The organism is Enterobacter kobei (assembly GCF_001729765.1).
Lineage (GTDB): Bacteria > Pseudomonadota > Gammaproteobacteria > Enterobacterales > Enterobacteriaceae > Enterobacter > Enterobacter kobei.
Map to the genome: position 1 here is coordinate 1,833,105 of NZ_CP017181.1, position 55,634 is coordinate 1,888,738.

Sequence of the window (55,634 nt, forward strand, 5' to 3'; positions counted from 1 at the left end):
TCGGAAAAGCTCAGTGCTTCTTCACCCTCCGCCAGACTGTTGAAATACTCTTCGTATGCTTTTTCCATCTCGAACCCCTGTTTGCTGCTTTGCTTGGCTAATCACCCTTATCGCCGGGTAGGCGGAACGTTTACTGATTACTGCTGTTAAGTTTTGATAACGAATATTGTTATTTAAACCTAACAAAACGTCAAGGGTGAATTTCGCAAAACCTAACAACAGGATCGTGAAAAACACAAAAAGGCCGCTATTGAAGCGGCCTGGCGTGAAGAAAAATTATTTGATATCGAGGTTTTTGAGGATCTGCAGGATTTCTTCTTTGCTTTTGGTTTTTATCAGGTCGTTGAACGTTTCATCGTAGTCTTTGACCTTGTCCCGCAAATTGATGATGTGTTGTTCTTTCTCAGCGTTGGGGAGTTTTTCAAACAGTTCCAGAAGCTGAATCTGTTGCGGTGAAAGCATCCGATGCGATTCTGCTGGGGCTGGTTCGTATCCGTCATCGCCTTTAATGATCCAGCCAGGTTCAACGCCAAGAGCCGCAGCTAACTTGAAGAGATTATCGCCCCTTGGAGAGGTTTCATCACGTTCCCACTGAGAGATTGTGACATGAGCAACCCCAGCCTGTTTGCCTAGGCTGCGCTGGGTATATTTCAAAGCAGAGCGCCGCTCTTTTATACGCTGACCGATCGTTTTCATAGTTCGGAAATCCTAACGCGCATTGACTCTTGTTTCCTTAACATATAAAGTTAGGAAAACTTACCAAGGAGGACAAAATGAAAACCGAAGATGTAATCAAACACTTTGGGAAAAAAGCCAACGTGGCGAGGGCTCTCAACATCGCTCGATCCTCTGTGAGTGAGTGGGGGGAGTTAGTACCTGAACGACGCGCCGCTCGACTGGAAAAATTAACGGGTGGTGCATTGAAGTACGACTCAGTTTTGTATGAGCACAAGATTAACCTCAATGCCCCTAAGGAGTCTGACTGATGGAAATCAAAAAGCTGGCATGCGAGCTGGAGTCCTGGGCGCAGGAAAAGGGCTGGAAGACGGTCACGCAGCTGATAACCCCGCATCACTTTGGCGATCTGCTTCAGTCACTTGATGACGTATCGGATCCGGACGAGTACGCGCGCCGTTTGCACAACAACAAGCAGATTATTCAACGTGCTTTCCGCAACGATACGCCTAACTACCTGAAACAGGCAGAAGCGCTGAGCTATGCCATCCGTACCGCCATTGATAACGAACTGGCGCAGAAGGACTGCATGCACTACCGGGCGGCCAGGGTTAACAAAGAGTGTATCGAAGCCACCAATGCGGTCTTCACCGGCAAGCCGCAACCGATAATCCGGCGAGAGACCTTGGAAGCCATCGACGCGCTGGCGCAGCTGGTCGGCGTCAAAGTGAAGCTTGTTTCGACTTGTTCGAACGCAGTCTAGTTCAGTTGTATCGAGGTGTTCTATGAGCATGGAACTGATGGTTCAGGCGATGAAGGTCAAAGTAGGAAACCCGCTGCGCAAGCTGGTTCTCCTCAAGTTGGCTGATAACGCCAGCGACCAGGGCGAGTGCTGGCCGAGTTATCAGCATATAGCTGATCAGTGCGAGATCAGCCGTCGTTCAGTCATGAATCATGTTGCCGCACTTTGCGAGTCTGGACTGATGCGAAAAGAGACAAGATCGGGACCGAAAGGCAATGGCAGCAATTTCTACCGGCTAACCCTGAGCGGTGCAAACCCCAGTGCGAAGTTAGTGAATGAGATTCACCAGGGTAGTGAAGCAAATTCACCAGGGGGTAGTGCAGGAGATTCACCAGATGGTGCACCACATTCACCAGGGGGTAGTGAAGGAGATTCACCCAGAATCAGTCACTCTTTTGAACCAGTCAAAGAACCTTTAAATCCTTCTTGCCCGGACGCTTCGCTATCGGACGGAAAAATGACAAATGCTGAATTTTTGAAACGTCATCCGGAGGCTGTGGTTTGTAGCTCAGCGAAACGCCAGTGGGGCAGCCAGGAAGATTTAACCTGTGCGGAATGGATCTGGAAGCGCGTGCTGAAACTTTACGAGGAAGCCGCGACCTATGACGGCGAAGTGGTTCGTCCAAAAGAGCCGAACTGGACGGCCTGGGCAAATGATGTCCGACTGATGCGAACGCTTGATGGTCGAACTCACAAACAGATTTGCGAAATGTTTAAGCGAGTTCAAAGCAATACCTTCTGGGTGCGCCAGGTTAAATCTCCGGCCAAACTCCGCGAAAAATGGGATGACCTGGTTATCCGCTTAGCTTCACCGGGGGCAGGGCAGTATCAGGCTGGTGGACGGGACATCAACCAGATTTCCCGTCCGGACAACTCCGTTCCGCCAGGATTCAGGGGGTAAGCATGCAAAACGCAGGTTCGGTTCTCGAGCGCCTTCGCCGTGTGATTCCGGCAGGTGTTGAACCAAAATTCAAAAGCGCCGCAGAGCTGATGGCCTGGCAACGGGAGGAAGGGCAAAAGCGCGCCGCTGAAGTGGACAAAATTAACAAACAGGCGCGGGCAGAGAAAATTTTCGGGCGGTCCGGGATCCAAAATCTGCACCGCAGTTGCAGCTTTGCGAATTACAAGGTGAACAGCGACGAACAGCGTCACGCGTTGAGTATGGCAAAAAGCTATGCACAGAATTTTGGGATCGGCTTTGCCAGTTTCGTTTTTGCTGGGAAGCCCGGCACCGGTAAAAACCACCTTTCGGCGGCCATCGGCAATTACCTGCTGAAGCAGGGGAGAACGGTTCTTATCGTGACTGTGCCCGATCTTACTCTGCGGGCCCGTGCCTGCTATGACGAAGGACAGTCTGAGGCCGCGCTGCTGGATGACCTCTGCAAAGTGGATTTGCTGGTGCTTGATGAAGTCGGCATTCAGCGGGACAGTCGCGGCGAGAAAGTTTTATTGAACCAGATTATCGATCGCCGGCTTGCGGCCATGCGACCAGTGGGGGTTCTGACCAACCTTAACTACGACGCGCTGGTTGAGACTCTGGGGGCAAGGGTGATTGATCGCTTGCGCATGGATAACGGCATTTGGGTGAATTTTGACTGGGAGAGCTATCGCGGAAACGTTAGCGACCTGAGATCTGTTAAGTGAATTTTGAGGATAAAATTATGGAAACTATTTTAGACGCACTGAAAGCAATGGGCAAAGCTACTTACCGTGAGGTTGCAGCGCGCCTGGATATCGAGCCTGTGGAAGCGCTGAACATGCTGCGCGAACAGAAAGAGCAGGGTTTATGTGATTTCTTCGATGGAGCCTGGTCAGTCGGTACCGCAAAAGAACAGGCAAAGCAGCGAGCTGTCGCGCCAGTGAATAATGCACCACGCCTGAAAGGTGAGGAACCGGCTCCTGTTGCTGCTGATATGATCCGCCGACTGCTCCGAGATAATAGCGCAATGACCACAGCGGCGTTGGCTGGCGCAGTTCAGCGTAACGCTCGCGGAATGGTCTCAGTGATGCTGGCATTTGAGCGTCAGGGGGTTGTCGTCAAGAACGGGCAGGGGAAGGGTGTAACATGGTCTCTTCCTGAAACCGAACCTGTTGCAACTGATACGGCTAGGTATGCAAAGCCAGGAAAAACGACCGAAGAAATCATCCAAACCATACCTGCATTTACTGCAAGACCAAATGATCTAATTGTCCCGTCGCCCCGATTTATCTCAGCAGAAATCCGTCGTACAAAGGCAAAGCTGACAAATCTAAAACGACTTCAGGATGCCGTTCGCCAGTTGCGCCGCCATAAAAATCTACTGGAGTTACTGACCGATTAATAAAAAAGATAATAAAGATTTTTAGTAAGAAAGAGCATTTGAATCACAAACTTAACCTTATAATAAATGTTGGTGTTCATCAAAATATGTTAAATGATAATTTTATTATATAACTTATAATAGTAGAAAATAATACCAATGAAATAACTTACCTAATTCTCGCCAGATTGTGCCTACGAATCAATTATCCTTACATTAATGGAGATGAAATAAGCCCTCTATTGGAGAGGGCTTAACACTTAAGGTAAATAGTTTTATATTAATTTTTTTATTATAGGGACATAACCTCTTTCACTTTACCTTGATTTTCGAAAAAGCGAGGCATGTGGCTTGTTGCATAATTATCATCTATATGAGATTTTATTTTCTTGAAGGTCTCGAAGATAAATGGTTTCAGGTCTGGGATGCTATCATTATGAATAACTGAGTTTTTCTCAATTAATTTTCGATATTTATTCATAACTAAAGAAATGAAAATGTACTTACCATGAATAACAATCTTTTCGTCGCGCTTTGTTTTTCTGTTTTTTTCCATGGAGCTAAGTACTTCATTCGCGGAGCGATAAATGTTTACCGTATTGATTAACATTACACAATGAACACTAGGATTAAACACCGCCTTATATAGTGGGCTAGTTATAGATTCAAAAAAACGTCCTCTATTTGATTTCAATAACGCCATATATCGAGGTGAGTTTAAATTGCAAACCAATGCAGAAAGTGCATCTTCTATTGTTATGATATTAACACTAGGGGATTTAATTGAATCTTGCTCACTTCTCTTGATTTCATAAACATATGGCTCTTCAAAAGAGAAAGACCTCTTCAACTCTATCTGGAACGGGTCCTTTGAGATGAAATCTCTAGCTGTAACTTTATTCTGGCTGTTGTTAGCTATGGTTATTGAAAGAGCGATATCTAATCCTCTACCATCTTCATTGCCATAGTCTTCAACTTTGATAAAACGGCAAGGCAATTTTACTTCAGCCAACTGATCTAAGGTGACTTCATTAGCCAAATAGGCTTTGCCAATAGTGCTAATAGTTTGAGCACCGTTAATTACATTCACATTAACTAAGTCAAATCCACCGCTCTCTCGCCTTGCTTTACCATTTCTCATTTTTGGAGTAATAGAATTAACTAATATAGTTACTCCATTATTAAAATAGTAGAACATTTCGGGACTGTCTATCAGTGTTTTCTTTATACCTTGGTTTACATCGGATAATTCACCTAATCCTCCTCGAATATTGTCTTCTAAAAGTAGATCGCCATAGGTTGCCCACCAACTAGCGACCTGATCACCAGTAATCAACCCATGAACAGCTTTCAAAGGTTCTTCTGTTACTCCATATTGAAAAATCTCAACATCAGATATATCAATATTTCCAAGAGATCTTCTACTCAAATAGTCTTTTATTTTACTTAAAGGTAGGGTCTGAATATCAATATAATCACCATCAAGATCAAAGTTAAACTCTTCCTTTCGTTGTATAATTTGTCTTTGAACATCCTCTGATAATTCATCTCTTCCACTATAAGCAAAAACAAAAAAGTATTTGTAGGAATTGTCATAGGCAATTTCTAGTGATTCTGAGAATCTTTTAAATCTTTCGTTGAAGAGATTATATTCCTCCATCAGTACATCTCTGCATGATGTTAAATAATCCGCCATATCTTGTCTGGATATTGAGCCGTTTCCAGATTGGTCAAATTTCGACTGGACTATAGTTACTTGTTTTTTATCGTGATTGACATAAACAGCATCTATACATCTATCATCGCTGCCATCGCATACTGAATCAGAACAAACATCCTCACTTAGTTCTGGATTTAATACATTTATAGCTAATGCGGCTATTGCTCTTGAGACTTTGACTACCTCTTTTGATTCTTCACTTCCACCTACATTATCCATATTTATGAATTCACCATATCTGGATAGTAATCTTTTCTTTATACCTGAAATGGTTATTTCTCTTACTCCAGCCATGGCTCAAATCCTCTTACATTGAAGGTATGTGTAAAAAATTATCATATAATCAAGTGATAGATAATTATACGGCAGAATGTGACCGTTGTGTCTATCCTAGAATTGGTAGATTTAAACCCATACTTTAACATGTTAGTTATTATGTAATCTACATAAGTAGATGTTTTTTAACTTGATATGCTTGGCCTTAAGGATCTTCATCCATGTTACCGTAGAAGAGCTTTCCAATCTTGATAAGTGGTCTGCCTTGAGATTTACGATGCTGGTTGGTGTCACGAAGAGAGTACACACAGCCACAATATTCTTGCTGGTAGAACTGCTCCCGTTTACTGATCTCAATCATGCGCGCGGAGCCACCTTGTTTGCGCCAGTTGTAGTCCCAGTAAACCATTCCCGGATAGTGCGCAGCAGCTCTTTGCCCACAATCATTGATTTGCTGCATGTTCTTCCATCTTGAGATCCCCAGCGAACTACTGATAACACTAAACCCATTTTCAGCGGCGTAGAGGGCGGTCCGTTCGAAACGCATATCGAAGCACATTGTGCAGCGGATACCGCGCTCTGGCTCCCATTCCATCCCCTTAGCTCGTTCAAACCAGTTATCAGTGTCGTAGTCAGCGTCAACAAAGGGTACGCCGTGTTTCTCAGCAAAACGAATGTTCTCCTCCTTACGAATGAGATATTCCTTCTGCGGATGAATATTCGGATTGTAGAAGAATACGGTGTATTCGATACCTGATGCCTGAATAGCTTCCATAACCTCACCTGAGCAGGGAGCACAACATGAGTGCAGCAATAACTTGTTGGCACCGCCCGGGAGTTCAAGTTGGGGTCTTTCAGTTTTAGTGGTCATCATTAGCACTTATTTTTGAAGATAAAATACCTGCTGCAATAGTAGCATTGAAAGGGCGGTAGAAAAAAATGCATGTCACTCAGTATGTGAAGAAACCTATCTAGTTATTGCTGTTGGATATGGAGTGCAGAAAAGGCACTTCTTGCGCATCTTCGATGGTTAGAGCCCTGCTAAGCGTCTTACTGACCCAGGTCTATGTATCGCGTTAAGATGATGATATTTCTGATGATACATAAATCCTCCTGTCTGATTTCTTTTTAAACAGTTAGTTTTCCCTATTGGCATTTCGTGCGGTTATGACGTTGATCAAACTTATGCATCGGTGTACTGTATAAATATACAGTTATCGTGCGAGGGGGAGAAATCATGGATTTTCCATCACCAGCAGCAGATTACACAGAGCAGTCACTCAGTATTACCATCATCTGTGGCTATGACGCCAATTGCCGCACACTAGAAACGTCGGCTGGTTATGCGATCGTTAACGTTGCCAAATAACCTTCCGTGGGTGACTCGGTACTGATTTCCTTCTGCGGAAAAATGGACATTGTGACAGTTCAGGGAAAAGCACTCATCACACAGGAGGGAGAGGCCATTGAAGGTGATTCACTGGACGATGCGAAGGTAATCGGGGTTGTCACATTCCTTCTGAACCGTGTTTCAGTGACTGATAACTTACCGGTTATTTAGGAAGCCTGGTCTGTTCCCTGGTGTTTGAATGCCGATCGGTTAGACAGAACAATTAAACGAAATTGCTCTTTCTAACCTATTAGACGTCTGGTTAGCGGAACCATTAATGAAATCAGCATGCAGGGAGAAAAGGACCGCCCCCGCAAGGGGAAATCCATTTTAGGGATGTGCCCATGAAATTGAATGAATTTGCCGCCGGTCTCACCAAAGACGGACTGCTTGTTTTATGTCTTAACGATGGTGAAATCACCGATTACCTGGTGACCAGTAATGCCTTGCGCACACTGATTCGCCGGGAAGGTGATAGGCTTTCATCCCAGGTTCTGGGTGATGAAGACCGGGTTGTAAACCTAAACTCCTTGCGAGAGGACCTTAAGGTTCTCAAGCCGTAAGTGTTGATTTATAATAATCAAACGGGCTGAACACCCTCTGATTACTGCGCCAGCCTGAGGAATCAAAATGGCGCAGAGCATTACCCCAAACATCTTTCACCGCTCATTTAAGTGCGGTGTTTCTGCTTTTGCTGGTGGTCCAGCATGAAGAAAGCAGATAGCCTCCATCTTTCGCGTGTGGCCGCACTGGGCTGCATCGTGTGCAGAAATCAGAGCCTGGGCGAAACGCCTGCGGAAATCCACCATATCCGAACCGGGCAGGGCACAAGCCAGCGCGCTGACCATCGAAAATCAATCCCTCTCTGCCATATGCATCATCGCAACGGCGGTTAACTATGATCCGATAACCCGAACCTATTCTGGCTCATGGTCCGGTGGGTTTAAAATGGTCTGGTCCAATAACCCCGCCTGGATATTTTATGATCTGGTTCTGGATGAAATTTACGGCATGGGCACGCGCGTGGATGCATCCATGGTGGATAAGTGGGCGCTGTACTCAATAGCCCAGTATTGCGACGAAATGGTTTCCGACGGTGCCGGTGGCACCGAACCGCGTTTCACCTGCAACGTTTTCATTCAGAGCCAGCAGGACGCCTGGCAGGTACTTAACGATCTCGCCGCGGTATTTCGTGGCATAACGTTCTGGGGCAACGATCAGATTTATGTCCAGGCAGACGTCCCGCAGGACGATGTTGACTGGGTTTATAACGCCTCAAACGTTATCGATGGGCTGTTTACTTATGCGGGCGGCTCATACAAGAATCGCTACAGCTCCTGCCTGGTGTCCTGGTCCGATCCGCAAAACCATTACAGCGATACCGTTGAGGGGGTCTACGATTCGGCGCTTGTAGAGCGTTATGACGTCCGGCAGACGTCCCTGACCGCAATCGGCTGCACCTCGCAAAGTGAAGCGCACCGGCGCGGGCGCTGGGTACTACTCTCCAATGCCAAAGACGGTACCGTATCATTTGGCGTGGGGCTGGATGGCTACATCCCGCTGCCTGCTGAAATTATCGGTGTCGCCGATCCTTTCCGTTCCGGCAAGGAGAACGGGGGACGCATCAGGGCGGTCAATGGCCGCCAGATTACGTTGGATCGAGAAATAGACTACGCGGCGAAAGACCGGCTGGTGGTTAACCTGCCTGACGGAAAAGCCCAGACGCGCACAATCAGCGCGGTGAGCGCAGATAAAAAAACGGTGACGGTGGCCACCGCATTTAGTCAGGCAACTGTGGCGGGTGCTGTCTGGGCGATAGACAGTGATAACCTCGCAATACAGTATTTCCGGGTCACTTCAATTGCGGCTAACGACGACAGCACAGGCGGTTTCACTATTACGGCCGTTCAGCACGATCCAAACAAATACCGTTACATCGATGACGGCGTTCGGGTCGAGTCGCCCCCGATCACCGTCACGCCGATAAGCATCCTGTCAGCGCCGAAGAATATCGTGGTGACTGAGAGCGATCATGTTTCACAGGGCCTGACGGTAGCAAGCCTGGACGTGTCATGGAATAAGGTAGAGGGCGCAATCCGGTACGTTGCCCAGTGGCGTAAGGACAACGGGGACTGGATAAACGTTCCGGTTACCAGCGCGCAGGGTTTCTCGGTTCAGGGCATTTATTCGGGCAGCTATGACGTTCGCGTCCGGGCGCTGAATGCGCAGGATACGTCGTCACCATGGGGATACGGTGAAACAACTTATCTCTCCGGTAAAACGGGAAAACCGGGTACTCCGCTCAACTTCCTGGCGACCGAAGATGTGGTCTGGCATATCGACCTGACATGGAAATTTCCGGATGGATCTGGCGACACGGCCTATACAGAGATTCAGCGCGCCACAACTGCCGACTACGCCAATCCTGAACTGCTGGTCCTGGTGCCGTACCCGGCTGCAGATTATCAGCATGGCCCCATGCCTGCCGGCGTTCGCCAGTGGTACCGCGCACGCCTGATTGACCGTATCGGTAACGCCGGGGACTGGACCAACTGGGTCATGGGCACGTCCTCGATAGATGTCAGCGAAATAACCAATGACATTCTGGAGGATATGAAAGAGTCGGAAACGTTCAAAGACCTGCTTGAGAACGCAGTGGACAGCAATGAAAAAATTGCTGGCATGGCTGACGATATCAAACAGGCCAACGACGAACTGGAGCAGCAGGCGAAGGACATCGCCAAAAATGCCCAGGACGTCGGGAAGGTTCAGACCAGTGTTAATGAGCTTTCCAGTACGGTCGGGAATGTTTCGTCTTCACTCAGTCAGCTTGAGCAGACCGTTGCGACGGCTGATACCGCGCTGGGCCAGCGAATCGACAGCATCAGTGTGTCTATGGACGGCATGACGGGCGGGGTCAAGAACTCAGCCATTGCCATTATCCAGAACGGGCTGGCGCAGGTCGCCACACGCAAAAGGCTATCCGCAACGGTCGCCGGTAACAGCGCGCAGCTGGACCGTATTGATGACGTCATCGTTAACGAGAAGGAGGCAACGGCGCGCTCGCTGCTGAGCCTGCAGACGGACGTCAACGGCAACAAGGCATCCATCAATAGCCTGAATCAGACGTTCTCTGATTACCAGCAGGCAACGGCCACGCAGATAAACAGCATCACAGCGACAGTCAATGGACACACTGCAGCGATCACAACCAACGCGCAGGCCATTGCCAACGTGAATGGTGACCTGGAAGCGATGTACAGTATCAAAGTCGGGTTATCGAGCAATGGTCAGTATTACGCGGCAGGGATGGGGATTGGGGTTGAGAATACACCCGGTGGCATGCAGTCGCAGGTTATCTTCCTGGCTGATCGCTTCGCCGTCACCACGGCAGCCGGTAACAGCGTGGCTTTGCCATTCGTGATCCAGAACGGGCAGACATTCATCCGCGCCAGCTTCATCCAGGACGGCACCATTGGGAATGCCAAAATCGGCAACTATATCCAGTCGAATAACTATGTGGCTGGCTCAGCAGGGTGGAAGCTTGATAAGGGAGGAACGTTCGAAATTAACGGCGTTGCCGGGGGCGGGAGGATGCTGATAACCAGCACTCTCATTCGTATCTATGACAGCAATAACGTGCTGCGTGTCAGAATGGGGTTATGGTAATGCCACAGGGCTTGCAGTGCTGGGATAGTGCAGGGCGGGTTGCGGTTGATTTAAGCGATTATGCGATCCGGTATATCGGAAGCACCTCTGTAACATTTGCCGCGGGAGATACGTCGAAAAACGTTTCTTTCGGCGGAATAACACAGGACGGCTCATTTATTTCGATTGTGTCTACTGGCGTTACGGTCAATGAATACCACTGCCGGGCTTATAACGGCGGTTTTACTGCTTACTATTTGCCGACAACCGGAAGCCCTGCGATAACACTCAATGTGGAGGTTTATAACTTTCAATGAGCGGATTCGAAGTTTATAACAGCGATGGAAAACTGCTGGTGGACTCACAAAACAGGTCCACCCTTTTTTATGACCAGCGGGCACTCGGAGCTGTTGAGAGTAAAGGTTATTACCAGGTAGATAGCCCGTTTGGTAATGGCAGCACACTGGGTTTTACACCGCAGCAATTCTGGAATGACGGCAGATTGCGATGGCTGCAGTTGGGTACAAACAGGTACGGTATGCCAGGTGCAGACCTGCTTGAAGATAATGCGGGGAGTATGATCCGGACTGCACGTAATATTGGAATGCAGAGCGGTTATCTTGACGTTTTTGACAGCGGAGGGAATCTCATATGGAGCGCAGCTTCCGCATCGAAAATGCCCCGTGTAGTCGGGTTCTTTGATGTGCCAGCGAACTATGACCTGCAGAACAATACGCTTTCGGTGAGCCTGAGCTTTAACCCCTGGATTCTGGTAAATAATTGCCCGGGCAATCTTAGCGATGATGGAACCGTTACGGGCTATTCAGGGATAGTGCTCAAATGGACGGGCTCACAGCTGCAGGGGCGGTACATTTCAAAGAATCAGCGCAGCTGGAGCCAGACATTTCAGGGTAGGGGATTACGAATCCCCATTGCTCAGTTTGTCGGTATTTGACTCAGGGGGAACGCGAGGATACTGCGTGGCAATCATGTTTTGTCTCACGCCTTTCGCTGCGTTGAAGCGATAAACAACATCCAGTTTATCGGTTTTTTTATAGCAAATATTACTGAGCCGCTTATTTACATGGCGGCTAAATATTCCATTGCTGCTGTCAGAAATAACCGTCATTTCTCGCGTAGCGCAGTCAATATTCACGTGAATATCACCGCCCAATGATAAACGGGCAGCGTCAACCGGATAATCCATTCTGAATGCGTTGTCTGTGTGTTTACTGGAACAGCCAGCCAGCAGCAAAAATACTGCAGCAAATAATCGTTTCATTTCTACATTCCTGTAAATGCGGGAATATCCATTTTATTAGAGTTTAAAAAATAGTCAGATTGATATGAGCGATCAATTTTACATGATTGATCGTTTCAAACGATCGTTATTATCGTGAGGTAGTTCATGCTTTATAACACTGGCACTATCGCTATTAACGGAAATACCGCAACCGGCACTGGCACAAACTGGACGGCACCGGCCAGCCAGGTACGCGCTGGCCAGACGATTATCGTCATGTCTAACCCGGTCCAGATGTTCCAGATTTCATCCGTAAACAGCGCCACATCGATGACGGTTACGCCAGCTGCTTCCCCGGCGCTGAGCGGCCAGAAATACGGCATTCTGGTATCAGACAATATCTCTGTCGATGGCCTGGCGCAGGCGATGTCTCAGCTCATTAACGAGTATGACGAGAATATCGGTGCGTGGGAGACCTTCGCTACCACATCAGCAAATCAGAGCATCACCGTAACCATCAACGGCACGCCAGTAACCATACCCGGCATCGGTAAACTGGCGCAGAAAGGGAGTAACGGTGCGCTGGCTGTTGCTGACGGCGGTACCGGTGCAACGAAGGAAGAAGACGCTCGCACAAACCTCGGTTTGGGAAGTAGCGCCACGCTGGATGCAGGTACAGCTGCCGGGAATGTCATGCATGTAGGAGCATTCGGGTTGCCAACTGGTGATGCTAGGGCCTTTAAAACAGATATGGCAGTTGCTCCTGATGGGACAAATTTCAATGCCCTGACTGAACCCGGTACATATCGTTTGCTGTTAGATATGGCGAAATCAACCTCAGGGCCTATCACCAGCTGGTACGGGTATGTTCAAAATTATGTTCGTATTTCAGATGCAGCCTTAACGCAGTTCTGCTTGCCGTATGCCAGCAAAACTGATGCAGGAAGGTTTTTTTTCAGAGGTTACAATACTGATGCATGGAGCCCATGGAAGGAGATAATGACGTCTGCAGTTTCTGACAGATTTATGAAAAATATTGGTGACGATCTCGATCCAGAAAAGGCGCTGGGCAACATTTCACGGATGGAGTTCAAACACTTCACCTTCAAAGATGATAAAACGCAAACCCCACGTCGCGGAGTGATATCACAGCAAATTGAGACAATCGATCCTGAATATGTCAAAGAAATTGGGGGCATATTACACCTTGACCAGACACCTCTGTTGCTCGATGCGCTGGCCGCGATAAAAGCCCTGGCAATCCGCGTCAGGGCTTTAGAGGGAGACGCTAAAGCTGCGGCTCCTGCCTCATCTGCTGGTTAAATAGGGAATCTTCAGGCATATCCAGGCGAACATCGATCCAGCTGTTCGCCGGTACGTCCATCGGTTCACCTTTGGTTTTGATGATCTCACCTTCATCGCTCAACATGTATTTTCGCTTAAACAAGCGGATTTTCAGACAACTGCTGTCGGTTTGATCTGCCTCAACAACACCAAGCTCCCCCATGCCGCCTGGGTCCATTGGCGGCAGTAGCTGCCATCCCTCAGAAGCCAGACCTGCTGAACCGATGAGCATATAAATACCCACATCGAGGCGAGAGAGAGTTATCCCCTCCGCTTCTGCGTTCGCCGTGCCGCAGCCGCACCAGACAAAACCATCCTCCGCTATATCGTCCCGCTGGCACGCTTCCTGGCTCGCTACGATACGGGCAACCGGAGACGCAGCTTTCAGGGTGCCATCACTGGACTTTGTGGTATTACCCGTGGTGTAAGCCTCCTGATATGACCAGGACGAGCCACCGTAATACGAAAACCACGTCCGCCGTAGAATATAGGCCTGATGAATACGGGTTGGTCGGCTGCCCCGATTGACGACTATAGACGTAATGCCGGTATTTGCAGTCAACCCCAGTTGGGTCTGTCCGTCATTTTGATGGGAGGAGAAACAGGTCGGTGTAAATGCGTCCATAGCGTCCAACAGTGGGCCGTCTCCGTTGATAGTTCCAAGCCCAAATGCTCCCACTTGCATGATGTTCCCGGCAGTCGTTCCGACGTCCTTCGTCGCGCTACTTCCCAAACCGACGTTTTATAGATTGCCCTGGGGCTGCCTGGCCGATAACTTCACCTGATTTTTTGCAGAAATAACTGGGTGAAAAATATGCAAATTGGCTATGTCAGGGTGTCAACAAATGACCAAAATACAGATCTTCAGCGACAGGCGCTCGAACGCGCAGGATGTGAGCAGATTTTCGAAGAAAAAATGAGCGGAACAGCGGCAAACCGACCAGCACTCAAAAAACTTCTCAAGGCACTGAATGAGGGGGACACGCTGGTGGTCTGGAAGCTGGATCGCCTCGGGCGAAGCATGCGTAATCTGGTGCTACTGGTTGACGAACTCCGTCAGCGGGGCATTCACTTCAAGAGTCTAACTGACAGCATTGACACTTCAAGTCCGATGGGGCGTTTCATATTTCATATTATGTCAGCTCTAGCAGAAATGGAGAGGGAGTTGATAGTGGAACGCACTCGGGCGGGTTTGGCGGTTGCGAGGGAAAAGGGGCGGATCGGCGGCAGGCGTCCGAAGTTAACTGCTGAACAATGGGCGCAGGCCGGGCGGCTCATTTCAAATGGTGTTGAAAGAAAGCAGGTAGCAATAATTTATGACGTGGCAGTTTGCACGCTATATAAAAAATTTCCTGTATCTAAGCTGATTTAAGTCTATCTACGTGCCTCAGTCTTGTGACTTTCAACAATTATGATGAGAGAGTATTACAGCAGACCAAATCGGAGAAAGCATATGAGAATATAACCACAACATGACTTCTGATTATATGCCCCATTTACTGCTAGTTTTTGCTACTCTATGAGAGGCAATGCCTGTCATCTTAAGTGGATCTAAGTTAATGGAATGAATAATTATGAGTGAAAATGATACAATCCCAAAGCAGTCCAAAAGCCAGATTAACAAAGCGGTATTCTTTACATCTGCTTTGTTAATTTTCCTTCTTGTCGCCTTTGCCGCTGTATTCCCGGATATTGCCGACAAAAATTTTAAACTTCTACAGCAGCAAATCTTCACGAATGCCAGCTGGTTCTACATCCTTGCGGTGGCCCTCATTTTACTGAGCGTCACTTTCCTGGGACTCTCACGCTACGGTGATATTAAGCTGGGTCCGGACCATGCGCAGCCTGATTTCAGCTATCACTCCTGGTTTGCGATGCTTTTCTCGGCAGGGATGGGGATCGGCCTGATGTTCTTTGGCGTTGCTGAACCGGTGATGCATTATCTTTCACCTCCCGTTGGCACCCCAGAGACAGTTGCGGCAGCGAAGGAAGCAATGCGCCTGACGTTCTTTCACTGGGGCCTGCATGCATGGGCAATCTATGCCATCGTGGCGTTGATCCTGGCCTTTTTCAGTTACCGTCACGGCCTGCCTTTAACGCTGCGTTCCGCACTCTATCCCATTATTGGCGATCGCATATATGGGCCTATAGGCCATGCGGTAGATATTTTCGCCGTTATCGGCACGGTCTTTGGCGTTGCGACTTCGCTGGGGTACGGTGTTTTGCAGGTGAATGCTGGTTTGAATCATCTTTTCGGAGTGCCCATCAATGAAACTGTGCAGGTCATTCTGATCGTTGTCATCACGGGGTTAGCGACGATTTCGGTGGTGTCCGGCCTGGACAAGGGAATACGCATTCTTTCTGAGCTCAACCTGGGCCTGGCGGTGCTGCTGTTGGCGCTGGTCCTGTGTCTGGGACCAACCGTGCTTTTGCTGAAGTCATTTGTGGAAAATACGGGCGGTTATCTTTCGGAGCTGGTGAGTAAAACCTTCAACCTTTACGCATATGAACCTAAGTCGAGCAACTGGCTGGGGGGCTGGACATTATTGTACTGGGGATGGTGGCTTTCATGGTCGCCGTTTGTGGGGATGTTCATCGCAAGGGTCTCTCGCGGTCGAACCATTCGCGAGTTTGTTACCGGTGTGCTGTTTGTTCCCGCCGGCTTTACACTCATGTGGATGACGGTGTTTGGTAACAGCGCAATCTATCTCATTATGAACCAGGGGGCGACTGACCTCGCCAATACCGTTCAGCAGGATGTTGCGCTGGCCCTGTTTAATTTCCTGGAGCATTTCCCGTTCTCCTCCGTGCTGTCATTCATTGCAATGGCTATGGTCATCGTCTTCTTTGTCACGTCTGCTGACTCCGGGGCAATGGTTGTGGATACTCTGGCATCAGGTGGGGTGGCAAACACACCCGTCTGGCAACGCATCTTCTGGGCGTCGCTCATGGGGATTGTTGCAATTGCACTTCTGATTGCGGGTGGGCTAAGCGCACTGCAAACGGTGACAATCGCGAGTGCATTGCCCTTCTCAGTGATCTTACTGGTATCCATATACGGACTGTTAAAAGCCCTGAGACGGGATTTGACAAAGCGTGAAAGCCTGAGCATGGCAACTATTGCGCCGACGGCTGCACGTAACCCGATTCCCTGGCAGAGAAGGTTGCGTAATATCGCTTATCTGCCTAAGCGTTCTCTTGTGAAACGCTTTATGGACGACGTTATCCAGCCCGCCATGACGCTGGTTCAGGAAGAGCTCAACAAGCAGGGAACGATTAGCCACATTAATGACGCTGCCGACGATCGTATTCGCCTTGAAGTCGATCTGGGTAACGAACTGAACTATATTTATGAAGTGAGGCTTCGCGGGTATAACTCGCCAACCTTCGCCCTGGCTGCTATGGATAGTGATGAGCAGCAGGCTGAGCAACATCGATATTATCGCGCAGAGGTTTATCTCAAAGAAGGCGGTCAAAATTATGATGTGATGGGCTGGAACCAGGAACAGTTGATTAATGACATACTGGACCAGTACGAAAAACATCTGCACTTCCTGCACCTGGTTCGTTAATACAATCAAATGCCGCCCTGGAGGGCGGCATTAATTTATCTTGGCCATAATACGAGGGAATGCAAATGATCTCACGCTGGCAATGGATTCTGAAGCAGGTATTTAAAAAGTTATGGTTCAGGGCTGCATTATTCGCAATTGTAGCGATAATGACGGCTCTTTTATCAATTCTGTTTAAATCAATGATCCCTGAGTCGGTATCGGTGAAGGTTGGCGCAGAAGCCGTGGATAACATACTAAATATACTGGCATCGAGTATGCTAGCAGTTACCACATTTTCGCTTAGTATCATGGTCACAGCGTACGGATCAGCTACCACTAATGTGACACCAAGAGCTACACGATTAGTTGTTGAAGACGTAACCACACAAAATGTACTGGCCACATTCATCGGTTCATTTCTCTTCAGCCTGGTAGGGATCATTGCTCTTAATATGGGAGCCTACGGAGAAAGGGGGAGAGTCATTTTATTCGTTGTCACACTGGTGGTAATTGGTTTAATTCTCATCACATTGCTTCGTTGGATACAGCATTTGACCTCTCTGGGAAGGGTAGGAGAGACGACTGCAAAGGTTGAGCAGGCGGCAATCGAAGCATTTGTTGAAAGAGCAAAAAGCCCATATCTGGGCGGATATCCATGGCTTGAGAACAATGAACAGCCAAACGGAACGGTTGCAGTTTATCCGGAGATGATTGGCTATGTTGAATATATTGATATGGTGAAACTCGGCAAGCTGTTATCTGAGGATCCTCGACATGTTTATCTTGTGGCGCAACCGGGCAGTTTCATTCATCCGTCGATGCCAGTATTGTATCTGAGTCAGGGGCAGGGGCCATCAATCAGAACCGATTTGCTCGAGACGATCATTGTCTCGGATGTACGCTCCTTTTCTCAGGATCCACGATTCTGTCTTAGCGTTATGGCTGAAATAGCCTGCAGAGCCCTTTCACCGGCAGTGAACGATCCTGGCACCGCAATTGATGTCATTGGCAGAGGTGTACGGATTCTATCGGCGTATGCGCATAATAAATCTGACGAAATTGATGTGACATATCCTTCAATACATGTTGCGCCACTTCAGAACAGCGATCTACTTGAAGACTTTTTTTTACCTATTGCCCGTGATGGTGCCAGTATGAGGGAGATTCAGATAAGAGTCCTCAAAGGACTCTCTATGCTGAGCACTGGTTGGCCTGGGATATTTGCTGAGGCCGCGCATACTTTAGCATTTGAAACATTAGAGCATGCAACTCGTGCTGATCATATAGACACTGACAGATATCTAATAAAATCAATTTATTATAATTTATTTTATGACGAGGGTTCCAATAAAAAACCATAGTTACGGGGCAAGCGATTCGGTCGTTGGCTAGGTAAGGGCAAAGCATTCGCGTGAGAATGGGTGTCTGCTTTGTGCCAGAAGCGGACATTCATTGTACAGGTTTGTTGAGCTCAACTAGGCAAACAATGCTGCCTGCTGCAGGTTATTTATTATTTAGCCAAATGTTTTCGCATCAGTGCATTTTCTAATGTAATTCCACGGCAAATAGGAAGAGCCCTCTCCACTACATGAAAGCCGTGTCGTAGAAAGAACGCTTCCGCAGCCTTACTTACATTTGAAGTAAGCTCACTAGTTCCATGTTGCCTCGCTTCCTCATGAATGCAATTCATTAGTAATGTCCCTACCCCCTGTCCTGAATAGGTTCCTGAGACATAAAAATGGTCAATGTACCCATTTGGTTGGAGATCTGCATATCCAGCTATTTCACCATCAAGTTCTACAACAAAAGGGCATAGTTCCCTCATGTGATTGGCCCATTGTTCCTGGTCGATTTCTGCCGGGGCCCAAGCATCAATTTGTTCATGTGTGTAGTAGTGTGATGCGATGGTATGTACAGAAGAATAAAACACGTTAAATAATGAGATTTCATCCCCATTACAGAACCTTCTTATTTTCATAAAACCTCATTATGAAAGCTGCTTGTAGAACAATACTACTTTTTGTGAACTAGGTTGTCATCTCCTCTCTCAAAGTGGGCCCCTGCCCAGTTAGCCAGTCCGTTCCGTGCCAGGAGCGGACATTTCTGACACGATAATCGCCATCAATAATCTCAATCGCCTATATGGTTACGTTCCATTGCTCTCAACACCTTCGCGACAGAATCAAATACATCCATTCTCTGCATATCATGCGGGTATTTGGTGTATTCATAAGCTTCTATGTCGAGATCCCATGTACTTTTCTTAAATTCACACTGATATAACTGTACTGTCTTGTTTAAAATCAATGTCTCTAATGCATTGTTGTTTCTAATGATTTCATCAACTCCTCTGTTGTTAATCCCGATATAGATACTGACTATAGAATTAAGATCATATATTTTGTCAATTAAAACAGCACCTTGTTGCTGTAATGAATCTGTCTTTTTTATTATTCTGATTTCTTCTTCATATTTCCAATGCAATGATTTAGTAAGCAATAGCTTACTAATCACATCAGTATCATAGATATTTTCCTGCGTGATTTTTAGTTTGCTTTTTATTCTATTTCCTAAATAATCAATATCACCTTTCTGAGCTGTAATCAGGCATTTTGCTTCATCATCGTATCCTGCTTTCTCAATGTCGATTGCTACAACAAATCCTTGATGTTTTTCAGCATAGTGTGACCACATCAAGACGTTGAGTGGATTTTTTGAAAGACATAAGCAGGCAAGGTTTTTATTGATCTCATGCCTCATCGTTAATGATTCAATTGACGCATCATCAAGTGCATATCCATAACTTTCGAAAGGATCATTAAACTCACTGTGCGGGGTAAATTTTATGGAGATGTATCCATCTTTGAAGAATTGATCTAATGAAGCATTGTCTATGTATTTGTATAAAATCATAAAATACTCAGAATCATCTATAAGTGTTATCAGTGTACAGCCTTTCGCCGAGGTGGGTGTAAGTATCCAGCTTAACGACCTGTTCTCATTTAGAGACTATCGCACGTGGATGAGTTTTCCCGAAAGTGAACTACCTCTCCTCGCTCAAAGCAGACTTTCAGATTTGTTTGTGTGTTGCCAGTGATAACCGTGAGATCAACTCAGGGCTACCACTTATAAACTGCAGCGTTGAATCTTTATCCGGTAGAGCAATGGCCCCAGGCATGTCGACTAATCGAGAACTGCCTTGACAGGATACAGGGAGAGATAATTTATGGCGTGGCAATAATACGGCGTATAAAAAATTTCCAGTGGTAGCAAAAAAATGGATGCGGAATGAGAAGGGGGCTGATGAAAATTTGGGGGCAAATTTGGGGGCAAATTTGCGCTGGGGGCGTGTTTTGGGGCACTAAATCGGCCTTTATTGTCCGATAATGTCCGTATAGGGATTTGGTTAAGTCTTTGAATTATAACTAAGTTATTGTTATTTAGACGGTTGTGATTTTGGCTGTGCAGTCTAACGCTGATTATGTTGCCGTGGGGATAAACATTCAGTAAACCGGGGAAAAGCAACCCCCTTTCCGGGCGGAAAGGGGGGAAGGGGTGTTACTTCAGCTCGTCGACCATGGTAATGGCGCGGCCAATGTAGTTCGCCGGCGTCATGGCTTTCAGGCGCGTTTTCTCTTCTTCTGGCAGTGCCAGACCGTCAATAAACTGTTTCATGCCTTCAGCATCTACACGCTTGCCGCGAGTCAGCTCTTTCAGTTTTTCATACGGCTTTTCGATGCCGTAGCGACGCATCACGGTCTGAATCGGCTCCGCCAGCACTTCCCAGTTGTGATCCAGTTCGTCCAGCAGACGATCGCGATTCACTTCCAGTTTGCTCACGCCTTTCAGGGTGGACTGATACGCGATCAGCGCGTAGCCAATGCCCACGCCCAGGTTACGCAGTACGGTGGAATCGGTCAGGTCACGCTGCCAGCGGGATACCGGCAGTTTGCTCGCCATATGCTGCAGCACGGCATTCGCCAGGCCCAGGTTGCCTTCGGAGTTTTCGAAGTCAATTGGGTTCACTTTATGCGGCATGGTGGAAGAACCAATTTCACCGGCGATGGTTTTCTGCTTGAAGTGGTTCAGCGCAATGTAGCCCCACACGTCACGATCGAAGTCGATCAGAATGGTGTTGAAGCGCGCGATGCAGTCAAACAGCTCAGCGATATAGTCGTGCGGTTCAATCTGCGTGGTATACGGGTTCCACTGAATACCCAGGGAGGTGACAAACTCTTCACTGAACTGGTGCCAGTCCACTTCCGGGTAAGCGGCGATGTGGGCATTGTAGTTACCGACTGCACCGTTGATTTTTCCAAGAATTTCAACCTGTTCCAGTTGGCGGTACTGGCGCTCCATGCGGTACGCCACGTTCGCCATCTCTTTACCCATGGTGGAAGGGGTGGCTGGCTGGCCGTGAGTACGGGAAAGCAGCGGAATGTCGCGGTATTCCACGGAGAGCGCTTTCACCGCGTCGATGATCTTACGCCAGTAAGGCAGCACAACCTCTTTACGCGCGGTAGAGAGCATCAGCGCGTGAGACAGGTTGTTGATATCTTCAGAGGTACAGGCGAAGTGAATGAACTCTGACACCGCGTGCAGGGCAGGGACGTTTTCCACTTTCTCTTTCAGGAAGTACTCAACCGCTTTCACGTCGTGGTTGGTGGTGCGTTCAATGGTCTTAATGCGCGCGGCATCTTCTTCGCTAAACTCAGCAACGATTTTGTCAAGGTAATCGTTTGCCTTTTCGTCAAAAGCAGGAACTTCCTTGATTGCTGCCTGGGCGGCCAGCTTCTGCAGCCAGCGTACTTCAACCTGAACACGGAACTTCAGCAAACCATATTCGCTGAAGATCCCGCGCAGCGCGCTGACTTTATCGCCGTAGCGTCCATCGACAGGGGATACGGCGGTCAGTGAGGATAATTCCATAATTCGCAACTCCGGGAGGTTAACAATGAGCAAGAATTTGTTTTGCCTGAGTGGTCAGGCGATTACGAGAAAACATTAACTGCAGACGGCCACCGCCAACCTGATGCCACAGCACGGCGGCGCGGATCCCTGCCAGCAGGGACGCACGTACTTTTGCCTGCACCTGTGGGCTTTGCAGCACGGCAGGGGATCCGGTGACCTGAATACGTGGGCCCAGCGGGCTGATGACATCAACGTAAATACCGGCCATCGCGCTCAGCAGCGTTTCGGATTGCAGATCAAAATGGTCGAGTTGACGCTGGAGCCCGCCGATACGATCGCCCAGGGTATTGAGCGCGCCTTTCGCCGCGCTCAACTTACGCTCAAGTACCATCAGGCTTAAGGTGTAGCGGGTCAGTTCTGCGTTTAACCCTTGACGACTACTGGCGTTAAGCACGCCAAGCAGGGTTTCAAGACCGAGACGAAGATTGGTTTCACTCCCACCAAATACACCCAGAGTTGAACCGGGGTTAAGGTCGATAACGCTGTTGAGTGAAACGTGCAGGGCATCGGCATCGCAATGACCCTGATGCGCCAGCTGTTGCACCAGACGGGCAGACTGGCAAATTCCTGCCAGCGCCAGGGTGATGTCGTAGTAGTTCTTCGCCACATGGTCTCCTTTATGTGTGCACTCTGTTAAACAGCGGGCAGCGGCAGGCGCTGTTCAATGATCCCGCCGCCCAGGCAGATTTCGCCGCTGTAGAAGACAGCAGACTGACCTGGGGTGACGGCGGCAACCGGCTCGTCAAAACGCACGTCAATGCGATCGTCATCGAGCGCGGTAACGGTGCAAGGAATATCGGTCTGACGGTAGCGCGTTTTCACCGTGCAGCGCAGCGTGCCTTTCAGCGGCTCGCGATCGACCCAGTGCAGCTGTTGCGCGATAAGGCCAACGGACATCAGACGCGGATGGTCGTGCCCCTGGGCGACAACCAGAATATTGTTTTCGACATCTTTGTCGACCACATACCACGGATCTTCGCTGCCATCTTTGGTTCCACCGATACCCAGACCTTTGCGCTGGCCTAAAGTATGGTACATCAGCCCCTGGTGCTGGCCGATCTCATCGCCATCAACGGTGACAATTTTACCCGGCTGTGCAGGCAGGTAGCGGCCAAGGAAATCACGGAATTTGCGCTCACCGATGAAACAGATGCCGGTAGAGTCCTTTTTCTTTGCGGTGATCAGGTCCAGCTCTTCCGCGATTTTACGTACCTGCGGCTTTTCCAGCTCGCCAACCGGGAACAGGCTCTGGGCGATCTGTTCGTGGCTCAGGGTATAAAGGAAGTAGCTCTGATCTTTGTTGCCGTCCAGACCGCGCAGCAGTTGGCTTTTGCCATTCACATCTGCACGACGCACGTAGTGGCCGGTCGCAATGTAGTCTGCGCCCAGATCTTCCGCAGCGAATTCCAGGAAGGCTTTAAATTTGATCTCTTTGTTGCACAGAATATCCGGGTTCGGGGTGCGCCCCGCTTTGTACTCTTCCAGGAACAGTTCAAAGACGTTATCCCAGTATTCTGCAGCAAAGTTAACGGTGTGCAGTTCAATGCCGAGCTTATCGCACACGGCCTGCGCATCGGCGAGATCCGCAGCGGCAGTGCAGTATTCCTCGCCATCATCTTCCTCCCAGTTCTTCATGAACAGGCCCTCCACCTTATAGCCCTGTTGCTGTAACAGGTAGGCGGAAACGGAGGAATCGACACCGCCGGACATGCCGACGATCACTTTTTTCTGGCTGTTATCTGACATGGAATACTCACGACATTGAACTTCAAGGCGGCGTATTCTATCACGCCCCCCCACCATTGGCACCCTCTGTAAACGGCCAGTTAAATGCGCCGATGACTTCCAGCGGTAAGCGGCCAGCAGACTGCCAGCAGCGAATGCTTTCCGCAACCAGCGGCGAGCGCAGGTTTGGCGCGTTAAGGATCTCCTCGGCAGTCACCCACAGGCAGCGGTCGATATCGTCATCCTGCGGCTCTGTGGCGCACATTTCGCTAAGCTCGACGGCAAACAAGAAGCGCAGGAACGGGGTGCTATCGGGCGCAATCCACTGATGCAGTCGGATAAAGTGCTGGGGTTCAGCGTGTATGCCGGTCTCTTCCCACAGCTCGCGTTTTGCTGCCTGCAGTAAGGTCTCATTGGCTTCAAGGTGCCCGGCTGGCTGGTTCCACAGCGCTTTACCGTTAATGCTCTCTTCGACCACAAGGAATTTACCCTGGGCGTGGACCACGCAGGCGACCGTAACATGAGGTTTAAACATAGTGACTCCTTAAGCGGTAACGTCTCGCCATTCACCGTTTGCCAGCGTTTCCAGGGTGTAGCTGCCCATGGCGTAGCGAATCAGACGCAGAGTAGGGAAGCCGACGTGAGCGGTCATGCGCCGAACCTGACGGTTGCGGCCTTCATAAATGGTGATTTTGAGCCAGCTTGTCGGAATGGATTTGCGTTCGCGGATGGGCGGATTGCGCGGCCATAGCCACTCCGGTTCATTCACGCGTTCAATACCTGCAGGCAGGGTTGGACCATCGTTCAGCGTTACGCCGCGGCGCAATTTCTCCAGCGTTTCTTCGTCCGGTTCGCCTTCGACCTGCACGAAGTAAATTTTGCCCGTGCGTTTTCCCGGCTGTGTGAGCTTTGCCTGCAGAGCGCCGTCGTTGGTTAAAACTAAAAGTCCTTCGCTGTCCCGGTCCAGACGCCCGGCGGCGTACACGCCCTGAACGGGAATGTAATCCTTCAGCGTGCTGCGTCCGGCCTCATCGGTGAACTGCGGCAAAACATCGTAGGGTTTATTGAACAAAATAACCCGCTTCGGCTGGGTTTCTTGCGGTCTTCTGGCGGCTTGTCGCGAGCTGAATCGCTCAACCCAGTGTTTTGTAAAAGAAGTTTTCTTCATGGTATTTTCAGGCGTTATCAATTGCAGCATTATAGCCTAATAACGAAGACCTTTCATGGCGCAGGACATTCAGGTACTATCGAAGGGCTCATTACAATTTATTAACATAAGATCAGTAACAACCAGAAGCGCTCGAAGGAGAGGTTAATGGAAAGCAAAGTAGTTGTTCCGGCGGAAGGTAAAAAGATCACCCTGCAAAACGGCAAGATTAACGTTCCTCACAATCCGATTATCCCGTTCATTGAAGGTGACGGTATCGGTGTAGACGTTACCCCGGCAATGCTGAAAGTGGTTGATGCCGCTGTTGAGAAAGCCTACAAAGGCGAGCGTAAAATTTCCTGGATGGAAATTTACACCGGTGAGAAATCGACTCAAGTTTATGGCCAGGACGTCTGGCTGCCAGCAGAAACGCTGGACCTGATCCGCGACTACCGCGTTGCTATCAAAGGCCCATTGACCACCCCAGTCGGCGGCGGTATCCGCTCCCTGAACGTGGCACTGCGTCAGGAGCTGGACCTGTACGTCTGTCTGCGTCCGGTGCGTTACTATCAGGGCACCCCAAGCCCGGTTAAGCACCCTGAACTGACCGATATGGTTATCTTCCGCGAAAACTCAGAAGACATCTACGCGGGCATCGAGTGGAAAGCAGACTCTGCAGACGCAGAAAAAGTGATTAAATTCCTGCGCGAAGAGATGGGCGTGAAGAAAATTCGCTTCCCTGAACATTGCGGTATCGGCATCAAGCCATGCTCCGAAGAAGGGACTAAACGTCTGGTGCGCGCGGCTATCGAATACGCGATCACCAACGACCGTGACTCTGTGACTCTGGTTCACAAAGGCAACATCATGAAGTTCACCGAAGGTGCCTTCAAAGACTGGGGTTACCAGTTGGCGAAAGAAGAGTTCGGCGGTGAGCTGATCGACGGTGGCCCGTGGCAGAAGATCAAGAACCCGAACACCGGCAAAGAGATCATCGTTAAAGATGTGATCGCCGATGCGTTCCTGCAGCAGATCCTGCTGCGTCCTGCTGAATACGACGTGATTGCCTGTATGAACCTGAACGGTGACTACATCTCTGACGCCCTGGCAGCACAGGTTGGCGGTATCGGTATCGCCCCTGGTGCAAACATCGGTGACGAGTGCGCTCTGTTCGAGGCGACCCACGGTACTGCTCCTAAATATGCAGGTCAGGACAAAGTGAACCCAGGCTCTATCATCCTGTCCGCAGAGATGATGCTGCGTCATATGGAATGGTTCGAAGCCGCAGACCTGATCGTTAAAGGTATGGAAGGCGCGATCAACGCGAAAACCGTAACTTACGATTTCGAACGTCTGATGGAAGGCGCTAAACTGCTGAAATGCTCAGAGTTTGGCGACGCGATCATCGCGAACATGTAATCCAGACTCTGGGTTAAACAAGAGCGGGGGCCTGAGGGTTCCCGTTTTTTTTGCCTCTGCCTGCAGGAAATAACACGATGCTAGCCACTGTTCTTATCGCTGTCGTTGCATTTATCCATCTTTACATCCTTGTGCTGGAAATGTTTCTGTGGGACACCAGAACCGGGCATAAGGCGTTTAATCTCAGCCCGGAATTTGCGCGTGAAACCCGCGTGCTGGCCGCGAATCAGGGGCTATACAACGGTTTTCTTGCGGCGGGTTTGCTCTGGAGCCTCTGGCTCGGTGAAGAGGGCGTTCATGTGGCCATCTTCTTCCTGGCCTGCGTGCTGATTGCCGGTCTCTTTGGCGCAGTGACCGCCAGCCGGAAGATTCTGTATGTTCAGGCTTTACCTGCGCTTGCCGCCCTGCTTGCGCTGCTTATCTGAAGCAACGCGTTGGTCAACCGTGCGTCGTCCGATATACTTGTGGCTTCATCGTGAGAGGTTTAGACAGTTATGAATAACGACATCCCATTGAAGTATTATGACATCGTCGAAGAATACGCGACGGAAGCCGCAAAGCCTGTCAGTGAGTCAGAGCAGGACCCACTGGCGCATTATTTCCAGCTGCTGCTCACGCGGTTATCAAATAATGAGGAGATTGATGAGGAAGCTCAGCAAGAGATGGCGCGTGAAGCCGGGGTTCATGCTGAACGTATTGATGATATTGCGAACTTCCTTAATCAGTGGGGAAATGAATAGCCTACCGCGCCAGACCCAGGAGCCGCTTCGCAAGCTCACGGCGGGAAACAGATTTTGAAAAATACCATCCCTGAACCAGAGCCTCAGGATATCGTTCAGCAATAAAGCGGAATTGTATTTCGTTCTCAACGCCTTCGAAAACCAGCGTTTTATTCAGTTTTGCGAGGGCGTCGCTAAAGATAACAAAAATGTTCTGTTTATAATGCTCACTGATGCCATCGACCAGCGACTTGTCGATTTTGATCTCATCATATTCAAGAAGCGAAAGCCTGGCCAGGTTGGAGTTTTGCACACCGAAGTCATCAATGGATATTCTGACACCAAGGGATTTTAACTTCTGACAGAAGCCCTCCAGAATATTCGCGGTGGAAACGGCTTTTTCAGAGAGCTCGACTTTTACCAGAGACAGCGGAATGTTGTTGGCTAAACATCCACGGCGCAAAATGCTGATAAATTGTCCATCTTCAATTTCCGTTCGACCAAAATTGAGCGAAACGACCAGCTGATGCTTAAGCACCAGCGGTGCGATGTCCTTAAGGGCTTTCTGGTGATGCTGCCAACTTACTGATTTAGTGTATGATGGTGTTTTTGAGGTGCTCCAGTGGCTTCTGTTTCTATCAGCTGTCCCTCCTGTTCAGCTACTGACGGGGTGGTGCGTAACGGCAAAAGCACTGCCGGACATCAGCGCTATCTCTGCTCTCACTGCCGTAAAACATGGCAACTGCAGTTCACTTACACCGCTTCTCAACCCGGTACGCACCAGAAAATCATTGATATGGCCATGAATGGCGTTGGATGCCGGGCAACCGCCCGCATTATGGGCGTTGGCCTCAACACGATTTTCCGCCATTTAAAAAACTCAGGCCGCAGTCGGTAACCTCGCGCATACAGCCGGGCAGTGACGTCATCGTCTGCGCGGAAATGGACGAACAGTGGGGATACGTCGGGGCTAAATCGCGCCAGCGCTGGCTGTTTTACGCGTATGACAGGCTCCGGAAGACGGTTGTTGCGCACGTATTCGGTGAACGCACTATGGCGACGCTGGGGCGTCTTATGAGCCTGCTGTCACCCTTTGACGTGGTGATATGGATGACGGATGGCTGGCCGCTGTATGAATCCCGCCTGAAGGGAAAGCTGCACGTAATCAGCAAGCGATATACGCAGCGAATTGAGCGGCATAACCTGAATCTGAGGCAGCACCTGGCACGGCTGGGACGGAAGTCGCTGTCGTTCTCAAAATCGGTGGAGCTGCATGACAAAGTCATCGGGCATTATCTGAACATAAAACACTATCAATAAGTTGGAGTCATTACCCGCCGTAGAGTGTACGGGGTTAATCCATCGCGAGAAAGCGTGTTTTGCTTTTTCCTTTCTTATCCTGATACATCGCCACATCAGCAGCACGTAATGCGCTGTCCGGATCGGTTACGTCTGGGTCCACTTCGATGACGCCGAGGCTGGCTCCCGGATAAATAAGATTAATGTTACCCAGCCAGTATTCCCCTGCAATGCGGGCGTTGAAGCGCGCTTTAAGCTGATTCATGTGCTCCTCATTGTCGACATGACTCAGAGAGGCCACCAGAAACTCATCGCCGCCCAGCCGACCAATGATATCGTCCTGCTGTTTTTCTGCGGTCAAACGCTTGCCCACTTCAATCAGGAACTGGTCGCCTGCTTCATGCCCATACCGATCGTTAATCAATTTAAAATCGTCCAGGTCGATAAACGCAATGATGGCGTTACGTTTCAGGTGTCGAGCCAGGGAAAACAGAGTAGTCAGATCCTCAAAGATGGCGCGACGGTTGGGCAGGCCGGTAAGGGCATCGGTATAAGAGTGTGCGATGAGCGCCGCGTTGGCTTCCCGAAGCTGGTTCACCAGAGATTCTTTCTGAATGTACTGACCAATCAACCCGGCGAATAATTTTAACATCTGTTCACCGCGCTCGCTGAGCGGCTTTTTAGCCGTGCTTGTGGCGCAAAGCGTACCGTAAAGCGAGCCATCGGCGAGATGAACCGGAATGCTCATGTAAGTGGTAATACCGAGAGCTTTCGCCGCTTCGCACTCCGGCCAGCGCTCGGGGACATCGTTACTGAAGATGGTGTCGCTATCCAGCGCGCGCTTACACAGCGTCTCATCCCAGGGCACGCTCAGCCCCTCCGGGATCGTCATCTGCTTACTGTTTCGGGCATAAAGGATATGCTGCAGCCGCGCCTGGATATCCACCTTCGTCAGGTAAGTCGACTCCATATCGGTGACGATTTCCAGCATCTCCAGCAGCTGACGAACGAGACTTTCAAGGGATTGCTCAGTAACGAGGGTTTCTGAAACACGGGCAAGGATAATATCCGACATGACGTAGAAAGACTCCCAGGCAGAAGACGTCTGCATCTGCATGTTATGCTGAATTCTTAGGCTTCAGGCATAGTAAAACATGAATGCGGAAAATTTTATATATGGAGAAAGCGGCGCTGAGCCGTTACCCTTAGGCAAAGATGATGTCAAAAGGATCGATGCGATGAGATTTCTGCTTCTGGCGCTGACGCTTCCCCTGGCCGCCTGTACCGCAAAAACAACCCCACCCGATGCGCCCAAACCGCCTCAGGCCGTAGGTATGGCGAACCCGGCTTCCGTTTACTGTCTGGAAAAGGGCGGGGAACAGATCCCGATTCAAAGCCCGCAGGGTGTTCGTACCGAGTGCAAGCTGCCGGGTGGTGAAGTGATCGACGAATGGACGCTCTATCGTCGCGATCATCCGCAACCCACCAGGTGACAGAAGGGCTGGAGCTGCGATACACTTCTCTTTAGGATTATTCTTAGCTAGTATCTGGCTACTGTTACCGCGAGAGAAGTATGTTTCAGCTTAAACCGGGCAGCATGGCGATGATCATCGGTGCCCGCACGGCGTCTGGCCGTCGCAATATTGGTAAATCTGTTGAGTTGTTTGGTCTTTGCCAGCCTGGCCTGCGTTTTGTAAACCCGGTTAACGGCGTGATGACGCAATTACCCGCAAGTGCGGACCGCGCGCTTTGGCTGGTCACCGGAGACGTCTACGCCTTTGACAATCAGCACGGCTTTGCGTTTGTTCGCGCCGAACATCTGATGCCGCTCACCCCTGATCAAGCCCCGCAAATGCGGGATGAGCTGACAATCAGCTGATCACAAATGGCGTAGCCAGTCGGCTAAAACCAGGGCGTGATTCTGTTCCGTGTTTTTCGCGCCATAGAGGAGGGTGAGAGTCTGCTTGTGTGCCAGCGCCGCAAGACGCCTTCCCTCGCCCTTATGCTGCGCCAGTTCTTCCTGATAGGCTTTACTGAAAGTCGCAAAATCAATAGCTTCGCTATGATACTCCTGACGTAATGCGTTCGATGGCGTGAGTGTTTTACACCATTCGTCATGGGCGAGGTCCGTTTTTTTAACCCCGCGCGGCCAGAGTCTGTCCACCAGCACCCGATAGCCATCGTCCGGGCTTGCCTGCTCATAGACGCGTTTGCACTGAATCATAATTCCACCCTCCCAATTTAAGGTATTGTGATAATTGCAGAAGATCGGTAGTCTGAGGTTCCTTATGTTATCTGATAATACTCTGGCATAAGGAACCTTTCATGGAACACCTCCCGGTTAAAACGACGCTCCGCATTGCGCTGGTTGGCGATTACAATCCTGATGTTATTGCACACAAGGCGATCCCGTTGGCCATTGACGATGCTGCGGCCGTTCTTGACCTCACCGCCGATTACGACTGGCTTGCTACCCCGGAATTAACCAGTTCTGAGGATCTGGTGGGCTACGATGCCATCTGGCTGGTTCCTGCGAGCCCCTATAAAAACACAGAGGCCGCCTTTATCGCCGCACGCTACGCCCGTGAAAACAGTATTCCGTTCCTGGGGACTTGCGGTGGGTTCCAGCATGCGCTGATTGAGTATGCCCGTAACGTGCTGGGCTGGCACGATGCGGCACATGCTGAGACGGATACCGAAGGCACTATGGTGATCGCGCCGCTGACCTGCTCGCTGGTGGAAATATCCGATGCCATTGAACTGCGCAGCAATACGCTGATCGCCAAAGCCTACGGCAAACCCGAAATTGAAGAGGGATATCACTGCAACTATGGTGTGTCGCCGGAATTTGCTCAGGCGCTGGAGAGCGGTGATATGCGCGTGACGGGCTGGGACGAACAGGGGGAAATCCGTGCGGCGGAGCTGATAACCCACCCGTTCTTTGTGATCACTTTGTTCCAGCACGAGCGTGCTGCGCTGGAAGGACGTCCGGTGGTTCTCGTACAGGCAATACTTCGCGCGGCGCGGGGCTAAAACAGGGCAGACCCGATGGTCTGCCTTCGTGTTTAGCGGGGCGCGATTTCCCGGTCGCGCCCGGCAAGTATCCCGCAGACGGCCATGACAATCGCGGCCAGCGCGCAGGCGAGAAGGGGGATGCGCCAGTCTCCTACCGAATCGTGGATTTTACCCATCAGCGGCGGTCCGCAGGCAGCGAGCAGGTAGCCGATAGACTGTGCCATACCGGACAATGCTGCCGCCTGATGCGCAGAGCTCGCGCGCAGACCGATGAACGTCAGGCCGAGGATCATCGTTGCCCCGGAGCCAAAGCCAAACACCAGCGTCCACATCACCGCCATATCCGGCATAAACCACAATCCCGCTGCGCTTACCGCGCACATCAACGCCACTGCACCGGCGATCGTCCGCTGATCTTTCAGCCGATGGAGGATCAGCGGAACGGCAAGTCCCGGCACGGCTGTCGCCAGCTGTAAAAGACCATGCACCGAACCAGCCTGCGCCTCGCTGTAGCCGTGGCTAAGCAGTATCGCCGGCAGCCAGCCGATGATGACGTAATAGATAAGGGAGTTAATCCCCAGAAAGAGCGTCACCTGCCAGGCGAGAGCAGAACGCCAGATTGCGCGGTTATGTAACGCGCCTGCGCCTGTTACCGTCGCAACATGTTTCTGACGCCACTGCGGCAGCCAGAGCAGCAAGGCGAGCAGCGGAAACACCATCAGCATCAGCAGCGCGCCCTGCCAGCCCGCATGACCCTGGGCCAGCGGCACGATTAGCGCCGAGCCTAACGCGGCGGCTGCCCCCATCGTCAGGGAATAGGCACCCGTGAGTTTCGCCACCTGGCCCGGAAAGTCACGTTTAATTAAACCCGGTAACAGCACGTTCCCAAGCGCGATCCCGCAGCCAATCACTGCCGTGCCGATGAAAAGCAGGGCAGCGGAAGGCAGGGAGCGAATGGCTATCCCGGCGCAAATCAGCAACAGGGCGATAAACAGGCTACGCTCCATGCCAATACGTCGGGCCAGACCTGCGGCGAGCGGGGAGATCAGGGCAAAAGCCAACAGGGGCAGGGTGGTCAGCAGACCGGTTTGCGCCGTGCTTAAGCCATAATCAAGGCGAAGGGTATCCAGCAGCGGGGCTGCGCCGGTAAAGGTGACGCGAAGCGTGGTGGCGATCATCAGGATGCCTGCAATCAACAGCGCGCCGTGTTTTCCTGAGGTGCGAATAGCAGTAGTCATTATGTTCTCATACGTTCAAGCGAGCGCACACAATACCGATTTTCCCGTCGGTTGAAATCAGGCTAAAATGACAGTTTATCGCTAAAATCGGACAACATGATGATTGGACTGGGACTGGACGGCTACGATCCTGATAGCCAGCATGATGCGGCCGTCGCCTTTCGCATCCGTGTGGTGGCGGAGGAACAATATATACCCCTGCATCATCACCGCAAGGGACAGCTGATTCTGGCGCTTGGCGGCGCGATTACCTGTGAAGTGGAAAATGCCATGTTGATGGTACCGCCCCAGTACGCGGTCTGGATCCCCGGGCAGATGCCGCACAGTAACAGGGCCACGCCGGGGGCGCAGCTCTGCTTTTTGTTCATTGAGCCCGGCGCCGCCAGTCTGCCCGACCGCTGTTGTACGCTGAAAATGTCCCCTCTGGTGCGGGAGCTCATTTTATCTCTGGCAGAAAAATCGCAGGCACAGCTTCAGCTTGCGGCCACATCCCGACTGGTCGATGTCCTGTTTGATGAACTGCCGCTCCAGCGTCAGGAGCATTTACAGTTACCCGTCTCGCCCCATCCAAAAATCCGGCTGATGAGCGAGAAGATGGCTGAAGAGCCCGCGGCCTGGCAGACGCTGGCACAATGGGCAAGCCACTTCGCCATGAGCGAACGCAACCTGGCGCGACTGGTGGTAAAAGAGACCGGTTTAAGCTTTCGTCGCTGGCGTCACCAGCTGCAGCTTATTGTGGCGTTACAGCATTTGATCGGCGGGAAATCGGTACAGCAGGTGGCGCAGTCACTGGGTTATGACTCGACCACCGCGTTTATTACCATGTTTAAGAAGGGGCTGGGTCAAACGCCAGCGCGTTACATGGCCAGCCTGACTACGACTTCCCGATAAACAGGGAGACCAGCCCGGCTGCAATCAGCGGGCCCACCGGCACGCCGCGAAAGAGCGCTACGCCCAGCACAGTGCCCACCAGCAGACCCGCAACCAGCGAAGGCTGGCTGCTCATCAGCGTAACGCCGCGCCCCCCGAGCCATGAGACAAAAACACCTACCGCGATAGCCACCAGCGATTTCCAGTTGACAAACGAGTGCAGCAGCGTTGAGGCGGGAAGCGTACCGCTGGCGATGGGCGCCATCACCCCGATGGTTAAAATGATTATCCCGATGGTGAGGCCTTGCTTTTCTATCCACGGGAAAAAGGTATTTAACGGCGTGACGCGCACGATAATCAGCACCAGAATCGAGATGGCGACGGTGGTGTTATGACTGATAAAACCCAGCGCGGCGAGTGCCAGGAGAATGAGCAGAGTAGGGTCAAACATAGGGAATCCTTGCCAAAATAATCGTCCTGCTTACTGTACGCGGAAAAAGGGCGGAGAACAGTTTTAAAAAGATTTTACCGCTGTCATAACCTTGTCATTTACGCGGTTTAAAACGAAGGCAGATATCGCAAAGGGGTCGCTATCATGAACGATCACATGTTTGTTGAAACGCTGATTATCTCCTCATCGTTTTTCGCCATTGCCGCGATTCTCGTCGCTTCCGTATTGTTGCTGGAGAGAAAAGGCTGACAGTCAGCCTTCACGGTTAGACTTTATGGAAAGTCACAAGCTCAGGACGGGCGATGCGCAGGTAATCCTGGGTATCCATGATCACGGATTTTTCCAGCAGGCCGGCGTTAAACGCGATCTCGTCGAAACGCTCGAACAGCAGCGGGTCGGCGACCAGCGTCAGATCGGGGTGGAAACTAAAAGGCGGAATAGCGCCGAATACGCAGGCGGTAAGGGTACTTACCTCGGCCGGGCTGGCGAGGGAGGCTTTAAGCCCGCCGAAATGGCTGGCAAGCCGGCTCAGGTCGGCCTGCAGATCGGCGGCCAGGATCGCCAGAACATGCTTTTTAACACCGTTTCCCTTCACTTTGCAGACCAGGGCTTTTGCGCCCTGACGCAGATCGGTCCCGCGTATTTCACTTACCGCTTCACATTTCCCGACCGCCTCGTGCTCCAGAACCCGAAAACGTGCGCCTTGCCCGGTGAGTAAGGTTATCAGTTGCTGGTGGGTTCCTGTCCCCATAACGTCGTCAGTCATCGTGATTTTCCCGGTGATAATCCAGTATGCAGATGGCTACATTAGCACGAGAAGAACGGCGTCGAAAGAAAACAGCCAGCGCGTTCGCTGGCTGTGAGATTATGCGTTGCTGTTAGCAGACTGCTTGTGGAAGAGCTCCCTGAACACCGGATAAATATCATCCTGGTCACGGATATGTTGCATGGCAAAATTATCAAACATCGATTGCAGATGTTCATACTCCCGCCACAGGGTCTGATGCGCGCGACGGGTAATTTCGATATAGCTGTAGTAACGCACCACCGGCAGAATTTTCTTCGCCAGGATGTCGTGACACAGCGGTGAGTCGTCGGCCCAGTTATCACCATCGGACGCCTGCGCGGCATAGATATTCCATTGCGCCGGGTCGTAACGCTCTTTCACGACTTCATCCATCAGCTTCAGCGCGCTGGAGACGATGGTGCCGCCGGTCTCCTGCGAGTAGAAGAACTCATGCTCGTCGACCTCTTTAGCCTGCGTATGGTGGCGAATATAGACCACTTCCACGTTCTTATAGGTTCTGCTCAGGAACAGGTAGAGCAGGATATAAAAACGCTTCGCCATATCCTTTGTGGCCTGGTCCATGGAGCCGGAGACGTCCATCAGACAGAACATCACTGCCTGGCTGGAGGGCTCTGGGCGTTTTTCATAATTCTTGTAACGCAGGTCGAACGTGTCGATAAACGGAACGCGATCGATCTTCGCTCTTAGCTCGGCAATCTCTTTGCGCAGGCGCTCCTCTTCCAGCAGTTGCGCCGGCTCCGTGTTTTCCACGACCTTCAGGCTACTCTCAAGTTCGCGCAGTTCACGACGTTTGCCTGCCGTCATGGCCGTGCGCCGCGCCAGCGAATTCTGCAACGAACGCACGACGCTGATGTTGGCGGGGACGCCGTTGGCGGTATAGCCCGCGCGATGGGTTTTGTACTCGTTAAGCTGACGATGCTGATTCTTTTTCAGATTTGGCAGCGCCAGGTCCTCAAACAGCAGGTCGAGGTATTCATCTTTTGAAATCTGGAAAACGAACTCATCCTGACCTTCACCGTCCTGGCTGGCCTGTCCCTGACCGCTTCCTGAACCACCGCCGCCGCCCTGAGGACGCTCAATTCTGTCGTTCTGAACGAAGTGGTCATTACCTGGGTGTACGCGATGGCGCAGACCGCCTCGCCCCTGATGAAACATCGGTTCGCTGATGTCATCGGTGGGGATGGAAACAGACTCGCCGCTGTCGACGTCGGTCACCGAGCGTTTGTTGATGGCCTCGGAGATCGACTGTTTAATTTGCGCTTTGTAACGGCGCAAGAAGCGCTGGCGGTTCACCGTGCTCTTGTTTTTGCCGTTAAGACGCCGGTCAATAAACCAGGTCATATACCCCCCGTACTGCATTTGCCAACTTGCGTTTTTGTTGGCCCGGCAGGCGCTAGCGCTGCCGGGCACTTGTTTTAGGACGATTTACGCACGCGCAGATACCATTCGCAGAGCAGGCGAACCTGTTTGCGGGTGTAGCCTTTTTCCATCATACGGTCGACAAAATCGTCGTGTTTCTTCTGCTCATCGGTTGAGGTTTTGGTGTTGAACGAGATAACCGGCAGCAGCTCTTCGGTATTGGAGAACATTTTCTTCTCAATAACGGTGCGCAGTTTCTCGTAGCTGGTCCAGTTCGGATTGCGTCCGTTGTTATGCGCTCTGGCGCGCAGGACGAAGTTCACAATCTCATTACGGAAGTCTTTCGGGTTGCTGATCCCGGCAGGCTTCTCGATTTTTTCCAGTTCCGCGTTCAGGGATTCACGGTCAAACAGCTGGCCGGTATCCGGGTCGCGGTACTCCTGATCCTGGATCCAGAAGTCAGCGTAGGTGACATAACGGTCGAAAATATTCTGTCCATACTCTGAATAGGATTCCAGGTAGGCTGTCTGGATCTCTTTGCCAATGAACTCGGCGTATTTCGGAATCAGGTAGCCTTTCAGGAACTCAAGATAGCGTTCAGCCTGCTCCTGCGGGAACTGCTCGCGTTCAATCTGCTGCTCCAGCACGTAGAACAAGTGAACCGGGTTGGCCGCCACTTCCGCATGGTCGAAGTTAAAGACGCGGGAGAGGATCTTAAACGCGAAACGGGTGGACAGGCCGTTCATCCCTTCATCGACCCCGGCGTAATCACGATACTCCTGATAGGATTTCGCTTTCGGGTCGGTGTCTTTCAGGCTTTCGCCATCATAGACGCGCATTTTTGAGTAGATGCTGGAGTTTTCCGGCTCTTTCAAACGCGAAAGGATAGAGAAGCGCGACAACGTTTCCAGCGTGCCTGGCGCGCAGGGAGCGTGCACCAGCTCACTGTGGTTGAGCAGTTTCTCGTAAATCTTGATCTCTTCGGAGATCCGCAGGCAATAAGGCACCTTGACGATGTACACGCGGTCAAGGAAGGCCTCATTGTTTTTATTATTACGGAAGGTCACCCATTCGGATTCGTTCGAGTGGGCGAGGATTATCCCGTTAAACGGCAGGGCGGAGATACCTTCCGTCCCGTTATAGTTCCCTTCCTGGGTCGCCGTCAGCAGAGGATGCAGCACTTTGATTGGTGCTTTAAACATCTCCACGAATTCCATAATCCCCTGGTTGGCGCGGCACAGCGCACCGGAATAGCCGTAGGCATCCGGGTCATTTTGTGCGAAGTTTTCCAGCTTACGGATATCAACTTTACCCACCAGCGCCGAGATATCCTGGTTGTTCTCATCACCCGGTTCCGTTTTGGCGATGGCGATCTGCTCAAGGATAGACGGCCACACTTTCACCACGCGGAATTTGGTGATATCGCCCCCAAACTCATGCAGGCGTTTTGCCGCCCACGGCGACATGATGGTGCCGAGGTAGCGGCGCGGAATGCCAAACTCTTTATCCAGAATTTGCGCATCTTCCTGTGGATTAAACAGGCACAGCGGATGGTCGTTCACCGGGCTGCGTTCGCCATTAGCGCTCAACACATAAATCGGCACGCGCTGCATCAGCGACTTCAGGCGTTCAGCCAGCGAGGATTTACCGCCACCGACCGGGCCGAGTAAATAGAGGATCTGTTTCTTCTCTTCCAGACCCTGAGCGGCATGCTTCAGATAGGAGACAATCTGTTCAATGGCATCTTCCATGCCGTAGAACTCTTCGAACGCCGGATATCGGGCGACCACCCGATTCGAAAATAGACGGGAAAGCCGTGGCTCCAGGGCAGTATCAACCATGTTTGGCTCACCAATAGCCATCAATAGCCGTTCTGCCGCATTGGCATAGGCACTGCGATCTTGCCGACAAATGGTAAGAAACTCCTGCAGTGTGAACTCTTCGTCCTTGGCAGCTTCATAGCGCTGGCGATAGTGATCGAATATATTCATGGCATGCCGTCCTTTCGTTTTTTAGCACAGGATAAGAGCCGTTCGTATGAGTAGTGGAGGCTCCCGGAAGAGAATCTCTCGCACCTCACTGCCAGAGCAGCAACCTGTGTGCCAGGTCAGAGGCTAAGAACCGCAGGGCGTTCAGGAAAACTCTTCTTAAAATTAAGCGTAGATGGCATTTGCCAAACTTGCATGCTGAGAAAATCTAATTTCAATGACATATCAATAACTCATCCAAAAATTTCCACCTGGGTTATAAGACTTAAGCACGTTTTTCATTCAGTGGTCATATAAATGAAAGCGTGCTGTCATCTGAAAAGTGAAAAATAACGGGTTAATCAGACTGATTAGCAGGCAAAAAATTTTGGGTTGTACGGGAATGGCGGTTACACTTCTCCCGCTGATTATTTGACTACAGGAAAGAATGGATTGTGACCAAACTCAAACTTCTGGCATTGGGCATCCTTGCCGCGACCGCAGTTAGCACCGCTCAGGCGGAAAGTCAGTGGACGGTTGGCGCGGGTGTTGGCGTCATTAACAGCCCATACAAACAGTATGATCGTGACGTATATCCTGTTCCCGTTATCACCTATGAAGGCGAGAACGTCTGGTTCCGCGGTCTCGGCGGCGGCTACTATCTCTGGAACGACACGGCCGACAAGCTCTCGATCATGGCCTACTACGATCCAACGCACTTCAAGCCGGGAGACAGCGACAGCCACGCGCTTCGCCAGCTCGATAAGCGCAAAAGTAGCATGATGGCCGGGCTTTCATACGTGCATAACACCGAGTATGGCTTCCTGCGTACTGCTCTGGCAGGTGATACGCTGGACAACAGCAACGGCTTTATCTGGGACCTGGCGTGGCTGTACCGCTATACCAACGGCGGGTTTACCCTGACGCCGGGCATCGGTGTGCAGTACAACAGTGAAAACTACAACGACTACTATTACGGCGTCTCTAAAAACGAGTCTCGCCGCAGTGGTCTGAAAAGCTACAGCGCAGATGATGGCTGGGATCCCTACCTGGAGCTGACCGCGAGCTATAACTTCCTTGGCGACTGGAGCGTCTACGGTACTGGCCGTTATGAGCGTCTGAGCGATGAAGTGAAAGATAGCCCGATGGTCGATAAGTCATGGGCGGGTATCTTCTCTGTGGGTGTGACCTACAAGTTCTGATTGTGCATTAATTCAGTGCAATTATTGCATCAAAACGGGGCGCTTGCGCCCCGTTTGCTTTTTTGTGGTGCAGGGCGATTATCGCTTAACAATACGGATCGTCTGCCCTAAACGAGACGGTTTTTCTTCGCTCGCTTTCTGCGGCGTGGTCACGCAGGCTGTTTCTACACAAACGAATGTTTTGTAACCGTCATCAGGAATATCGGCCATGCTGACAGACAATGCCGGACCTGGGTTCCAGCCCACCACATTGCTGTGATGATGATGAACGACCTCAATGCCGCGGTTCAGGGCACCATCGTGGATCACGCTGCAGGCTTCCGGGTGGAGATAGACGCGGTCGGTACGATCGGGGAAAGCCTGAACGCCGTCGCTCAGCTTGCCCTCTTTCGCATTATCAACTTTGTCGATAAAGGTATCGCCGAGGCCGCTCACCTTCACTGCGTTGATGTCACCCACGTTGAAGTAGGTGTGCAGGGCAGACGTGGTTTCGAACTCGCCATGCGCTTCCAGCTCAATTTCGCAGGTTTTACCCAGCTTGAAACGGGCGTACAGGGTGAAATCATGCGGCCACAGGGCGCGGGTTTCATCATTCGCCTGCAGCTCAAAGGTCAGCACGGCACCGTTGTCATCTTCATTGTGCGCTTTCAGCGTCCACTGCTGGTTACGGGCAAAACCGTGAGACGGCAAACCCTGCTGTGTGGACGGGCCGAACCATGGCCAGCAGATGGGGACGCCGCCACGGATAGCAGCCCCTTTTTTGAACGAGGTGGCCTCGCTCAGCCACAGTCCTTCCTCTTCGCCCTCAGGCTTCCAGGAGAGCAGGTGGGCGCCATTCAGCGCCACGGAGGCTTTCACGCGCGGGTGGTCAACGACGATAACATCAGCGCCGTCAATCTGGCGGCGGGAGAGCACAGGGGTAAGTTGTTCGACTACCGGAAGTGCAAATATTTTATTAATCATTAAGCAATCCTCTGTCTAAAAAACAATAAAAAAGGCGACCGAAGTCGCCTTTTTGGATCAAACACTCATCTCAACTTATTTGGAGATGTGAGCGATCAGGTCCAGTACTTTGTTAGAGTAGCCAGTTTCGTTGTCGTACCAGGAAACCAGTTTCACGAAGTTGTCGTTCAGTGCGATACCAGCTTTAGCATCGAACACGGAAGTGCACACTTCGCCGTTGAAATCAGTAGATACAACGTCGTCTTCGGTGTAACCCAGAACGCCTTTCATTGCGCCTTCGGAAGCAGCTTTGATTGCTTTCTTAATTTCTTCATAAGAAGCAGCTTTTTCCAGACGAACGGTCAGGTCAACAACGGATACGTTAGGCGTTGGAACGCGGAACGCCATACCAGTCAGTTTGCCATTCAGTTCTGGCAGTACTTTACCTACAGCTTTAGCAGCACCGGTAGAGGATGGGATGATGTTCTGAGCCGCGCCACGGCCGCCGCGCCAGTCTTTGTGAGACGGGCCGTCAACGGTTTTCTGAGTAGCGGTGGTAGCGTGAACGGTAGTCATCAGACCTTCGATGATGCCGAAGTTGTCGTTGATAACTTTAGCCAGCGGTGCCAGGCAGTTGGTGGTGCAGGATGCGTTGGAAACGATGTCCTGGCCAGCGTAAGTTTCGAAGTTTGCACCACGAACGAACATTGGGGTGTTGTCTTTAGAAGGACCAGTCAGAACAACTTTCTTCGCGCCTGCAGTGATGTGTTTACGTGCAGTTTCGTCGGTCAGGAAGATACCGGTAGCTTCAGCTACAACATCAACACCGATTTCGTTCCATTTCAGGTTAGCTGGGTCTTTCTCAGCAGTAACGCGGATGGTTTTGCCGTTAACAACCAGGTGGCCGTCTTTCACTTCAACGGTGCCGTCGAAACGACCGTGAGTTGAGTCGTACTTCAGCATGTACGCCATGTATTCAGCGTCCAGGAGATCGTTGATACCAACGATTTCGATGTCAGAACGTTTCTGAGCAGCACGGAAAACAATACGGCCGATACGGCCAAAACCGTTGATACCTACTTTGATAGTCATATATTCCACCAGCTATTTGTTAGTGAATAAAAGGTTGCCTGTAAAATTACAAAAACCTTACGCAGCGTCAAGCGGAATCGTGTCAATCATTGCGACAAATCAATCCTGTGACTAACGTTTGTGCGACTGACTCGCCTCACTTTCCCTTTGAGCTTGCAACCACATGGGGGCTGCGCCCGGAATTTTAAAGTCCTCGCAGGATAAAAATGTGAACATGATCACAATTGCCTGACCGCCTTTTCGCGACACATAAGTTTAGAACAAAAGTGCACGCAAGGGTGTTAATGTTTTGTTAGAATCCGGGTTAAAAGATGTCTGTTTCTACAGCGAGATGTAAGCATATGTCGAACCAACGTAACCCTGACGATTTGAAAAAAAACCTCACAGAAATGCAGTTTTACGTGACGCAGAACCACGGCACGGAACCGCCATTCACCGGGCGTTTACTGCACAACAAGCGAGACGGCGTCTATCACTGTCTGGTCTGTGATGCCCCGCTGTTTAACTCACAAACGAAATTCGATTCCGGCTGCGGCTGGCCGAGCTTTTACGAGCCGGTGAGCGATGAGGCAATCCGCTATCTGACTGACACCTCGCACGGCATGGTGCGCACGGAAATCCGTTGCGGGACCTGCGACGCACACCTGGGGCACGTCTTCCCGGATGGTCCACAGCCAACGGGGGAGCGTTTCTGCGTCAATTCGGCCTCCATGAGCTTCACGGATGATGAAAACGGCGACCAGATCAAGGGTTGAAAAAACGATTCAGCAAATTATTCCTTTGAAAGGGAGAGATCGTGAATATTGATGACATGATTAACGGGATGACCCAGGATGTTTATCAGCGTCTGGTCACCGCCGTTGAACTGGGAAAATGGCCGGATGGCGTGGCGCTTACCCCTGAGCAAAAAGAGAACAGTTTGCAGCTGGTGATGCTGTGGCAGGCGCGCAACAATACTGACGCGCAGCACATGACGATCGATACCAACGGCCAGATGGTGATGAAAAGCAAGCGAGAGCTGAAAGAAGATTTTGGCATCACGCCGAAGCCAATTGCGACGCTGAAAATGCAATAAACGTGCGGGCTGATGCCTTCATCCAACCCTCTCCCACGGGGAGAGGGTTTGAATGCGTCGCTACTTTTGCGGGATCCCTAATGACTCTGCCAGCTGCTTCGCTAACTGGTTGTTATCGTCCGCGCCATACTCCCAGAACATCGCCCCGGCGAGACCTTTCTGTTTAATGTAGTCCGCTTTGATCGCCACGGAACGTGGGTTCTCATACGAAATCGCAAAGAGCGCCTTGCCGTCGGCTGCCTCCACGGAGAGCCACGGCACTTTCGCCTGGTCGTCCCAGTGCTCGGTAAAACGCTTCTGCGGATCGTTCAGCAGCTTTTTCACGATATCGTTGTACTTCACGTAGGTATCTTTGGACAGGTCATAGCCGAGCGACCTGAACAAGCCGAGCTCCTGCGGTCCAAAGTAGGGCTGGGTGACCGGATTTTTTTGTGCGTCCGGCTTGCTCCAGTCGATACCCGGCTCAACGGCGCGTTTCGGTACGCGACCGTAAAACCCGATCCCGAGGTTCATCTGCTGTGGTTTCAGTCCCGCGGCCAGATAGTTATTTACCACAAAGTCCACGCTGTATTTATCGGCAGCAGCCACCGTCGGCCAGGCGCTGGAATCATAGAGGTTGGCGTTAAAATACTGGGTACCATACGCCATGTCGTAGGTCATCAGGTTGATGTAGTCGAGCAGGGGAGCGATGGCTTTGACATCCACCCAGCTTTTCGGACTTTCCGCATTGGCGCCTACCGCAATGGTCACCAGCTTTTTCTGCCCGAATGCGTCGCGCATCTCTTTCAGCAGCGCGGTGAAGTTGTCCCTGTCGGCTGGCGTGCTGGCAACCAGTCCCCACGCGCCGTTGACCGGGTACTCCCAGTCGAGATCAATCCCGTCCAGACCGTATTTGTCGACAACCTCCTGGGCGGATCGGATAAACACCGCACGACTCTCTTTGGTGGCCGCTGCGCCAGAGAAACCACGCGCACCCCAGCCGCCAACAGAGAGCAGCACTTTAAGGTGCGGGTTTTGTTTACGCAGAGTGGGGATTAAGGCCAGATCGGATGCCACTTTTGGCGAAAGCCAGATCTGATGCAGTTTCGTCGGATCTTTCAGCGCGGCGTTGGTTTCGTCTTTCTCGTTGTTGTAGACCAGACCAAACGAATAGTTCAGGTGGGTGATCTGGCGGACATCCAGTTTATTAATGTCGCCACCCGGTCCGGCGGTGACATCGCCACCCCCGTTGAAATAGCCGACGGACATCAGGGGCGCAGCGGAAGCCAGTGACGCGCAAAGCAAGGGTAATGCTGCCAGCAAGGGCAAACGTTTCATATAATTTCCTCTTTGACTTAATAAAATAACCACGCCACAGAAAAGGCGTGGCGAAAAAACAACCTGACGAGAATAGCATTGCCGCTTCGCTGAGGATGCGAGGGAGTTCACTTTATGGGGATTGGAGAAGAAATGCCGGGTGGCGCTGCGCTCCAGAGAAAGTAGGCCGGGTAAGGCGAAGCCGCCACCCGGCTTAAAAAACTACGCCTGCGTTTCCAGCCAGTCTGCCAGGGTATACAGCGTCGCGCCTTCGGCAGCCATCTCCATAAACGCCTGAGCACTGTCCTGAGGGTGAATGTTCACGCCGCGGCAGCCGTCGGTGATCACGCTGACGGTGTAGCCTGACTGGAGCGCGTCCAGTACGGTAAACTTCACGCAGTAATCTGTCGCCAGCCCCAGCACAATCAGCTCCGTGATTTCATGGTGGCGTAACCACGCGTCCAGCGCGGTCTTCTGACGATGACCGTTATCAAAAAACGCGCTGTAGCTGTCTATTGTCGGGTTTTCACCCTTATGGAACACCGCGTCGATGGCTTTCTGATTCAGGAGCGGATGCAGCGCCGCGCCTTCCGTTTGCTGCACGCAATGATCCGGCCAGAAGGTTTGCGCCAGCCCGTCGAGTTCACCCTGAGTGAACGGTTCGACGTTGTGCTGGCTGGCAAAACTGCCGTGGTTAGCCGGGTGCCAGTCCTGGCTGGCGACCACCGCTTCACCGCGAGCTTTACACCAGTCAATCAGCGTATTCGCCACGTCAACGGTGCTGTCACCTTCGGCGACGGCCAGCGCGCCGCCTGCGCAGAAATCATTTTGCAAATCGACCAGTAGCAGGGCGCGTTGCGTCATGAGGCCTCCTTATTCGTCAGGGGTCAGTTCACCGCGCAGATTTTGCATCATGGCGTTGCGAATGGACTGAATGTCCAGATCCTGACTCAGTAAATAGTGAAGTTTAGTCAGCGTCGCCTCAACGGTCATATCGAAACCGCTGATGACACCCGCATGTGCCAGCGCGTTGCCGGTGGCATAGCCACCCATATTCACTTTGCCGGACATACACTGGGTCAGGTTCACCACCACAATTCCGCGTTCGCTGGCTTCCTGAAGCTCTTTCAGAAACTCACCGTTCTGCGGGGCGTTGCCCACGCCGTAGGAGCGCAGGATCAGCGCTTTCACTGGCTGGCGCAGGAAGTTGCGGACCACGTCGGCGGAAATACCCGGGTAAATGGTAACCACGCCGATGGGCTGCGGGGTAATCGGATGCACAATCAGCTCGCCAGCGGTATTCGGTGCAGGCGGCGTGCCCAGACGACGGATATGAATCCCCGCTTCCAGCAGCGGCTGCAGGTTCGGTGAGGCGAAGGCGTCAAAACCATCGGCATGGGCTTTCGTCGTGCGGTTGCCGCGATACAGACGGTTGTTGAAGAACAGCGAGACTTCGTTAATCGGGTAATTTGCCGCCACGTACAGGGAGTTCAGCAGGTTGATCTGCCCGTCGGAGCGTAACTCCGCCAGAGGAATTTGCGACCCGGTGACGATAACCGGCTTGCTCAGGTTCTCCAGCATGAAGGAGAGCGCCGAGGCCGTGAACGCCATGGTGTCGGTACCGTGCAGGATCACGAAGCCGTCGTACTGGTCGTAATGCGCTTTAATGTCATCCGCGATGTGCTGCCAGTCTTCTGGCGTCATGTCGGAGGAGTCCATCAGCGGCTCGTATTCATGGATGGTAAAGTCAGGCATTTCCGGACGGTGGAACTCAGGCATCAATGCAAGCTGACGCTGAAGGTGGCCGGAGACAGGAATATAGCCATTTTCAGAGCGCTGCATACCGATGGTACCGCCAGTGTAGGCTACATAAATCGATTTCTTCTGCATGGTAGTGAGTTCTTGTTCTTCAAAAGAAAAAAATCCCCTCTTCGCGGGAAGAGGGGACGGTTTTTAACGGACGTTCGCGCAGGTCAGGCAAAACGCGTAACGACTTTGTGGATCGTTAAAGGCCGCGAGCTTATCGCTTTCCGTCTTCATCGCTTTCGCTGCCGTGGCAACCGGCGCAGGCAGGTAAGCCTGCAGCGCCTCCGGCAGCATGGCGCGAACGGAGACAGACATGCTGTCCATCACCATATCGAAGAATGACGGCTCATCCTGATAATACTCAATGTGCCATTGCTTGAGCTTCGCCAGGTCGGCCGCTTTCTTCACGGCGTCGTCAAAGTCACCCAGACTGTCCACCAGTCCGTTGTTCTTCGCGTCCTGACCGGTCCAGACGTGGCCCTGAGCAATCTGGTCAATCTGTTCTGGCGTCTTTTTACGCGAGTCAGCCACCAGCGTAATAAAGCGCTTATACCCGTTCTCAATGCTCAGCTGCATCATCTCCGAGACTTCCGGCGGCAGGGATTTCGTTATCGACACATCTGCCAGCGGCGACGTAGAAACACCGTCGGTGTGCACGCCCAGATAATCCAGACTGTTTTCCACAGTGTTAATTACCCCGAAGATGCCGATAGAACCGGTCAGCGTACTTGGGTTAGCCACAATGTAGTTGGCTGGCGTGGAGATCCAGTACCCACCTGATGCCGCCATTCCGCCCATGGAGACGACGACCGGTTTGCCCGCAGCGCGGGCCGCGGCCAGCTCAGCGCGGATCACTTCGGAGGCGCTCACGCTGCCGCCCGGGCTGTTTACGCGCAGAACAATGGCTTTCACTTTCGGGTCAAGGCGCGCGTCACGGATTTGCGACGCGGTGGTGTCACCGCCGACATTACCCGGGGTTTCCTGACCGTCCATGATGGCGCCGTTGGCAAACACCACGGCTACGCTGTCACCGCTCTCGTCCGGTTTTTTCGCAGCGTAGTCATACATACTGATGGCGCTGTAGTTTTTGTCCTCTTTGCTCCAGCCAAACTGTTTGGTCAGGGCTTTTTCGATATCCGCACTGGTACCCAGCGCATCAACGAGTTTATTGTCGAGGGCATATTTCGCGGTATCGCCGTCAACCTTACGCAGACCCTCCAGCACGCCACGTGCGCCCGGGAAGACCTGCTCAGCGGTAATTTGACGGTTAGCGGCCACGGTGCCCAGATAGTTCTGCCACAGCTCGCCAATCCAGCGGCTGTCCGCTTCACGGGCAGCAGGGGACATATCGTCGCGAATAAACGGCTCCACGGCTGATTTATAGGTGCCGACGCGGAAGACGTGGGTCGTCACTTTCAGCTTGTCGAGCAGCGATTTGTAGTACAGGCCGTTGGTGGCAAAGCCGTGCAGATCGACCGTCCCCTGCGGAGAGAGCCAGATCTTGTTGGCGAAGCTTGCCAGATAATATTGCCCCTGGCTGTAGCTGTCGCCCACGGCGATCACTGGCTTACCGCTGTCGCGGAATTCACGCAGCGCTTTACCGATGTACTGCATTGAAGGCTGGTCGCCTCCGGCAAAATCTTTCAGATCCAGTACGATCCCGGTGATATTTCGGTCGTCTTTGGCCTGACGGATAGTATCGACAATATCGAACAGGGAGTTTTCCTGCAGGCGGTCGGACGTCGCGCCAAACAGCTGACGGCCAATGACCCCCAGACGGTTGCTGGTGGACGGTTTATCCACGATGACGCCGGTGATATCGAGTAACAGCGCACCGCGAGTTGAATGCTGCGCCTGATTCGCATTGCTGATATGCATCCAGATGCCTGCGCAAACCAGAACCAGCAGGATGAAGAAGATGTTCATCACCAGGTTGCGGACGAAGTTGAGCAGTCGCCACGTCCATTTAAAGAAACCGGCAAAGATTCGCCAAAGGGTTCGCATGTATTCTCCCTAACCAGAAAATGACTGTTTCCGTCGCCACTGGACGGTAATGTTGGGTTATCGTAATGACCCAACCGCCACTTGTCAGCAGGAATCGCCTGCCAGGCTGTAACAAAATCTGCGGCCGTGTTAATTTTGTGAGTAAATTTCAATAAAGGAGTTAACCAATGGACGCACTTGAACTGCTTGTTAACCGCCGCAGCGCGTCACGTCTGGCCGAACCTGCCCCGGCGGGCGAGCAGCTGGAAAACATTCTGCGTGCCGGGATGCGTGCCCCCGATCACGGCACGCTGCAGCCGTGGCACTTCTTTGTGATTGAAGGTGAAGGCCGCGATCGTTTCAGCCAGCTGCTGGAGCAGGGCGCGGTTGCCGTCGGGCAGGATGAGAAGGGTATCGATAAAGCGCGCAATGCGCCGTTCCGTGCGCCGATGATCATCGCCGTCGTGGCGAAATGTCAGGCTGGCCACAAAGTCCCGGTCTGGGAGCAGGAAATGTCTGCTGGCTGCGCGGTAATGGCGATGCAAATGGCCGCTGTCGCACAGGGGTTTAACGGTATCTGGCGTACCGGTCCGCTGACCGGGAGCCCGGTAGTCCGTGACGGTTTTGGCTGCGGTGAGCACGATAAAATTGTCGGTTTCCTCTACCTCGGTACGCCGCAGCTTAAAGCCTCCAGCACCATCAGCGTGCCGGACACTTCGCCTTTCGTCAGCCGTTTCTGATAACCCACGCTAAACTGTCTGGATTCTGAGCATCTGCCGCAGAATTCAGACAGTCATACTTACCTCTTTATGGAATGAGCGCTACCATAGCGCGATTGAGATGGCAGGAGACGTCCATGAGCGAGCAAACCATTCGTTTAACGCAGTACAGCCACGGAGCCGGTTGCGGTTGTAAAATTTCCCCGAAAGTGCTGGAGACCATTCTGCACAGTGAACAGGCGAAGTTTGTCGACCCGAACCTGCTTGTCGGCAATGAAACGCGTGACGATGCTGCAGTTTATGACTTAGGTAACGGCACCAGCATTATCAGCACCACTGACTTCTTTATGCCGATTGTCGATAACCCCTTCGATTTCGGGCGCATTGCGGCCACCAACGCCATCAGTGATATCTTCGCGATGGGCGGTAAGCCGATTATGGCCATCGCCATTCTGGGCTGGCCAATTAATACCCTCGCGCCGGAAATTGCCCGCGACGTCATTGATGGCGGCCGTTTCGCCTGTCAGCAGGCGGGAATTGCGCTGGCCGGTGGTCACTCGATTGACGCGCCTGAACCTATTTTTGGCCTGGCCGTCACGGGCGTGGTGCCGACCGAGCGCGTGAAGCGCAACAGCACCGCGCAGGCGGGCTGCAAGCTGTTCCTCACCAAGCCGCTTGGCATTGGCGTACTCACGACCGCCGAGAAAAAATCCCTGCTGAAGCCGGAACACAAAGGTCTGGCAACGGAAGTGATGTGCCAGATGAACCTTGCGGGCGCGGCATTCGCCAATATCGACGGCGTGAAGGCGATGACCGATGTGACCGGTTTTGGTCTGCTGGGACACCTCTCCGAAGTGTGTCAGGGCGCGGGCGTGCAGGCACAGGTGTGGTATCAGGACGTGCCGAAACTGCCGGGCGTGGAAGAGTATATTGCGCAGGGCGCGGTGCCGGGCGGTACTCAGCGCAACTTTGCCAGCTACGGTCACCTGATGGGCGAGATGCCTGAAGAATGGCGCAACCTGCTGTGCGATCCACAAACTTCCGGCGGCCTGCTGCTGGCGGTCACACCGGAAGCCGAAGCTGACGTTCAGGCAACGGCCGCCGAGTTTGGCATTACCCTGACGGCGATCGGCGAGCTGGTGACCGCACGCGGTGGCCGACCGATGATTGAGATCCGTTAATTCGATGCGGTTGTTTATTGCCGAAAAGCCGAGCCTGGCGCGCGCCATCGCCGACGTGTTGCCGAAGCCGCACCGCAAGGGCGACGGCTTTATCGAATGCGGTAACGGGCAGGTGGTGACCTGGTGTATTGGTCACCTGCTTGAGCAGGCGCAGCCGGACGTCTACGACAGCCGCTACGCCCGCTGGAACCTCAACGATCTGCCCATCGTGCCGGAAAAATGGCGCCTGCAGCCCCGGCCTTCGGTGACCAAACAGCTGAACGTGATCAAGCGTTTCCTGCACGAAGCCTCTGAAGTGGTTCACGCAGGTGACCCGGACAGGGAAGGGCAACTGCTGGTAGATGAAGTGCTGGACTACCTCGAGCTGGCGCCGGAAAAACGCCAGCAGGTACAGCGCTGCCTGATAAACGACCTCAACCCGCAGGCGGTAGAGCGTGCGATCTCGCGTCTGCGTGCCAACAGCGAGTTTATCCCGCTGTGCGTCTCGGCGCTTGCGCGCGCGCGCGCTGACTGGCTGTACGGGATCAACATGACCCGCGCCTACACCATCCTCGGGCGTAATGCGGGCTATCAGGGGGTACTCTCCGTGGGCCGCGTGCAGACGCCGGTGCTGGGGCTGGTGGTGCGTCGTGATGAAGAGATTGAGAACTTCGTCGCCAAAGATTTCTTTGAAGTGAAAGCGCATATCGTTACGCCTAAGGACGAACGCTTTACCGCCGTCTGGCAGCCGAGCGATGCCTGTGAATCGTACCAGGATGAAGAGGGGCGCTTGCTGCACCGTCCGCTGGCGGAGCATGTGGTTAACCGTATTACCGGTCAGCCTGCCATCGTCACCAGCTATAACGATAAACGGGAATCAGAACCCGCACCGCTGCCATTTTCGCTCTCGGCCTTGCAGATTGAGGCGGCGAAGCGCTTTGGCCTCAGCGCGCAAAACGTGCTGGATATCTGCCAGAAGCTCTATGAAACCCACAAGCTGATCACCTATCCGCGTTCGGATAGCCGTTATCTGCCGGAAGAACATTTTGCCGGTCGCCACGCGGTACTGAACGCGATAAGCGTACACGCCGCCGATCTCCTGCCGCAGCGGGTGGTGAACCCGGACACCCGTAACCGCTGCTGGGATGATAAAAAGGTGGACGCCCACCATGCAATTATCCCGACGGCACGCGCCAGCCACGTTAACCTGACGGATAACGAAGCGAAGGTCTATAACCTCATCGCCCGTCAGTATCTGATGCAGTTCTGCCCGGACGCGGTGTTCCGCAAATGCGTCATTGAGCTTGAGATTGCCAAAGGTAAGTTTATCGCCAAAGCGCGTTTCCTCGCGGAAGCGGGCTGGCGCACGCTGCTCGGCAACAAAGAGCGTGACGAGGAGAACGACGGTACGCCGCTACCGGTAGTCGCCAAAGATGACGAGTTATTGTGCGAGAAAGGTGAAGTGGTTGAACGTCAGACCCAGCCGCCACGCCATTTCACCGATGCGACGCTGCTGTCGGCCATGACCGGGATTGCCCGATTCGTGCAGGATAAAGATCTGAAGAAAATCCTGCGCGCCACCGACGGTCTGGGTACGGAAGCGACGCGAGCGGGGATCATCGAACTGTTGTTCAAGCGCGGTTTCCTGGAGAAAAAAGGACGCTATATCCACTCCACGGAGCCGGGCCGGGCGCTCATCCACTCCCTTCCGGAGCTGGCCGCGAGGCCGGACATGACCGCGCACTGGGAATCTGTGCTGACGCAAATCAGTGAAAAGCAGTGCCGCTACCAGGACTTTATGCAGCCGCTGGTGGGGACGCTGTATCAGTTGATCGATCAGGCACGCAGTACGCCGGTGAAGCGGTTCAGAGGGATGGTTGCGCCGGGTAGCGGTGCGAAGAAGCCCTTTAAAAAGAAAAAGAGCGCGGCAGCTTCTTAAACCGTAGGCCGGGTGGCGGCTTCGCCTTACCCGGCCTACAGGGCGAGAACACAGTGAAAGCTTAAATCACACCCTGCCCAATCATCGCATCCGCCACCTTCACGAATCCGGCGATATTCGCTCCGCGCACGTAGTTAGTTTGCGACGCTTCACCGCCGTACTCCACGCAGGCGTGGTGAATATCCAGCATGATATGGTGCAAACGGGCATCCACTTTCTCCGCCTTCCAGCCAAGACGCGCGGCGTTTTGCGCCATCTCAAGGCCGGAGGTTGCCACGCCGCCCGCATTGGCGGCCTTGCCTGGGGCAAACAGCACGCCCGCTTCGAGGAACAGATCTGTCGCATCGATGGTGGTCGGCATATTCGCCCCTTCGGCCACCGCCTTCACGCCGTTGCCGATCAGCGTGCGCGCGGCGTCCACGTCCAGTTCGTTTTGCGTGGCGCACGGCAGGGCAATATCCACCGGAACACCCCACGGCTGCTTGCCTTCCAGATACGTCAACCCAAATTCCTGGGCATAGTCTGCGAGCCGCCCGTCGCGGCTGGCTTTAATTTCGCACAGGCGCGCCAGTTTTTCTGCCGTAAAGCCCGCTTCATCCACCACCGTGCCACGGGAGTCCGAGGCCGTCACCACGCGGGCGCCAAACTGCATCGCTTTTTCGATAGCGTATTGCGCCACGTTACCGGAGCCGGACACCGCCACGCGCATCCCTTCAAACCCTAACCCGTGACGTTTGAGCATCGCCTCGGTGAAATAGACCAGACCATATCCGGTCGCCTCCGGGCGAATCAAACTCCCGCCAAACGACAATCCTTTGCCGGTAAAGACGCAGGCGCTGTTGTTGGAAAGCTTTTTCATCATCCCGGCCATAAAGCCCACTTCGCGGGCCCCCACGCCGATATCCCCCGCCGGTACGTCGGTGTCCGGACCAAGGTGGCGCCAGAGCTCGGTCATCAGCGCCTGACAGAAACGCATCACTTCACCTTCGCTTTTCCCTTTAGGATCGAAGTCACTCCCGCCTTTCCCGCCGCCCATCGGCAGGGTGGTGAGCGCGTTTTTAAACGTCTGCTCAAAGCCGAGGAATTTCAGGATCGACAGGTTCACGGAAGGGTGGAAACGCATGCCGCCCTTAAACGGGCCGATGGCGGAGTTAAACTGCACGCGCCAGGCGCGGTTGACCTGGACCTGATTGCGGTCATCCACCCAGGTCACGCGGAACTGGATCACCCGTTCTGGCTCAACCAGACGTTCCAGCAGCGACAGTTGACGATAACGCGGGTTTTCTTCAAGGAAAGGCCACAGGGTGGTCATCACTTCACGAACGGCCTGAGCGAACTCGCTCTGATGCGGGTCGCGCTGCTGAACATGGGCAAGAAAGCTTTCCAGAGAGCGTGTCTGATCCATAGATATAAGAACCCCTTATAGTCATTTATGTATATTGCTTATGCGATTTGTGTTGTTTTTTTGACTATACCACCCGTACTGCTTTGTGAAGCAAGCAGAAATGTAGGGTGAAAGGGAAATTAATGACCCGCGCTGCGTCATAACAAAAAGCGATGATGTGTGAAATTAAAGATTCTGCCCGATTAACCGTTATAGTCATTATCAGGACATAACAGGAAGACAAGTCTATGAATCGTTACGTGATGGCTGCATTTTCGTTGATGTTGACCGCTGGCGCGCAGGCTGACCGCATTCGCCCGGACGTGGAGGTGAATGTCCCGCCGGAGGTCTTTAGCTCCGGCGGCCAGCGTGCGCAACCCTGTAACCAGTGCTGTATCTATCAGGATCAAAATTATTCTGAAGGAGCAGTGGTAAAAGCGGACGGGGTTTTGCTGCAATGCCAGCGTGATGAACGCGCGATCAGCACTAACCCGCTGGTCTGGCGGCGCGTAAAAGAATAAACGCCTCCAGCAGCGGAATATCCGCCGGGGCCAGGTCGTAGCTCAACGCCTCTTCCGGCGTGCACCACGCCAGCGCGCTGTGGTAGTGTGCGGTTAACGCTCCGCTAAAGGCAGGAACATGCCAGGCGTGCAGGTTGATTAATCGCTGCGACACTTCGCGCTGGTGGCTTGCCACATACTGCACGGGCTGCGCCTCAATACCCAACTCTTCACGCAGCTCGCGGATTAGCGCCTGAGGCTGGGTTTCACCGGCCTCGACTTTTCCGCCAGCGAATTCCCACATTCCCGGTTGATCGGCGTGAGCAGGGCGCTGCGCCAGTAAAATTTTGTCGTCTTTTTCTATGATGGCCGCAACGACATCGACTGTTTTTAGCATGGTCGTCAATACTTGATAGCGAAAAACGACATATTATCGTGCCCTTTCAAAGAGTCCAGTCATCAGGAGAAACAGGTGAAAGAGTCGTCCACCTGGGTAGAACCCATCCCAACCCTTCCGGCGAGCGTAAAACCGATTGCCGCCATGCAGCGAAAACACTTTGGTGCAGTCCTGAATCCCACGCGCTGGTGGGGGCGCATGCCGCGTCTGTTCTGGCTGGTTGCATTGTTTGTCGGTTTTCTGGAGCGAAGAAACGCGCGCCTGACGCCGCAACTCCGCTCGCTGCTGATGACGCGGGTATCGCAGCTGTGCCACTGTGCTTTTTGCATTGATGCTAACAGCCTGCGTCTGGCCGAGCGCAGCGGGGCGCTGGATAAAGTCCAGGCCGTGAGCGACTGGCCAGACTCTGACCTGTTCAGTGAACAAGAGCGCGCGGCGCTGGCCTATGCTGAGGCGGTCACCTCCACGCCGCCCAGGGTGGATGAAGCAATCAAAACGGCGCTGAAACGCCACTTTACCGATGAGGTTATTACTGAAATGACGGCGCTCATCGCCTTTCAGAATCTCTCCGCCCGCTTTAACGCCGCGCTGGATATCCCGGCGCAGGGGCTGTGCGCCACGTTTAAAGGGAAGCCTGATGCTTGACCGTCACCTGCATCCACGGATAAAACCCGCGCTGAATCGTCTGGTCTCTGCGCTGGATAAGCCGGGCATTACGCCCGACGGACTTACCCTGGCGGGGTTTGCCATCGGCCTGCTGACGTTGCCATTTCTGGCCCTCGGCTGGTACCCGGCAGCACTGGTCGCCATCGTCCTGAACCGCCTGCTGGATGGTCTGGACGGTGCGCTGGCGCGCCGGAGAGGGCTCACGGATGCGGGAGGGTTTCTGGATATCGCGCTCGATTTCCTGTTCTATGCGCTGGTGCCGTTTGGCTTTGCGCTGGCGGCACCTGTGCAGAATACGCTGGCTTCCGCCTGGCTGCTGTTCGCATTTAATGGCACCGGGAGCAGCTTTCTGGCCTTTGCGGCACTGGCGGCGAAGCACAATATCGACAACCCCGGCTATGCGCACAAGTCGTTTTACTACATCGGCGGGTTAACGGAGGGGACGGAGACCATCGTGCTGTTCGTGCTCTGCTGCCTGTTTCCGGCCCATTTTGCCGTGTTCGCGTGGATATTTGGCGCGTTGTGCTGGCTGACCACCACAACGCGCATCTGGAGCGGTTATGTGACGCTAAAGTCACTCAAACCTTAACGCGTACTCTCGGGCCCGCGCTCACCGCGGGAGACCGGGTTCTGCGGGTGACTGCTCCACTCATACCAGCCGCCGTCATAGACGGCGACGTTCTTCCAGCCCATCGCCCGGGCGTACATAAAGGTTTCAGCCGCTCGCCAGCCGGTGCCGCAGTAAAAGGCGACGTGCTGCTCCGGCAGGATATCCCACGTTTTCCACATGGCGGTGATGTCGTCGGCGCTGCGCATGGTGCCGTCCGGGTTGTGGAAATCTTCCATGTGGGTGGCATCGCTTCCCGCGTGGCCCCAGCGGGCGCCGGCAATGTCACCTTTTGGCTTGATGTAGCTGTAGCCGCTGGTTTCGCCGATAAATTCCGGCCACGAACGAATACTGACGAGAGAGGCATCCTGGCGGTGCAGCATACCGCGCGCCTGTTCCATATCCACCATCAGTTGCGGCTGACCGGGGATCGGTGCGCCAAAATCAGGGGCGGGTTTCACTTTCCCTGGCGTACCGCGTTCAACCGGCAGACCCGCATCTGACCACGCCTTCCAGCCGCCATCGAGTATGCGCACATCCTTCACGCCTGCATACAGCATAATCTGCGCCACGCGCGCGGCGGCGTAAACGTCACGACCATACAAAATGACGGTGGTATCGTGACGGATCCCGTGCTTCGCCAGCATCGCTTTCAGCTTGTCGTCGGAGACTTTATTCCACAGCGGCTCGCTTTCCACTTCGTTGGTGTCGATGTATCCCGCGCCGGGAATATGGTTCAGCAGATAAAACTTCGGCGCGCCCCAGGCCGCTTCTATGACTTTCCATTCACCCGCGGGCGCGGCTGTCACCGGTTTACCCTGCTGGAGCTGGTGGATCCACTGCGGATAGACCAGCTGTTCAAAGTGCGGCAGACGCTGCAGGCGGTCCGGGGTTTGCAGGGCATCGCTGAGCAGCGAGATAGCGTG

58 protein-coding genes and 3 pseudogenes (1 of these 61 only partly in view) are annotated in these 55,634 nt (G+C 52.4%); 32 read left to right on the plus strand and 29 right to left on the minus strand.

All coding sequences use genetic code 11. The features are described 5' to 3' along the window. Positions 1 to 276: 276 nt before the first annotated feature. On the minus strand, positions 277 to 696 hold the full coding sequence (locus BFV64_RS08775) for a helix-turn-helix domain-containing protein (RefSeq protein ID WP_047625950.1): 420 nt from the start codon (positions 694 to 696) through the stop codon (positions 277 to 279). Positions 697 to 773: 77 nt separating this feature from the next. On the opposite strand from BFV64_RS08775, the gene BFV64_RS08780 reads away from it, so the two are divergent. Genes BFV64_RS08780 through BFV64_RS08800 form a run of 5 tightly spaced genes read left to right on the plus strand, consistent with a single transcriptional unit; the run spans position 774 to position 3,798 of the window. Then, the gene (locus BFV64_RS08780; protein ID WP_044865494.1) at positions 774 to 986 is read left to right on the plus strand and encodes a Cro/CI family transcriptional regulator; all 213 of its coding nucleotides are present in this window, start codon (positions 774 to 776) and stop codon (positions 984 to 986) included. Further along, positions 986 to 1,438, plus strand: a complete 453-nt coding sequence (locus BFV64_RS08785; RefSeq protein ID WP_058648178.1) for a toxin YdaT family protein — start codon at positions 986 to 988, stop codon at positions 1,436 to 1,438. Before BFV64_RS08780 ends, BFV64_RS08785 begins: the two co-directional genes overlap by 1 nt. Before the next feature lie 22 nt (positions 1,439 to 1,460). Further along, on the plus strand, positions 1,461 to 2,378 hold the full coding sequence (locus tag BFV64_RS08790) for a helix-turn-helix domain-containing protein (protein ID WP_072203033.1): 918 nt from the start codon (positions 1,461 to 1,463) through the stop codon (positions 2,376 to 2,378). Positions 2,379 to 2,380: 2 nt separating this feature from the next. After that, positions 2,381 to 3,121 (plus strand): ATP-binding protein, encoded by a 741-nt coding sequence (locus tag BFV64_RS08795; RefSeq protein ID WP_069601927.1) that lies wholly within the window; start codon positions 2,381 to 2,383, stop codon positions 3,119 to 3,121. A gap of 17 nt (positions 3,122 to 3,138) precedes the next feature. Beyond that, positions 3,139 to 3,798: a DUF1627 domain-containing protein gene (locus tag BFV64_RS08800; RefSeq protein ID WP_069601928.1), complete on the plus strand. Its 660-nt coding sequence runs from the start codon at positions 3,139 to 3,141 to the stop codon at positions 3,796 to 3,798. Between the two features lie 271 nt (positions 3,799 to 4,069). On the opposite strand, the gene BFV64_RS08805 is transcribed toward BFV64_RS08800, so the two are convergent. After that, positions 4,070 to 5,791, minus strand: a complete 1,722-nt coding sequence (locus BFV64_RS08805) for an AIPR family protein (protein WP_069601929.1) — start codon at positions 5,789 to 5,791, stop codon at positions 4,070 to 4,072. A 187-nt stretch (positions 5,792 to 5,978) separates the two neighbouring features. Continuing rightward, positions 5,979 to 6,647 carry an epoxyqueuosine reductase QueH gene (locus BFV64_RS08810; RefSeq protein ID WP_069601930.1) on the minus strand — a complete coding sequence of 223 codons (669 nt, stop codon included), beginning with the start codon at positions 6,645 to 6,647 and terminating at the stop codon, positions 5,979 to 5,981. An 860-nt stretch (positions 6,648 to 7,507) separates the two neighbouring features. On the opposite strand from BFV64_RS08810, the gene BFV64_RS08820 reads away from it, so the two are divergent. The 5 genes and pseudogenes from BFV64_RS08820 to BFV64_RS08840 all read left to right on the plus strand — a co-directional run bounded on the left by BFV64_RS08820 (position 7,508) and on the right by BFV64_RS08840 (position 11,766). Further along, positions 7,508 to 7,726, plus strand: coding sequence for a hypothetical protein (locus BFV64_RS08820; RefSeq protein WP_069601931.1), 219 nt, complete (start codon positions 7,508 to 7,510; stop codon positions 7,724 to 7,726). Between the two features lie 144 nt (positions 7,727 to 7,870). Then, positions 7,871 to 8,056: pseudogene (locus BFV64_RS08825) on the plus strand (Ref family recombination enhancement nuclease); the annotation flags it as partial. Further along, positions 8,040 to 10,832 (plus strand): annotated as a pseudogene (locus BFV64_RS08830) (TipJ family phage tail tip protein); the annotation flags it as partial. The pseudogenes BFV64_RS08825 and BFV64_RS08830, both read left to right, overlap by 17 nt. Next, positions 10,826 to 11,128 (plus strand): hypothetical protein, encoded by a 303-nt coding sequence (locus tag BFV64_RS08835; protein WP_069601932.1) that lies wholly within the window; start codon positions 10,826 to 10,828, stop codon positions 11,126 to 11,128. The pseudogene BFV64_RS08830 and the gene BFV64_RS08835, both read left to right, overlap by 7 nt. Then, positions 11,125 to 11,766, plus strand: coding sequence for a DUF8377 family phage-derived protein (locus BFV64_RS08840; protein WP_069601933.1), 642 nt, complete (start codon positions 11,125 to 11,127; stop codon positions 11,764 to 11,766). Before BFV64_RS08835 ends, BFV64_RS08840 begins: the two co-directional genes overlap by 4 nt. On the opposite strand, the gene BFV64_RS08845 is transcribed toward BFV64_RS08840, so the two are convergent. Then, positions 11,731 to 12,093 (minus strand): putative periplasmic lipoprotein, encoded by a 363-nt coding sequence (locus BFV64_RS08845; protein ID WP_032678751.1) that lies wholly within the window; start codon positions 12,091 to 12,093, stop codon positions 11,731 to 11,733. The two genes, BFV64_RS08840 and BFV64_RS08845, sit on opposite strands and share 36 nt — an antisense overlap. A 126-nt stretch (positions 12,094 to 12,219) precedes the next feature. Between BFV64_RS08845 and BFV64_RS25850 the strand changes: the two genes are divergently transcribed. Beyond that, positions 12,220 to 13,377, plus strand: a complete 1,158-nt coding sequence (locus BFV64_RS25850; RefSeq protein WP_235611140.1) for a pyocin knob domain-containing S74 family peptidase — start codon at positions 12,220 to 12,222, stop codon at positions 13,375 to 13,377. Here the strand turns inward: BFV64_RS25850 and BFV64_RS08855 are convergent. Then, positions 13,343 to 14,023 (minus strand): phage tail fiber protein, encoded by a 681-nt coding sequence (locus BFV64_RS08855; RefSeq protein ID WP_235611141.1) that lies wholly within the window; start codon positions 14,021 to 14,023, stop codon positions 13,343 to 13,345. The genes BFV64_RS25850 and BFV64_RS08855 overlap by 35 nt on opposite strands. Before the next feature lie 189 nt (positions 14,024 to 14,212). Between BFV64_RS08855 and BFV64_RS08860 the strand changes: the two genes are divergently transcribed. From BFV64_RS08860 to BFV64_RS08870, 3 genes are all read left to right on the plus strand, one after another. Next, positions 14,213 to 14,770: a recombinase family protein gene (locus BFV64_RS08860; RefSeq protein WP_069602473.1), complete on the plus strand. Its 558-nt coding sequence runs from the start codon at positions 14,213 to 14,215 to the stop codon at positions 14,768 to 14,770. A 202-nt stretch (positions 14,771 to 14,972) separates the two neighbouring features. Continuing rightward, complete coding sequence (locus tag BFV64_RS08865; RefSeq protein WP_069601935.1) at positions 14,973 to 16,970, plus strand: BCCT family transporter; 1,998 nt, start codon at positions 14,973 to 14,975, stop codon at positions 16,968 to 16,970. A 65-nt stretch (positions 16,971 to 17,035) separates the two neighbouring features. Continuing rightward, complete coding sequence (locus tag BFV64_RS08870) at positions 17,036 to 18,313, plus strand: DUF2254 domain-containing protein (RefSeq protein ID WP_069601936.1); 1,278 nt, start codon at positions 17,036 to 17,038, stop codon at positions 18,311 to 18,313. 149 nt (positions 18,314 to 18,462) lie between these two features. Here the strand turns inward: BFV64_RS08870 and BFV64_RS08875 are convergent, their stop codons facing one another. From BFV64_RS08875 to rluE, 7 genes are all read right to left on the minus strand, one after another. Continuing rightward, positions 18,463 to 18,930 (minus strand): GNAT family N-acetyltransferase, encoded by a 468-nt coding sequence (locus tag BFV64_RS08875; RefSeq protein ID WP_057056108.1) that lies wholly within the window; start codon positions 18,928 to 18,930, stop codon positions 18,463 to 18,465. Positions 18,931 to 19,082: 152 nt separating this feature from the next. Next, positions 19,083 to 19,865 carry a DUF2971 domain-containing protein gene (locus BFV64_RS08880; protein ID WP_069601937.1) on the minus strand — a complete coding sequence of 261 codons (783 nt, stop codon included), beginning with the start codon at positions 19,863 to 19,865 and terminating at the stop codon, positions 19,083 to 19,085. A gap of 645 nt (positions 19,866 to 20,510) precedes the next feature. Further along, on the minus strand, positions 20,511 to 21,881 hold the full coding sequence (purB, locus tag BFV64_RS08885) for an adenylosuccinate lyase (RefSeq protein WP_069601938.1): 1,371 nt from the start codon (positions 21,879 to 21,881) through the stop codon (positions 20,511 to 20,513). 19 nt (positions 21,882 to 21,900) lie between these two features. Next, on the minus strand, positions 21,901 to 22,530 hold the full coding sequence (gene hflD, locus BFV64_RS08890) for a high frequency lysogenization protein HflD (RefSeq protein ID WP_014883422.1): 630 nt from the start codon (positions 22,528 to 22,530) through the stop codon (positions 21,901 to 21,903). A gap of 26 nt (positions 22,531 to 22,556) precedes the next feature. Beyond that, complete coding sequence (mnmA, locus tag BFV64_RS08895; protein WP_014883423.1) at positions 22,557 to 23,669, minus strand: tRNA 2-thiouridine(34) synthase MnmA; 1,113 nt, start codon at positions 23,667 to 23,669, stop codon at positions 22,557 to 22,559. A gap of 40 nt (positions 23,670 to 23,709) precedes the next feature. Beyond that, complete coding sequence (locus BFV64_RS08900) at positions 23,710 to 24,183, minus strand: NUDIX hydrolase (RefSeq protein ID WP_014883424.1); 474 nt, start codon at positions 24,181 to 24,183, stop codon at positions 23,710 to 23,712. Positions 24,184 to 24,192: 9 nt separating this feature from the next. After that, on the minus strand, positions 24,193 to 24,846 hold the full coding sequence (gene rluE / locus BFV64_RS08905) for a 23S rRNA pseudouridine(2457) synthase RluE (RefSeq protein ID WP_069601939.1): 654 nt from the start codon (positions 24,844 to 24,846) through the stop codon (positions 24,193 to 24,195). A 117-nt stretch (positions 24,847 to 24,963) separates the two neighbouring features. Here rluE and icd point away from each other — a divergent pair, with 117 nt between their 5' ends. The 3 genes from icd (at position 24,964) to BFV64_RS08920 (ending at position 26,954) form a co-directional block, all read left to right on the plus strand. Then, complete coding sequence (icd, locus tag BFV64_RS08910) at positions 24,964 to 26,214, plus strand: NADP-dependent isocitrate dehydrogenase (RefSeq protein ID WP_014883426.1); 1,251 nt, start codon at positions 24,964 to 24,966, stop codon at positions 26,212 to 26,214. A 77-nt stretch (positions 26,215 to 26,291) separates the two neighbouring features. Continuing rightward, positions 26,292 to 26,639, plus strand: coding sequence for a DUF1304 domain-containing protein (locus tag BFV64_RS08915; RefSeq protein ID WP_014883427.1), 348 nt, complete (start codon positions 26,292 to 26,294; stop codon positions 26,637 to 26,639). 69 nt (positions 26,640 to 26,708) lie between these two features. Beyond that, positions 26,709 to 26,954 carry a DUF2543 family protein gene (locus BFV64_RS08920; protein ID WP_014883428.1) on the plus strand — a complete coding sequence of 82 codons (246 nt, stop codon included), beginning with the start codon at positions 26,709 to 26,711 and terminating at the stop codon, positions 26,952 to 26,954. Position 26,955: 1 nt separating this feature from the next. Here the strand turns inward: BFV64_RS08920 and BFV64_RS08925 are convergent. Beyond that, a pseudogene (locus BFV64_RS08925) lies at positions 26,956 to 27,501 on the minus strand (EAL domain-containing protein); the annotation flags it as partial. 54 nt (positions 27,502 to 27,555) lie between these two features. Between BFV64_RS08925 and BFV64_RS08930 the strand changes: the two are divergent. Further along, a protein-coding gene (locus BFV64_RS08930) for an IS1-like element IS1B family transposase (RefSeq protein WP_095033700.1) occupies positions 27,556 to 28,253 on the plus strand; the annotation gives its coding sequence in 2 pieces (ribosomal slippage) (positions 27,556 to 27,805 and positions 27,805 to 28,253; 699 coding nt in all). A gap of 34 nt (positions 28,254 to 28,287) precedes the next feature. Here BFV64_RS08930 and BFV64_RS08935 read toward each other — a convergent pair. Continuing rightward, positions 28,288 to 29,307, minus strand: coding sequence for a sensor domain-containing diguanylate cyclase (locus BFV64_RS08935; RefSeq protein ID WP_069602474.1), 1,020 nt, complete (start codon positions 29,305 to 29,307; stop codon positions 28,288 to 28,290). 163 nt (positions 29,308 to 29,470) lie between these two features. On the opposite strand from BFV64_RS08935, the gene BFV64_RS08940 reads away from it, so the two are divergent. Together BFV64_RS08940 and BFV64_RS08945 are read left to right on the plus strand one after the other, a co-directional pair. Next, positions 29,471 to 29,725, plus strand: a complete 255-nt coding sequence (locus BFV64_RS08940; RefSeq protein WP_023332730.1) for a putative hemolysin — start codon at positions 29,471 to 29,473, stop codon at positions 29,723 to 29,725. Between the two features lie 80 nt (positions 29,726 to 29,805). Then, the gene (locus BFV64_RS08945) at positions 29,806 to 30,111 is read left to right on the plus strand and encodes a nuclear transport factor 2 family protein (protein WP_045269430.1); all 306 of its coding nucleotides are present in this window, start codon (positions 29,806 to 29,808) and stop codon (positions 30,109 to 30,111) included. Here BFV64_RS08945 and BFV64_RS08950 read toward each other — a convergent pair whose 3' ends face one another. Continuing rightward, positions 30,112 to 30,456, minus strand: coding sequence for a DUF488 domain-containing protein (locus BFV64_RS08950; protein WP_069601940.1), 345 nt, complete (start codon positions 30,454 to 30,456; stop codon positions 30,112 to 30,114). A 101-nt stretch (positions 30,457 to 30,557) separates the two neighbouring features. Between BFV64_RS08950 and BFV64_RS08955 the strand changes: the two genes are divergently transcribed. Continuing rightward, positions 30,558 to 31,265 (plus strand): CTP synthase C-terminal region-related (seleno)protein, encoded by a 708-nt coding sequence (locus BFV64_RS08955; protein WP_069601941.1) that lies wholly within the window; start codon positions 30,558 to 30,560, stop codon positions 31,263 to 31,265. Positions 31,266 to 31,297: 32 nt separating this feature from the next. On the opposite strand, the gene BFV64_RS08960 is transcribed toward BFV64_RS08955, so the two are convergent. Continuing rightward, complete coding sequence (locus BFV64_RS08960) at positions 31,298 to 32,485, minus strand: CynX/NimT family MFS transporter (RefSeq protein WP_032636931.1); 1,188 nt, start codon at positions 32,483 to 32,485, stop codon at positions 31,298 to 31,300. Positions 32,486 to 32,584: 99 nt separating this feature from the next. Between BFV64_RS08960 and BFV64_RS08965 the strand changes: the two genes are divergently transcribed. Continuing rightward, on the plus strand, positions 32,585 to 33,376 hold the full coding sequence (locus BFV64_RS08965; protein WP_023332735.1) for an AraC family transcriptional regulator: 792 nt from the start codon (positions 32,585 to 32,587) through the stop codon (positions 33,374 to 33,376). Here the strand turns inward: BFV64_RS08965 and BFV64_RS08970 are convergent. Further along, complete coding sequence (locus tag BFV64_RS08970) at positions 33,360 to 33,806, minus strand: DUF441 domain-containing protein (RefSeq protein WP_023332736.1); 447 nt, start codon at positions 33,804 to 33,806, stop codon at positions 33,360 to 33,362. The genes BFV64_RS08965 and BFV64_RS08970 overlap by 17 nt on opposite strands. Before the next feature lie 144 nt (positions 33,807 to 33,950). Here BFV64_RS08970 and yoaI point away from each other — a divergent pair, with 144 nt between their 5' ends. Further along, positions 33,951 to 34,055: a small membrane protein YoaI gene (gene yoaI / locus BFV64_RS25290; protein WP_023332737.1), complete on the plus strand. Its 105-nt coding sequence runs from the start codon at positions 33,951 to 33,953 to the stop codon at positions 34,053 to 34,055. Positions 34,056 to 34,071: 16 nt separating this feature from the next. On the opposite strand, the gene BFV64_RS08975 is transcribed toward yoaI, so the two are convergent. From BFV64_RS08975 to yeaG, 3 genes are all read right to left on the minus strand, one after another. Continuing rightward, positions 34,072 to 34,572 (minus strand): YbaK/prolyl-tRNA synthetase associated domain-containing protein, encoded by a 501-nt coding sequence (locus BFV64_RS08975; protein ID WP_069601942.1) that lies wholly within the window; start codon positions 34,570 to 34,572, stop codon positions 34,072 to 34,074. A gap of 99 nt (positions 34,573 to 34,671) precedes the next feature. Continuing rightward, positions 34,672 to 35,955, minus strand: a complete 1,284-nt coding sequence (locus BFV64_RS08980) for a YeaH/YhbH family protein (protein ID WP_014883442.1) — start codon at positions 35,953 to 35,955, stop codon at positions 34,672 to 34,674. Between the two features lie 74 nt (positions 35,956 to 36,029). Then, complete coding sequence (gene yeaG / locus BFV64_RS08985) at positions 36,030 to 37,964, minus strand: protein kinase YeaG (RefSeq protein WP_014883443.1); 1,935 nt, start codon at positions 37,962 to 37,964, stop codon at positions 36,030 to 36,032. Positions 37,965 to 38,395: 431 nt separating this feature from the next. On the opposite strand from yeaG, the gene BFV64_RS08990 reads away from it, so the two are divergent. After that, a complete protein-coding gene (locus BFV64_RS08990; RefSeq protein WP_069601943.1) occupies positions 38,396 to 39,142 on the plus strand; it encodes a MipA/OmpV family protein in 747 nt (248 codons plus the stop codon). Positions 39,143 to 39,220: 78 nt separating this feature from the next. Here BFV64_RS08990 and BFV64_RS08995 read toward each other — a convergent pair whose 3' ends face one another. Further along, entirely contained in the window at positions 39,221 to 40,105 is an 885-nt protein-coding gene (locus tag BFV64_RS08995) for a D-hexose-6-phosphate mutarotase (RefSeq protein WP_058690425.1), read from the minus strand. Between the two features lie 75 nt (positions 40,106 to 40,180). Beyond that, positions 40,181 to 41,176, minus strand: a complete 996-nt coding sequence (gapA, locus tag BFV64_RS09000) for a glyceraldehyde-3-phosphate dehydrogenase (RefSeq protein WP_014831506.1) — start codon at positions 41,174 to 41,176, stop codon at positions 40,181 to 40,183. 341 nt (positions 41,177 to 41,517) lie between these two features. Here gapA and msrB point away from each other — a divergent pair, with 341 nt between their 5' ends. Then, a complete protein-coding gene (gene msrB, locus BFV64_RS09005; protein ID WP_023332742.1) occupies positions 41,518 to 41,931 on the plus strand; it encodes a peptide-methionine (R)-S-oxide reductase MsrB in 414 nt (137 codons plus the stop codon). A gap of 41 nt (positions 41,932 to 41,972) precedes the next feature. Further along, positions 41,973 to 42,251, plus strand: coding sequence for a YeaC family protein (locus tag BFV64_RS09010; protein ID WP_045135041.1), 279 nt, complete (start codon positions 41,973 to 41,975; stop codon positions 42,249 to 42,251). A gap of 60 nt (positions 42,252 to 42,311) precedes the next feature. Here the strand turns inward: BFV64_RS09010 and chiD are convergent, their stop codons facing one another. The 4 genes from chiD to sppA form a co-directional block, all read right to left on the minus strand. Beyond that, a complete protein-coding gene (gene chiD / locus BFV64_RS09015; protein WP_048996953.1) occupies positions 42,312 to 43,568 on the minus strand; it encodes a chitinase ChiD in 1,257 nt (418 codons plus the stop codon). Between the two features lie 201 nt (positions 43,569 to 43,769). Continuing rightward, a complete protein-coding gene (gene pncA, locus BFV64_RS09020; protein WP_014883449.1) occupies positions 43,770 to 44,411 on the minus strand; it encodes a bifunctional nicotinamidase/pyrazinamidase in 642 nt (213 codons plus the stop codon). A 9-nt stretch (positions 44,412 to 44,420) separates the two neighbouring features. Further along, positions 44,421 to 45,437 carry an asparaginase gene (ansA, locus tag BFV64_RS09025; RefSeq protein WP_014883450.1) on the minus strand — a complete coding sequence of 339 codons (1,017 nt, stop codon included), beginning with the start codon at positions 45,435 to 45,437 and terminating at the stop codon, positions 44,421 to 44,423. 63 nt (positions 45,438 to 45,500) lie between these two features. Next, positions 45,501 to 47,357 carry a signal peptide peptidase SppA gene (gene sppA / locus BFV64_RS09030; protein WP_023332746.1) on the minus strand — a complete coding sequence of 619 codons (1,857 nt, stop codon included), beginning with the start codon at positions 47,355 to 47,357 and terminating at the stop codon, positions 45,501 to 45,503. 167 nt (positions 47,358 to 47,524) lie between these two features. Here sppA and BFV64_RS09035 point away from each other — a divergent pair, with 167 nt between their 5' ends. The 3 genes from BFV64_RS09035 (at position 47,525) to BFV64_RS09045 (ending at position 51,154) form a co-directional block, all read left to right on the plus strand. Next, on the plus strand, positions 47,525 to 48,076 hold the full coding sequence (locus tag BFV64_RS09035) for an NAD(P)H nitroreductase (protein ID WP_063861581.1): 552 nt from the start codon (positions 47,525 to 47,527) through the stop codon (positions 48,074 to 48,076). Between the two features lie 116 nt (positions 48,077 to 48,192). Beyond that, entirely contained in the window at positions 48,193 to 49,236 is a 1,044-nt protein-coding gene (selD, locus tag BFV64_RS09040; RefSeq protein WP_014883453.1) for a selenide, water dikinase SelD, read from the plus strand. A gap of 4 nt (positions 49,237 to 49,240) precedes the next feature. Then, positions 49,241 to 51,154: a DNA topoisomerase III gene (locus BFV64_RS09045; protein ID WP_069601944.1), complete on the plus strand. Its 1,914-nt coding sequence runs from the start codon at positions 49,241 to 49,243 to the stop codon at positions 51,152 to 51,154. A gap of 61 nt (positions 51,155 to 51,215) precedes the next feature. Here the strand turns inward: BFV64_RS09045 and gdhA are convergent, their stop codons facing one another. Beyond that, on the minus strand, positions 51,216 to 52,559 hold the full coding sequence (gdhA, locus tag BFV64_RS09050; protein WP_014883455.1) for an NADP-specific glutamate dehydrogenase: 1,344 nt from the start codon (positions 52,557 to 52,559) through the stop codon (positions 51,216 to 51,218). Positions 52,560 to 52,786: 227 nt separating this feature from the next. On the opposite strand from gdhA, the gene BFV64_RS09055 reads away from it, so the two are divergent. After that, on the plus strand, positions 52,787 to 53,059 hold the full coding sequence (locus BFV64_RS09055; protein ID WP_014883456.1) for a YnjH family protein: 273 nt from the start codon (positions 52,787 to 52,789) through the stop codon (positions 53,057 to 53,059). Here BFV64_RS09055 and BFV64_RS09060 read toward each other — a convergent pair. Continuing rightward, positions 53,025 to 53,435 carry a pyrimidine (deoxy)nucleoside triphosphate diphosphatase gene (locus tag BFV64_RS09060; protein WP_048996547.1) on the minus strand — a complete coding sequence of 137 codons (411 nt, stop codon included), beginning with the start codon at positions 53,433 to 53,435 and terminating at the stop codon, positions 53,025 to 53,027. The genes BFV64_RS09055 and BFV64_RS09060 overlap by 35 nt on opposite strands. A gap of 75 nt (positions 53,436 to 53,510) precedes the next feature. On the opposite strand from BFV64_RS09060, the gene BFV64_RS09065 reads away from it, so the two are divergent. Together BFV64_RS09065 and BFV64_RS09070 are read left to right on the plus strand one after the other, a co-directional pair. After that, positions 53,511 to 54,080, plus strand: a complete 570-nt coding sequence (locus BFV64_RS09065; protein ID WP_069601945.1) for a carboxymuconolactone decarboxylase family protein — start codon at positions 53,511 to 53,513, stop codon at positions 54,078 to 54,080. Next, entirely contained in the window at positions 54,073 to 54,690 is a 618-nt protein-coding gene (locus BFV64_RS09070; protein WP_069601946.1) for a CDP-alcohol phosphatidyltransferase family protein, read from the plus strand. The genes BFV64_RS09065 and BFV64_RS09070 overlap by 8 nt, the downstream gene beginning before the upstream one ends. On the opposite strand, the gene BFV64_RS09075 is transcribed toward BFV64_RS09070, so the two are convergent. Next, on the minus strand, positions 54,687 to 55,634 hold the 3' portion of the coding sequence (locus BFV64_RS09075) for a sulfurtransferase (RefSeq protein ID WP_023338252.1). The gene runs 360 nt beyond the window's last position; only the last 948 of its 1,308 coding nucleotides appear in the window; its start codon lies off the right edge, out of view — the gene reads right to left on this strand; the stop codon is at positions 54,687 to 54,689. The genes BFV64_RS09070 and BFV64_RS09075 overlap by 4 nt on opposite strands.

Coding starts and splice junctions, on each gene's coding strand:
- BFV64_RS08775 (WP_047625950.1), bottom strand. CDS start 696: ATGAAAACGATCGGTCAGCGTATAAAAGAGCGGCGCTCTGCTTTGAAA.
- BFV64_RS08780 (WP_044865494.1), top strand. CDS start 774: ATGAAAACCGAAGATGTAATCAAACACTTTGGGAAAAAAGCCAACGTG.
- BFV64_RS08785 (WP_058648178.1), top strand. CDS start 986: ATGGAAATCAAAAAGCTGGCATGCGAGCTGGAGTCCTGGGCGCAGGAA.
- BFV64_RS08790 (WP_072203033.1), top strand. CDS start 1,461: ATGAGCATGGAACTGATGGTTCAGGCGATGAAGGTCAAAGTAGGAAAC.
- BFV64_RS08795 (WP_069601927.1), top strand. CDS start 2,381: ATGCAAAACGCAGGTTCGGTTCTCGAGCGCCTTCGCCGTGTGATTCCG.
- BFV64_RS08800 (WP_069601928.1), top strand. CDS start 3,139: ATGGAAACTATTTTAGACGCACTGAAAGCAATGGGCAAAGCTACTTAC.
- BFV64_RS08805 (WP_069601929.1), bottom strand. CDS start 5,791: ATGGCTGGAGTAAGAGAAATAACCATTTCAGGTATAAAGAAAAGATTA.
- BFV64_RS08810 (WP_069601930.1), bottom strand. CDS start 6,647: ATGATGACCACTAAAACTGAAAGACCCCAACTTGAACTCCCGGGCGGT.
- BFV64_RS08820 (WP_069601931.1), top strand. CDS start 7,508: ATGAAATTGAATGAATTTGCCGCCGGTCTCACCAAAGACGGACTGCTT.
- BFV64_RS08835 (WP_069601932.1), top strand. CDS start 10,826: ATGGTAATGCCACAGGGCTTGCAGTGCTGGGATAGTGCAGGGCGGGTT.
- BFV64_RS08840 (WP_069601933.1), top strand. CDS start 11,125: ATGAGCGGATTCGAAGTTTATAACAGCGATGGAAAACTGCTGGTGGAC.
- BFV64_RS08845 (WP_032678751.1), bottom strand. CDS start 12,093: ATGAAACGATTATTTGCTGCAGTATTTTTGCTGCTGGCTGGCTGTTCC.
- BFV64_RS25850 (WP_235611140.1), top strand. CDS start 12,220: ATGCTTTATAACACTGGCACTATCGCTATTAACGGAAATACCGCAACC.
- BFV64_RS08855 (WP_235611141.1), bottom strand. CDS start 14,023: ATGGACGCATTTACACCGACCTGTTTCTCCTCCCATCAAAATGACGGA.
- BFV64_RS08860 (WP_069602473.1), top strand. CDS start 14,213: ATGCAAATTGGCTATGTCAGGGTGTCAACAAATGACCAAAATACAGAT.
- BFV64_RS08865 (WP_069601935.1), top strand. CDS start 14,973: ATGAGTGAAAATGATACAATCCCAAAGCAGTCCAAAAGCCAGATTAAC.
- BFV64_RS08870 (WP_069601936.1), top strand. CDS start 17,036: ATGATCTCACGCTGGCAATGGATTCTGAAGCAGGTATTTAAAAAGTTA.
- BFV64_RS08875 (WP_057056108.1), bottom strand. CDS start 18,930: ATGAAAATAAGAAGGTTCTGTAATGGGGATGAAATCTCATTATTTAAC.
- BFV64_RS08880 (WP_069601937.1), bottom strand. CDS start 19,865: ATGATTTTATACAAATACATAGACAATGCTTCATTAGATCAATTCTTC.
- purB (WP_069601938.1), bottom strand. CDS start 21,881: ATGGAATTATCCTCACTGACCGCCGTATCCCCTGTCGATGGACGCTAC.
- mnmA (WP_014883423.1), bottom strand. CDS start 23,669: ATGTCAGATAACAGCCAGAAAAAAGTGATCGTCGGCATGTCCGGCGGT.
- BFV64_RS08900 (WP_014883424.1), bottom strand. CDS start 24,183: ATGTTTAAACCTCATGTTACGGTCGCCTGCGTGGTCCACGCCCAGGGT.
- rluE (WP_069601939.1), bottom strand. CDS start 24,846: ATGCTGCAATTGATAACGCCTGAAAATACCATGAAGAAAACTTCTTTT.
- icd (WP_014883426.1), top strand. CDS start 24,964: ATGGAAAGCAAAGTAGTTGTTCCGGCGGAAGGTAAAAAGATCACCCTG.
- BFV64_RS08915 (WP_014883427.1), top strand. CDS start 26,292: ATGCTAGCCACTGTTCTTATCGCTGTCGTTGCATTTATCCATCTTTAC.
- BFV64_RS08920 (WP_014883428.1), top strand. CDS start 26,709: ATGAATAACGACATCCCATTGAAGTATTATGACATCGTCGAAGAATAC.
- BFV64_RS08935 (WP_069602474.1), bottom strand. CDS start 29,307: ATGTCGGATATTATCCTTGCCCGTGTTTCAGAAACCCTCGTTACTGAG.
- BFV64_RS08940 (WP_023332730.1), top strand. CDS start 29,471: ATGAGATTTCTGCTTCTGGCGCTGACGCTTCCCCTGGCCGCCTGTACC.
- BFV64_RS08945 (WP_045269430.1), top strand. CDS start 29,806: ATGTTTCAGCTTAAACCGGGCAGCATGGCGATGATCATCGGTGCCCGC.
- BFV64_RS08950 (WP_069601940.1), bottom strand. CDS start 30,456: ATGATTCAGTGCAAACGCGTCTATGAGCAGGCAAGCCCGGACGATGGC.
- BFV64_RS08955 (WP_069601941.1), top strand. CDS start 30,558: ATGGAACACCTCCCGGTTAAAACGACGCTCCGCATTGCGCTGGTTGGC.
- BFV64_RS08960 (WP_032636931.1), bottom strand. CDS start 32,485: ATGACTACTGCTATTCGCACCTCAGGAAAACACGGCGCGCTGTTGATT.
- BFV64_RS08965 (WP_023332735.1), top strand. CDS start 32,585: ATGATTGGACTGGGACTGGACGGCTACGATCCTGATAGCCAGCATGAT.
- BFV64_RS08970 (WP_023332736.1), bottom strand. CDS start 33,806: ATGTTTGACCCTACTCTGCTCATTCTCCTGGCACTCGCCGCGCTGGGT.
- yoaI (WP_023332737.1), top strand. CDS start 33,951: ATGAACGATCACATGTTTGTTGAAACGCTGATTATCTCCTCATCGTTT.
- BFV64_RS08975 (WP_069601942.1), bottom strand. CDS start 34,572: ATGACTGACGACGTTATGGGGACAGGAACCCACCAGCAACTGATAACC.
- BFV64_RS08980 (WP_014883442.1), bottom strand. CDS start 35,955: ATGACCTGGTTTATTGACCGGCGTCTTAACGGCAAAAACAAGAGCACG.
- yeaG (WP_014883443.1), bottom strand. CDS start 37,964: ATGAATATATTCGATCACTATCGCCAGCGCTATGAAGCTGCCAAGGAC.
- BFV64_RS08995 (WP_058690425.1), bottom strand. CDS start 40,105: ATGATTAATAAAATATTTGCACTTCCGGTAGTCGAACAACTTACCCCT.
- gapA (WP_014831506.1), bottom strand. CDS start 41,176: ATGACTATCAAAGTAGGTATCAACGGTTTTGGCCGTATCGGCCGTATT.
- msrB (WP_023332742.1), top strand. CDS start 41,518: ATGTCGAACCAACGTAACCCTGACGATTTGAAAAAAAACCTCACAGAA.
- chiD (WP_048996953.1), bottom strand. CDS start 43,568: ATGAAACGTTTGCCCTTGCTGGCAGCATTACCCTTGCTTTGCGCGTCA.
- pncA (WP_014883449.1), bottom strand. CDS start 44,411: ATGACGCAACGCGCCCTGCTACTGGTCGATTTGCAAAATGATTTCTGC.
- ansA (WP_014883450.1), bottom strand. CDS start 45,437: ATGCAGAAGAAATCGATTTATGTAGCCTACACTGGCGGTACCATCGGT.
- sppA (WP_023332746.1), bottom strand. CDS start 47,357: ATGCGAACCCTTTGGCGAATCTTTGCCGGTTTCTTTAAATGGACGTGG.
- BFV64_RS09035 (WP_063861581.1), top strand. CDS start 47,525: ATGGACGCACTTGAACTGCTTGTTAACCGCCGCAGCGCGTCACGTCTG.
- selD (WP_014883453.1), top strand. CDS start 48,193: ATGAGCGAGCAAACCATTCGTTTAACGCAGTACAGCCACGGAGCCGGT.
- BFV64_RS09045 (WP_069601944.1), top strand. CDS start 49,241: ATGCGGTTGTTTATTGCCGAAAAGCCGAGCCTGGCGCGCGCCATCGCC.
- gdhA (WP_014883455.1), bottom strand. CDS start 52,559: ATGGATCAGACACGCTCTCTGGAAAGCTTTCTTGCCCATGTTCAGCAG.
- BFV64_RS09055 (WP_014883456.1), top strand. CDS start 52,787: ATGAATCGTTACGTGATGGCTGCATTTTCGTTGATGTTGACCGCTGGC.
- BFV64_RS09060 (WP_048996547.1), bottom strand. CDS start 53,435: ATGCTAAAAACAGTCGATGTCGTTGCGGCCATCATAGAAAAAGACGAC.
- BFV64_RS09070 (WP_069601946.1), top strand. CDS start 54,073: ATGCTTGACCGTCACCTGCATCCACGGATAAAACCCGCGCTGAATCGT.